Consider the following 57,671-nt stretch of genomic DNA (forward strand, 5'->3'; position numbering starts at 1 on the left):
GCGGTCCCGGGCCCAGTGCAGCGCTTCGTCCTCGGCGACATAGGCGTCGGCGAACGCCCAGCTCGTCTGCCGGTTGCCGGTAATGACCCTCTCCTGTCCCCGTCGGTCCTCGGCGTGACTGTATCCGTTGGTGCCGGGAACCCGCAGATGGGACCGGGCGTTTAGCAGGGTGAGCACGGACACGGGGGGACACGGTTGGATCACGACGACAAGCGGTGCCGAGTCCAAGTACTGACGCAGCCGTATGAGCCGTATCAGCACAGATCAAACTCTTGTAAAACCGCTTATGAGGAGCTAACGGGCGAGGTGGTTATGGTAGGGGCTCCACTGGACACCACCAGAGCCGACAGGGGAGGTGCGGCCGGACCTGTGGATCGGGGAGGAGTGCTCCGGCGCTTTCTCGGGTCGGCGGGCAGGCCGAAATCCGTGAACAACACCGCTGCTGACCACCGTCACGCCGCTGACCGGACCACGACCGCGACCTTTTCCACCGACGCGGACGGGCAGGCGTGGACTCCGCCCACCTGGGAGGAGATCGTCAGCACGCACAGCGGTCGCGTCTACCGCCTCGCCTACCGTCTCACCGGCAACCAGCACGACGCCGAGGACCTCACCCAGGAGGTCTTCGTCCGCGTCTTCCGCTCCCTGTCGACCTATACGCCGGGCACCTTCGAGGGCTGGCTCCACCGCATCACCACCAACCTCTTCCTCGACATGGTCCGCCGCAAGCAGCGCATCCGCTTCGACGCCCTCGGCGAGGACGCGGCGGAGCGGCTGCCCAGCCGCGAGCCCAACCCGCAGCAGGTCTTCAACGACGCCCACTTCGACGCGGACGTCCAGCAGGCCCTGGACACCCTCGCCCCCGAGTTCCGCGCCGCGGTCGTCCTGTGCGACATCGAAGGACTGTCGTACGAGGAGATCGCCGCGACCCTCGGGGTCAAGCTGGGCACGGTCCGCTCGCGGATCCACCGTGGCCGCTCGCAACTGCGCAAGGCCCTCGCGCACCGTTCGCCCGAGGCGCGCGCCGAGCGCCGCGCGTTCGTGCCCCGAGTTCCCGCACTGGGAGGAGGGGGCGCGCCCGCGTGAGTGGTTCACGGCCGAAGTCTGCCGAGGAGCGCCTGGCAGAACAGCATCTGGGAGACCGACTCGCCGCCCTGGTGGACGGCGAGCTGAGTCATGACACGCGTGAGCGGGTCCTGGCGCATGTGGCGACCTGCGTCCGCTGCAAGGCGGAGGTCGACGCCCAGCGCCGATTGAAGAATGTCTTCGCCGAGGCCGCCCCGCCCCCGCCCTCCGCCAGCTTCCTGGCCCGCCTCCAGGGGCTGCCGGGCGGCGGTGACGACGGCGGCGACGGCCCGCTCGACGACAGAGGGTTCCTCGACGGCCTCGCGGACCGCCCGCCGACGGGGACGTTCGGCGCCGAGCGCGGTGAGCGTTTCGAGTTCGCCCAGGTGGCCGCCCGCCGGTCCGCCTCCCTGCTGCCCGCCGTCGCGGGCCCCGGGCAGCGCGGCTTCCGTATCCATGAGGTGCGGCGGCCCGACACCGACCGCGGTGCCGCCTCCCGCAGCCGGCGGTTCGCCTTCGCTGCCGCCGGAGCGGTGTCGCTGGCCGCCATCGCGCTGGGCGGGGTCACCACCGGTATGCCGGGCGACACCACCAGCAACGACGCCCGGGGCGGCAACGGCAGCAACGCGACGCCGATGCGCTCCCCGGGCACCGGTGCCACCACCACGCCCGACAGCCAGCGCCGTCGGGGTGCCGGGCCGCTGCTCGCCCAGGGACAGCAGTCGCTCGACACCTCCGTGGCCGCCAGCGAGGCGTCCGCCCCGCTGCTGCCCGGTCTGCCGCCCGGCCGCCCGGCCCCGGCCCACCCGCTGACCACGGCCGTGGAGGCCGGTGCCGCCGCCATGTCCCCGCTGATACGTCCCTTCGCCGCGACCCCGCCGCTCACGCTCACCGCGTGGTCGGAGGTGCCCGAGATCACCGCTCCAGGGCTGCTCGCCGGTTCGGTTCCCGGCGCCTCGGCCCCACCGTCGGCGGGTCCCACCACCCCGGCCCGCTGACCGGGAGCGGGGCTCGCCCCGCGGGCGAACCTGGTTGAATCCGGGGTGGACCGTGCCTCCGGCGGGCTGCCGGGCGCGGAGTCGACGTACCGCGGTCACCGCCTGCGCGGTCGGCCGCGGCCAGCCGTGGGGAGAGCATGGACGAGGGGAAGTCCGCACAGGGTGCCGCGGGGCACGGGGAGCCGGCTGAGCCGATGGGCGGCGTTGAGGGGGCTCCCGGGGTCGGTGCCCCTTTTGATGCGGGTGCGGGTGCGGGTGCCGGTGCCGGTGCCGCTTCTGACGCCGATGCCGGTGCCGGTGCCGGTGTTGCCGAGGGTGCCGCCGGCCGGGCCGACTTCGAGTTGAGGCATCCCGGGGCGAGCGAAGGGGACTTCGTGCTGGAGCGTCCGGCGGGGGAGGCGGCGGCTGGGGAGCCTTGGGGGGCTGCGGGGGGTGGCGCCGGGGGCGGTGCGGGGGGTTCGGAGGGCTGGTCTGTGTCGGGTGCTCCCGCCGAGATCTTCGATGCCGGGGTTTCGGGCGGCTCGCCTGGGTCCGGTGCCTCCGGGGAGGTCTCCGATGGGGTTTCCGATGCCGGGGGTCCGGGAGGCTCGCTTGTGCCGGGTGCTCCCGTCGAGGTTTTCGACGCCGGGATTCCGGGCGGCTCGCCTGTGTCCGGTGCCGCTCGCGCCGGGATTCAGGGCAGCTCGCCTGCGTCGGGCGCTCCCGCCGGGGTCCCCGATGTCGGGATTCCGGACAGCTCGCCCGGGTCCGGTGCCTCCGCGAGGGTCTCCGGCGCCGGGCTTCCCGAGGGCTCGCCCGGGTTCAGTGCCGCTCACCCCGATGTCCCCGACGCGGCGCCCCCTCGTGCCGGTGAGGCGGGTGAGGCGGGTGGGCCGTTGCACGCGCCCGATCGGTACAGCACCCCGCCCTACGGGGAGCCCGGTCCCTGGGCGCTCGCGCCGCCCGTGCAGCATCCGACGCCCACCCCGGCGCAGGGCACGGCGGTTGTGCCGACCCTGCCGCAGCAGCAGACGGGGAGCGCCGGTGTGCCCGGCCCGCCCGCCCCCGGCGTCGCCCACGGCGCACCGCCGCTCGCGGAACACCCCGGCCCCCGCTTCGCGCCCCCCGGCAACCCCGCCGACCCCTGGGGCCGCTACGACCCCTGGGCGGCGCCCCGGCCCTCGGGTCCCTTGCAGCAGACCGGCGCCGCGGTGCCCGGCGAGGGACAGCGGCGCCGACGGGCGCGCGGGACGCTGATCGGCGGGGCGCTGGCGCTGGCGCTGGTCTCCGGCGGTATCGGCGGGGCCGTGGGGACGTATCTGGAGCGCGACGGCGGAGTCGGCCAGGTGGTGCTGCCGCAGGCCGGGAAGGAGTCGGCCGAGCGGGCGCCGGACACGGTGGCCGGGATCGCGGCCCGCGCGCTGCCCAGCGTGGTGACCCTGCATGTGTCCGGCGGCGAGGAGGCCGGGACCGGCACGGGCTTCGTGCTGGACGGCACCGGTCACATCCTCACCAACAACCATGTCGTCGACCCCGCCGGGGACGACGGCGAGATCACCGTCACCTTCCACAGCGGGGACACCGCCAAGGCCGAGGTGATCGGCAGCGACGGCGGCTACGACCTTGCGGTGGTGAAGGTGACCGGCGTCAAGGGACTCCAGCCCGCGCCGCTCGGGAACTCGGACAATGTGCAGGTCGGCGACCCGGTGGTGGCCATCGGCGCCCCCTTCGACCTGTCCGGCACGGTCACCTCCGGAATCATCAGCGCCACCGAGCGCCCCATCACGGCCGGCGGCGAGGCCGACGGCACGGACGTCTCCTATGTCGACGCCCTCCAGACGGACGCCCCGATCAACCCCGGGAACTCCGGCGGGCCGCTGCTGGACTCCCGGGGCCGGGTGATCGGCATCAACTCCGCGATCCGCTCGGCGGGCAGCGGCACCGAACTGGACGGCGGCCAGGCCGGCTCGATAGGGCTCGGTTTCGCCATACCGATCAACCAGGGCAAACGCGTCGCCGAGGAACTGATCAACACCGGCCGGGCGACCCATCCCGTGATCGGTGTGACCCTCGACATGAGCTACTCCGGCGACGGCGCCCGGGTCGGCACCGAGACCAGCGACGGCGGTTCCCCGGTCACCGAGGGCGGCCCCGGGGACCTGGCCGGTATCGAGCCCGGCGATGTGATCACCGAGATCGACGGCCAGCGCGTCCACTCCGGCGAGGAGCTGATCGTCAAGACCCGCTCGCACCGCCCCGGCGACAAGCTGGAGCTGAAGCTGCTGCGGGACGGCGAGGAGCGGACGATCTCGCTGGTCCTCGGCTCCTCCGACGGGAGCTGACAGGGCGTCCCCATGGTGAATTCCGGACGAATGTCCCCTGGGCCCCGGGCGGCCCGTCGGGCGAACATCGGGAAAAAGCGGTCGCCTACACGGATGCGGTGGCCACAGGACAGTACCGGTCGGACAGCATCGGCGGGTACCGTGGATCCGGCCCGGACATGGCAAGGAGCTTCAGGTGTTCAATGACATAGGACCGCTTGAGCTGGTCACGCTCATCGTCCTCGCCGTGCTCGTCTTCGGTCCGGACAAGCTCCCCAAGCTGATCCAGGATGTGACCCGAACGATCCGGAAGATCCGGGACTTCTCGGAGAGCGCCAAGGACGACATCCGGCAGGAACTCGGACCGGATTTCAAGGACTTCGAATTCGAGGATCTCAACCCCAAGACGTTCATCCGCAAGCACATGGAGAACGATGAACTGGGGCTGAAGGAGATCCGCAACGGCTTCGACCTGAAGAAGGAGATGGCCGAGGTCACGGACGCGGTGCACGGCCGCGAGTCGGAGTCGTCGACGTCGTCCTCGTCCTCGTCATCCTCGGCTTCCCCGTCCGGTTCCTCCGCCTCGTCCGACTCCGGCGGCCGGGTCGACATGGCCAAGAAGCCCGAGGCCCCGCGCGACGACCGCCCGCCGTTCGACGCCGACGCCACCTGACCGTCCGGCCACGTCGGCCGGGTGTGACGCTTGTCATAGCCGCACCTCTCGCCGTACGCCCGTCTGCGCGGTCGGATCGCGCCGTCCGGGCGACCTGTGCGCCCGGCGCTTTCCCTGCTGCCCGCAGAGGTGTGGATATGCTGCCGAGTTGTTGTGCGGACCGGACGAGTACGCCCGAAGGGGGGCGGGCCGCGTCGGTCCGACGAGAGCGAGGAGGCGTCCGGGCACATGGAGACGACGAGTCAAGCCGTCGCGCAGGCGCCGGCCGCGGAGGACGGCACACCGCTTCCCTCCGCGCGCCGCACGATCGACGGATATCTGCGGGCACCCTTCCCCTGGTACGGCCTGGACGAGGCGTTCACCGGGCCCCGCTGGCTGACGCAGGTGGGGACGGCCGCCGACGGGGCCGTGGAGCACGGTTCCATCGGGCACGGTGACGAGCCCTCGGTGCGGGGCGGTGAGACGGCGGCGGAGGAGCGGGACCGGTTCGCGGTGGTCGTGACCGTCGCCGCGAACCCGTCACGGCGCAGCGCGGACGGTACGGGGCTGCTGGAGGCCACGTCCGTGTCCTCGGCGGCCTGGCTGGCCGGGGTGGGGCTGCTGACATGCACCTGGCCGGGGCAGATGGACCACACCCTGCGGGACGACTGGCTGGAGCAGCAGACCGATACGGCGTGGGTGCTCGCGGACGATCTGGAGGGGGCGGAGTGGTCGACGCTGTCCCTGCCGGTGGATGGGGTGCCGCGGGCGTTTCACTACCGGGAGTCCGAGTTCGGGTGGGTGTTGGCCGGGTCCACGGGGGAGGGGGTTCATCTGGGGGCGTATGGGCGCGGGATGAGTGCGTATGGGCTGGGGTTCGCGGTGATCAAGGACATTGCCGAGTACGGGTGAGTGTTTGAAGGTGGGGGGGAGGGGTGTGGGGGCGGGTGCGGGTTGTGGTCGCTTCTCGCGCAGTTCCTCGCGCCCCTTAAAGACCCTCCCCGCGGCCCGGGATGACCCTCCCGCGCCGCCGGGACGGCCCCGGTTCAGAACTTGTTCCTCGGGGTGATTCCCAAGGACAGGCCCGACAGGCCCCGTTGGCGGCCACCCAGTTTGCCGGCGATGGCGCGCAGGGAGGCGCCCGCGGGGGAGTCGGGGTCGGAGAGGACGACCGGCTTGCCCTCGTCGCCGCCCTCGCGCAGGCGGACGTCGATGGGGATGGCGCCCAGGACCGGGACCGTGGTGCCGGTGGTGCGGGTGAGGCCCTCGGCGACCGCCTGGCCGCCGCCCGTGCCGAAGACGTCGACCATCTCGCCGCAGTGCGGACACGGCAGACCCGACATGTTCTCGACCACGCCGACGATCTTCTGATGGGTCTGCACGGCGATGGAGCCCGCGCGCTCGGCGACCTCCGCCGCCGCCTGCTGCGGGGTCGTCACGACCAGGATCTCGGCGTTCGGGACGAGCTGCGCGACCGAGATGGCGATGTCCCCGGTGCCGGGCGGCAGGTCCAGCAGCAGGACGTCCAGGTCGCCCCAGTAGACATCCGCGAGGAACTGCTGAAGGGCCCGGTGCAGCATCGGGCCGCGCCAGACGACCGGTGCGTTGCCCGGGGTGAACATGCCGATGGAGATCACCTTCACGCCGTGCGCCGACGGCGGCATGATCATGTTCTCGACCTGGGTGGGACGGCCGTCCGCGCCCAGCATGCGCGGCACACTGTGACCGTAGATGTCGGCGTCCACGACCCCGACCTTCAGGCCGTCGGCGGCCATCGCCGCCGCCAGGTTCACGGTGACCGAGGACTTGCCCACGCCGCCCTTGCCGGAGGCGACCGCGTAGACCCGGGTCAGGGAGCCGGGCTTGGCGAACGGGACCTCGCGCTCGGTCTGGCCGCCGCGCAGGGCGGTCGCCAGCTCCTTGCGCTGCTCGTCGCTCATCACGTCGAGGGTGACATCGACCCGGGTGACGCCCGCCACCGCCGCGACCGCGTCCGTCACGCGCTGCGTGATGGTGTCCCGCATGGGGCAGCCGGAGACCGTCAGGTACACGGCGACCGCGACCGCTCCGTCCGCACCGATCTCCACCGATTTGACCATCCCGAGTTCGGTGATGGGACGGTTGATCTCGGGGTCGTTCACCGTCGCCAGTGCCTCGCGCACCGCGTCTTCCGTAACCATAGGGACGATGGTACGGCGCAGTGGCGGGCCGCCGGGATGGCCGTCACCGGTCGTCTGCGTCACGTGCCCCGGTCCGGTCCGCCGGGACGGCACGGTCGCCGTTGCCCTCCAGCTCCCGCACCATGTCCTGCAACTCGGAGCGGATCCAGTCCCGGGTGGCGACCTCGCCCAGGCCGATCCGCAGGGCGGCGATCTCCCGGGTCAGATACTCGGTGTCGGCGATCGAACGCTCGTTCTGCTTGCGGTCCTGTTCGAGGTTGACCCGGTCGCGGTCGGCCTGCCGGTTCTGCGCGAGCAGGATCAGGGGGGCCGCGTAGGACGCCTGGAGGGAGAGCATCAGGGTCAGGAAGATGAACGGGTACTCGTCGAAGCGCAGCTCCTTCGGCGCCGCGATGTTCCACAGCACCCAGACGATGATGACGAACGTCATCCAGACGATGAACCGCCCGGTGCCCAGGAACCGCGCGATCCGCTCCGAGAGCCGCCCGAACGCCTCCGGGTCCCACTCCGGCAGCAGCCGGCGCCGCCGCGCCAGCGGCAGGTCCAGCCGGGCGCGTGGCCGGGTGGTGGCGGTCGCCCCGGCGGGCCCGCCGCGCTCCCGGCCGCCGTCCCGCTCAGGAGCCATCGCCCACCGCCCCCTCCCCGAGATGGAACTCCGTCTCCCGCCAGTCGTCCGGCAGCATGTGGTCCAGGACGTCGTCCACCGTGACCGCCCCCAGCAGCGACCCCGCCTCGTCCACCACCGGCGCCGCGACCATGTCGTACGTGGCGAAGAACCCGGCGACGACCGGCAGGGCCGCGTCCGGGTCCAGGGTCTGGAGATCGTCGTCCAGGATCGAGCTGACCAGGGTGTACGGCGGGTCGCGCAGCAGGCGCTGGAAGTGGACCGTGCCGAGGTACTTGCCGGTGGGGGTCTCGTCGGGCGCCCGGCAGACATAGATCTGGGCGGCGAGGGCCGGGGAGAGGTCGGGGTTGCGGATCCGGGCGAGGGCGTCGGCGACGGTGGCGTCGGGGCGCAGCACGATCGGCTCGGTGGTCATCAGCCCGCCCGCGGTGCGCTCCTCGTACGCCATCAGCCGCCGGACGTCGGCCGCGTCGGAGGGCTGCATCAGGCTCAGCAGGCGTTCCTTCTCCTCCTCGGGCAGCTCCGAGAGCAGGTCGGCGGCGTCGTCGGGGTCCATGGCCTCCAGGACGTCCGCGGCGCGCTCCTTCTTCAGCTTGCCGAGGATCTCGATCTGGTCGTCCTCCGGCAGTTCCTCCAGGACATCGGCGAGCCGGTCGTCGTCCAGGGCGGCGGCGACCTCCGCGCGGCGCTTGGGGGAGAGGTGGTGCAGCACATTGGCGAGGTCGGCGGGGCGCAACTGCTCGAAGGTGGCGAGCAGGGTCTCGGCGCCCTGCTCCTGCTCCTCCAGGGTGAACCCGGTGACGGCGGACCACTCGACGGTCAGTGTCTCGCCCCGGGCCCGGCGGAAGCCGCCCGCGCGGCTCGTACGGCCCTTGCGGACGAAGACCCGCTCCACCTCCCAGTCCCGGCGCGCCGGGAGCTGCCGCACCGACAGATCCAGGACGGTGACCTCCTCGCCGGTCTCGGTGAGGGTGACGCGCCGGTCCAGCAGCTCGCCGAAGACCAGCCGCTCGGTGGGCCGCTGCTCGAAGCGCCGGACGTTGAGCACCCCGGTGGTGATGACCTGGCCGGAGTCGATGCCGGTGACCCGGGTCATGGGCAGGAAGATGAGGCGGCGGGTGGAGAGTTCGACGACCAGCCCGAGCACCCGCGGCGGCCGGTGCCCGACGCGCAGCATCACCACCACGTCCCGCACCCGGCCCACCTGGTCGCCATTGGGGTCGAAGCAGGCGATGCCGGAGAGGTGCGAGACAAAGATCCGGGGAGCGCCGGCGGCCATGGCCGCGCCTCCTTCCCGGGGGCGGGTACGGTCTCCAGGGCCGTTCCGGGGCGCTGTGCCGCACTCACGTCGAAGATGCCGAGTGTGCTGAGTATGCCGAATATGTCGAGTGTTCCGAATGTATCCAATGCGGCGAACCTGTGCGGATCCCTACCGATTCGCGGGGATCGATCGGGCTTCAGGCTAGCCCGTACTCCTCGGATCCGCGCAGGTGGGGGGTCCGGACGGACTGGCTCCGAGCGGTGTCCGGGGCACCGGTACGCTGCCGTACGCCGCTGAGGACACCCGCCAGAAAGGCAGCGTCACCTGTGATCGTTATGCGCCGGGGCCGTTTCCGCCGGAAGGCTCTCGTGGGTGCGGTCTGCGCCCTGGTCATGACCGGGACGACCGCGCTGACCGGGTGCGGCGGCGAGGACCCGGACGCCGGGACGAACGGCGTCGGCAAGCTGCCCCCGGACCGGATCCAGGCCAGGACCCGCGCGGCGGCCGACGGGGCGGCGGCGGTACGGCTGGCCGGGAGCGTGACCGCGGGCGGCAGGACATACAAGCTGGACATGCGGCTGAAGAAGGACGGCGGGACCGGGTCGGTCACCGCCGAGGGGGCCACCTTCCAGCTTCTGCGGATCGGCGAGGAGCTGTATCTGATGGCCGACGCCGGTTTCTGGACCGGCGGCGCGGAGGGCGAGGAGTCCGACACCGCGGCGGCCGAGAAGCTCAACGGCAAGTATGTGAAGGTGCCCGAGGGCGACCCCTCCTACGAGAAGTTCACCGGCTTCACCGACAAGGCCGTACTGCTGGACGGGCTGCTGACCCTGCACGGCACCCTGTCCACCGACGGCCGCCACGAGCAGGCCGGTCTGCGCACCATCCGCATCACCGGCGACAAGGGCGCCGGCGGCACCCTGGACGTCTCCCTGGAGGGCACCGCCTACCCCATGCTCCTCTCCCGCGCGGGCGGCGCGGGCACCCTGATCTTCTCCGACTGGGGCAAGGACTTCCCCCTGGAGGAACCGGCGGAGGACGAGACGGTGGACTACGGGAAGCAGCTCCCGGCGTCCTGAAACCTGCGGGGCTCCCGGCGTCCTAGGACTTGCGGGGCTTGTTGCGTCTGCGGAACAGCAGCCTGGGCAGGCCCGCCGGGACCGGCTCGCGGGTCGTCGCCGGGGACGGCAGCGGGGGCTCGGCCAGCGGGCCGTCCGGCAGCGGGGCCGTCGCCCCCGTCGGGGCCAGCCGCAGCACCCGGCACTCCCGTTCCCAGCGGGCCGGCATCGCCTCGCCGTCGGGCGCGTTCAGCCGCTTGCCCTTCAGCTCCGCCACCGCCGCCCGCCATGCCTCCGAGCCCAGCGCCGGTTCGCTGACCGCCGCCGTCCAGACGACCAGCCGCCCGCCCTTGTCCTTGCTGCGGACCGTCACCTCGGCCGTCCCCCCGTCCGACAGCCCCGGCAGCGGCTGCTCACCGGGCCCGTCGCCGACGACGTACACCGCGCCCTCGTGCCACACATGCCACAGCGGGCGGGCCGCCGCTCCCGGGCCCCGGACCCAGACCAGGCCCGACTTCTTGGTGGCCTCCTCGATCAGGGCCCGGTCGAGCAGCTCGCCCTCGGACGGCCCGCGCTCAGCAGTCATGCGCGCAGCCTATCCAGACGGCGTCTACAGCCAGCCGTTGCGCTTGAGGGTGCGGTGGATGCCGAAGCAGATCAGCGCGGTCACGCCGAGCACCATCGGATACCCGTACTGCCAGCGCAGCTCCGGCATGTGATCGAAGTTCATCCCGTACACCCCGCACACCATGGTCGGTACGGCGATGATGGCCGCCCAGGAGGTGATCTTGCGCATGTCCTCGTTCTGTGCCACCGACGCCTGCGCGAGATTGGCCTGAAGGATCGAGTTGAGCAGCTCGTCGAAGCCCATGACCTGCTCCTGGACGCGTGCCAGATGGTCCGCGACATCCCGGAAGTACTTCTGGATGTCCGGGTCGATCAGCCGCATCGGCCGCTCGCTGAGCAGTTGCATCGGCCGCAGCAGCGGCGACACCGCCCGCTTGAACTGGAGCACCTCGCGCTTGAGCTGGTAGATCCGCCCCGCGTCCGTACCGCGCGGCGCGCCCTTGCGGCCCGGTGAGAAGACCTCGGTCTCCACCTCGTCGATGTCGTCCTGCACCGCGTCCGCGACCGCGATATAGCCGTCCACCACATGGTCGGCGATGGCGTGCAGCACCGCCGAGGGACCCTTCATCAGCAGCTCGGGGTCGTCCTGGAGCCGGTGGCGCAGGCCCCGCAGCGAGCCCTGGCCGCCGTGCCGGACGGTGATGAAGAAGTCCCGGCCGGTGAAGCACATCACCTCGCCGGTCTCCACGATCTCGCTGTTGGCGGTCAGCTCGTCGTGCTCCACGTAGTGGATGGTCTTGAAGACCGTGAACAGGGAGTCGTCGTAGCGCTCCAGCTTGGGCCGCTGGTGCGCCTGCACCGCGTCCTCCACGGCCAGCGGGTGCAGCCCGAACTCGTCGGCGATCCCGGCGAATTCGGCCTCGGTGGGCTCGTGCAGCCCGATCCAGACGAAGCCGCCCGAGCGCCGCACCTGGCGCATGGCCTCCTGCGGGGTGGGCGACCTCGGGGTCTCGACGCGGGCGCCGTCGCGGTAGACGGCGCAGTCCACGACCGCCGAGGGCGTCGAGGGGTCGCGGGTGGTGTCGTAACCGCCCGCGTCCTTGCGCAGGGCGGTGGCGGGGCGGCCGGGCCGGACGGCGGCACGCAGATCACGGATCATCGACATGGCAGGCTCCTTCGCGACGGAGCAGCCGCTCACGCGGGACTGCGACGGGTGGAACTGCCCGGAATGGGGACGTCCGTGCTACGGGATGTTTGGCACGTCCACAAAGCGGGGAGCACCGCACCGTTGCGGTGGTGAGCTTCGCTGCTGAGTCAGTACGTACGGAAGTGCGGAAGTACAGACGGATCACGCAGAACGAAACGGGTGCTTCCTGCTCTTCCGAGATGAGGAGAACGCGAGAGGCGGCAGCCGGCGAGAGCTTGAGGGCTCCAGAGCGAGAAGCCCTGTGCGAAGGCGGCTACTTCAGCGGCCGGAAGAGCGGGTGGTACTGCACGATCGACTTCGGTCCATTGCAGCCCCACCTCCTCCGGCCGGTCCCTGGTGAGGGACGATCCATTCCCCGCCGGGAGTCGAATCCCGCGGGGAGAGCCCCCGAGGGGAGTCCCGGGGCGCGCTCGGTGTCCGCCGGGCGGTGGGTCGGCGCTTGCCGCGCGCTGCCCGACGACCGGGCAAGAGTATCAGCCGACAGAAGTGTCAAGGGGCCGCTTCGCCCGGTACTGACGAGTTCTATGCTCCCGGCATGGCTGATGTTCTTCCTCTGGTCGAGGCCCGGTTGTGCTCCGCGCTGGGTGCGCCGGACGCCCGCGCGGCCATCACCTTCCTGGGCACCGACCGCGTCGAGGTGCTCCGCTTCCGGGGCGCCGGACCCGACCCGGATCTCGTCCGCTACGCCACCCTGGGGATGTCCGCCCAGCCCATGGCGGACCCCACCGCGACCCTCGCCGACCCCGTCAAGGGCCCCCGCGCCGAGCTGATCATCTCCGTACGGGCCGGACTCGCCGACACCGACAAGGTGCTCCGCCCGCTCGCTGTCCTGGCCGCGTCCCCGCAGGTCGAGGGCGTGATCGTGGCCCCCGGCGCGTCCCTGGACGTCGGTGACCCGCTGTGGCCCGGCGCCCCCTTCACCTCCGTCCTGGTCGCCGAGCCGGGCGGTCTGGTCGAGGACCTGGAACTGGACGAGCCCCTCGACCCCGTACGGTTCCTGCCGCTGCTGCCGATGACGCCGAACGAGGCCGCGTGGAAGCGGGTGCACGGGGCGGGGGCGCTCCAGGAGCGCTGGCTGACCCACGGCACGGATCTGCGCGACCCGCTGCGCGGCGCGGTCCCGCTGGACTGAGGCCCGGCCCGCTGCGCGTGCCGTGACGGAACTCACCTGTCCGGCCGTTCAGTTGGTGCCTTCGGGGCGCCGGTGGTGCGGGTGGCGGCGGACCGGTCGGGTGATCGTCCTTGACGGGACGGTGCCCGGGTAGGACCGTGGGGCTCTATGAGGGGCGAACCCAGTTGCCCGAAGTGCGGTGGCCGGGTCAGGGCTCCCGGCCTCTTCGCCGACTCCTGGCAGTGCGCTGTCCATGGGGCGGTGCATCCCGTGCAGCCCGTGCTGCCGCCCAGCGTGGACGCGCTCGGGGCCGTGGTGCGGCAGACGCAGGTGCCGGTCTGGATGCCGTGGCCGCTGCCCGTGGGCTGGCTGTTCACCGGTGTCGCCCTCGCGGGCGACGAGCGCAGCGGCGGGCGCGCCACGGCCGTGGCCTGCTCGGGGCCGGGGCCGCTCGGCGGGACGAGTGAGCTGATCCTCGTCGCCGAGGAGATCGGCGTCGGGCTCGGCGCGCGGTACGCGGGGATCGACGGTCCCGATCCGGGGCCGTACCTCAGCGTGGAGAAGCCGCCGGAGACGAAGGTGCTGGCGGCCGGGCGGCCGACGCCGCTGTGGCATGTCTCGGGACCGCCGGCCGACCGGGCGGTGTTCGCCGGGGAGGCGCGGGGACTGTGGCTGTGGGCGGTGGTGTGGCCGGAGCAGGCGGGGCTGCTGATGTACGACGAGCTGGTGCTGACGGATCTGCGGGACGCGGGGGCGGAGATAGAGCTGGTGCCCTGCGGGGCGCTGGCGCGGCGGTTGCTTGAGCCGTAGGGGTGGGAGTGGGGTGGGGTGCGGGGGTGGGGTGTGCGGGGCTGGGGTGCGGTGGTCGGGTGCGGGTTCGGTGGGGGCTGGTCGCGCGGTTCCTCCCCCTCTGGGGGACCTGACGGCTCACCCCCCGGCCCCGGTTACGCTAGGGGCGTCGTCTTTGGTCCGGTGTGCTGGGAGTCCGTGTTCGTGCGTATCGATCTGCACACCCACTCCACCGCGTCCGACGGGACGGACACCCCCTCCGACCTGGTGCGCAAGGCGGCAGCCGCCGCGCTGGACGTCGTCGCGCTGACCGATCACGACACCACCCGGGGGCATGCCGAGGCGATCGCCGCGCTGCCCGAGGGGCTCACGCTGATCACCGGGGCCGAGCTGTCCTGCCGTATCGACGGGATCAGCATGCACATGCTGGCCTATCTCTTCGACGCCGAGGAGCCCGCGCTGCTCGCCGAGCGGGAGCTGGTGCGGGACGACCGGGTGCCCCGGGCCCAGGGGATGATCGCCAAGCTGAACGCGCTCGGCGTGCCGGTCACCTGGGAGCAGGTCGCCCGGATCGCCGGGGACGGCTCGGTCGGACGGCCGCACCTCGCGACCGCGCTGGTCGAACTGGGGGTCGTACCGACCGTGGACGACGCCTTCACCCCGGACTGGCTGGCCGATGGCGGCCGGGCCCACATGGGCAAGCACGAGACCGACCCCTTCGAGGCGATCCGCCTGGTCAAGGCGGCCGGTGGGGTCACCGTCTTCGCGCACCCGGGCGCCAGCAAGCGCGGCCGTACGGTGCCGGAGTCGGCCATCGCCGGGATGGCCGCCGCCGGGCTGGACGGCATCGAGGTCGATCACATGGACCACGACCCCGACACCCGGGCCCGGCTGCGCGGGCTCGCCGGGGAGCTGGGCCTGCTGGTCACCGGGTCCAGCGACTACCACGGCAGCCGCAAGACCTGCGCGCTCGGCGAGAACACCACCGACCCCGAGGTGTACGGGGAGATCGTCCGGCGGGCGACCGGGGCGTTCCCCGTGCCCGGCACCGGCGGGCGCTGAACCCCGGCCGCCCTCTCCCGTACGTCCGTCCTCTCTGGTTCCAAGGCTTCACCGTGTTCGATCTCGCCGTGTTCGGCTCCCTCTTCCTCACGCTCTTCGTCATCATGGATCCCCCCGGGATCACCCCGATCTTCCTCGGGCTTACCTCCGGGCGGCAGGCCGCGGCCCAGCGGCGGATGGCCCTTCAGGCGGTCTGTGTCGCCGGTGGGGTGATCACCGTCTTCGGGGTGCTCGGGCATCAGATCCTGAACTATCTGCATGTCTCCGTACCGGCCCTGATGATCGCCGGTGGGCTGCTGCTCCTGCTGATCGCGCTCGATCTGCTCACCGGCAAGACCGATGAGCCGAGGCAGACCAAGGACGTCAATGTCGCCCTGGTGCCGCTGGGGATGCCGCTGCTGGCCGGGCCCGGCGCGATCGTGGCGGTGATCCTGGCCGTGCAGCGCGCCGACGAGCCCGGTGCCCGGCTCGCGGTGTGGACGGCGATCCTCGCCATCCATGTGGTGCTGTGGCTGGTGATGCGGTACTCGGTGCTGATCATCCGGGTCATCAAGGACGGCGGGGTGGTGCTGGTGACCCGGCTCGCCGGGATGATGCTGTCCGCGATCGCCGTGCAGCAGATCATCAACGGGGTCACCCAGGTGATCGAGGCGGGCTAGCCCTCCTCATGGAGGCCAGTAGGGGATGGAGGACGACAGAAACAGGGCCCCGTACGGGGGTGCCGTGCGGGGCCCTGAAGCCTGTCGGAGGTGATCCGTGTTACGAGGCCGAGGTGTCGGCGGGACGGATCCACAATCGCTGTCCGATGGCAGCGGCCTGCTGAACGATCCGGTTGACGGAGGCGGCGTCCACGACGGTGGTGTCCACGGGCGTACCGTCGATGTCGTCGAGGCGCATGATCTCGAAGCGCATGGGCTTCTCCCTTCGTGTTCCATTCGTGGACAACAGCCGGGCCCATGCAAACATTCCCTACGCTAAAGAAAATTTTCGAACGCCTAATGACCCTGGTGGCGGGGGTGAGGGTAAGAGTGTGGATGGAGACTGATCGGGACCGGTTGTGTTCGTAGCGTGACCGCCGGGACAATGGAATGGATGAACGAGGACCTGGCGGCCCTGTCCGCCCGCATCGACCGTACGAACGAGCTGTTGCAGCGCATGCTCGCCGAGGTGGCCAAGACGCCCTCGACCCATGCGATCTTCGTCGACGCGGGCTATCTCTACGCCGCCGCCGGACGCCTGATCGCCGGGACGGAGGACCGCCGCGCCTTCGATGTCGACGCCGAGGGACTGATCGAGGCCCTCATCGACAAGGCCCGGCAGGTCTTCGCCGACAGCAGACTGCTCCGCGTCTACTGGTACGACGGCGCCCGGCGCCGCATCCACACCGCCGAGCAGCAGTCCATCGCCGAACTCCCCGACGTCAAGGTCCGCCTCGGCAACCTCAACGCCAACAACCAGCAGAAGGGCGTCGACTCCCTCATCCGCAGCGATCTGGAGTCCCTCGCCCGGCACCGCGCGGTCAGCGACGCGGCCCTGCTCGGCGGTGACGAGGACCTGGTCTCGGCGGTGGAGGCCGCCCAGGGCTACGGCGCCCGGGTCCACCTCTGGGGCATCGAGGCCCCCGACGGCCGCAACCAGGCCGAGCCCCTGCTCTGGGAGGTCGACAGCCAGCGCACCCTCGACCTCGACTTCTTCAAGCCCTACGTCAGCCGCCGCACCGCCGCCGCCTACGAGAACGCCGGGGCGACCCGGCCCGGCCGGGAGGACGTCCGGTTCGTCGGCGCCCAGATCGCGGCGAAGTGGCTGGCCTCACGCGGGCGCGAGGCGCTGGTCGAGCTGCTGCCGGGCCACCCCTATCTGCCCGGCTCGGTCGATCAGGATCTGCTGGTGGAGGCGGAGGGCATGCTCCAGTACTCGCTGCGCGGCCAGGCCGATCTGCGCCGGGCCCTGCGCGACGGGTTCTGGGAGCATCTGCGGACGCTGTACTGAGCGGCCCCCCATGAGTCACCCCGGCAGGGTGTCCCGTCACTCCGGCAGGGTGTCCCAGAAGTCGGCCATCGCGGTGGCCGTGGGGAGGGGCCGGTCGATGTTCGGCGAGTGGTCCGCGTCCGCGACGACCGTACGGCGGGCCCGCAGCCGTTCGGCCATCGCGTCCAGGAGCGGTACCGGCCAGGTGCCGTCGGTGGCACCGGACAGCACGTGGTACGGGAGCGCGAGGGCGGCCAGCTCCGCGACCCGGTCCGGCTCGACGCACAACTGACGGCCGGTGGCGATCAACTGGGCCGGTTTGTTGCCCAGCCAGCGCACCCGCAGATGGTCCTGGCCGCCGTCCGTGTCGACCGCCCCGCCCCCCACGTCCTCGGGCGCGCCCATCGACTCCATCGCCTCCCACACCTCGGCCATCGACATCACCGCGAGCGCGTCCCGCAGCAGCTTGACCCGCTCCTGCTGGGGCGGTGAGATCTGCGCCGGGCCTGAGGACATCAGGGTGAGGGAGCGGAAGGGGGCCGGATCCAGCAGCACGGCCGCGCGGGCGATCTGACCGCCGAGGGAGTGGCCGAGGAGATGCAGGGGGGTGGTGGCGAGCGCCGCCGCCTGGGCGAGGACGTCCCCCGCCAACTCCGGTTGCGCGTACGCCGATTCGTCGTGCTCCGGGCCGTCCGACTCGTACTGTCCGCGGCCGTCCACCGCGATCGTGCGGTAGCCGCGGGCCGCGAGCGGCTCGTGCAGCAGCCGGAAGTCCTCCTTGCTGCCGGTGAACCCGGGCAGCAGCAGCGCGGTCCCCCTGGGCTCGACACCGGGGGCGACCGGATGGTCCACCACGGCGAAGTCACCGCGAGCGGTGCGCAGGGGGTGGGCGCGGGCGGCGGGTGGCGGGGTCAGGGAGGGCGGTCGGCTCACGTGGTGAGGGTAACGGGGGGTGGGTGGGGCGGCGAGGGGGAGGGTGTTTGCCGGGGTACGGCGGCGGCCCGGCTCCTCGGGGGAGGAACCGGGCCGCCGTGGTCGCGCGGGTCGGTCAGCCGTCGGTGGGCTCGGCCGCGACCGTCGCCTTGCGGGTCCGGCGGACCCTGGGCTTCGGCTCGGCACCGGCCTCCGCCTCACCGGCGGTGGCCTGGGCCGGGATCGCCGCGGCGGCCTTCTTGCGGGGGGCCCGCTTGGGCTTGGCGGCTTCCGTGCCTTCGGTTGTGCCTTCGGCGGTGTCGAGTGCCGTGTCGGCTGCGGGTGCGGTGGTGGTGGCCTTTTTGCGGGTGGTCCGCTTGGGCTTGGCCTCGGTGGTGGCCTCCGGCTCGGTGCTGGTGGCCTTCTTGGCGGTGGTCTTGCGAGGGGCCCGCTTGGGCTTGGTGGCCTCCGCGCCTTCCGCCGTGTCGACGGCCACCTCGGCGGCGGTCTCGGTGGTGGTCGTGGCGGCGGTGGCCTTCTTCCGCGTCCGCTTGGGCTTGGCTTCGGGGGCCTCGGGGGCCTCGGGGGCCTCGGGGGTCACCGGGGTCGCCTCGGCCACGGGTGCGGCGGCGGCCTTCTTGCGGGGGGCCCGCTTGGGCTTGGCGGCTTCCGTGCCTTCGGTTGTGCCTTCGGCGGTGTCGAGTGCCGTGTCGGCTGCGGGTGCGGTGGTGGTGGCCTTTTTGCGGGTGGTCCGCTTGGGCTTGGCCTCGGTGGTGGCCTCCGGCTCGGTGCTGGTGGCCTTCTTGGTGGCGGTCTTGCGAGGGGCCCGCTTGGGCTTGGTGGCCTCCGCGCCTTCCGCCGTGTCGACGGCCACCTCGGCGGCGGTCGCGGCGGCGGGCTCGACCGCCTCGGCGGTCTTACGGGTGCGGCGGCGCGGCTTCGGCTCGACGGCGTCCAGGGTGATGGCGTCCGGGGCGATGGCCTCCGGCGTGGTGGCCGGTGCCGTCGTCACCGTCTCGGTCACGGTCACCGCGGGGGCCTCGATCGGCTCCGCCGGCTCCGCCACCTTGCGGGTGCGGGTGCGGCGGCGGGGCTTCGCCGGGGCGGGCTCCAGGTCGGCCCGGGACTGCTCCGGCTCGGCGACGGGCGTCACCGGCTGCTCGGCCTCGACGACCGGGGCCGGGCTGTCGGTGGGCGTCACCGACACCGGCTCGCTCACCGCGGTGGCCTGGGCGGCGCCCCGGGTACGGCGACGGCGGCGCGGGGTGCGCGCGGCGGACTCCTCCTCGGCGACCGGCGTCACGGCCGGGTCGGCCGGGGTCACCGGCGTACCGGCCGCCTCCTGCGCGGGGCCGGACTCCAGCGCCGTACCGCCACGGGTGCGGCGGCGACGGCGGGGGGTGCGGGCCGGGCGCTCGCGGTCGGAGTGCTCCGAGCGATCCGAGCGATCCGAACGGTCGGAGCGGTCGGGGCGTCCCGGGCGGTCGGAGCGGGACGAGCGGTCGTTGCGGGAGTCCCCGCGACCGCCGCGACCGCGCTGGCCGCGGCCACCCGGCTCGCCCAGGTCCTCCAGCTCCTCCGCCGCGAGACCGGCGCGGGTGCGCTCCGAACGCGGCAGGACACCCTTGGTGCCCGCGGGGATGTGCAGCTCGGCGAAGAGGTGCGGGGAGGTGGAGTACGTCTCCGGCGGGTCGCTGAAGTTCAGCTCCAGCGCCTTGTTGATGAGCTGCCAGCGCGGGATGTCGTCCCAGTCGACCAGCGTGATCGCCGTACCCGAGGCGCCCGCGCGGCCGGTGCGGCCGATGCGGTGGAGGTAGGTCTTCTCGTCCTCCGGCGACTGGTAGTTGATGACGTGCGTCACACCTTCGACGTCGATACCGCGGGCGGCGACATCGGTGCAGACCAGGACATCGACCTTGCCGTTGCGGAAGGCGCGCAGCGCCTGCTCGCGGGCGCCCTGGCCGAGGTCGCCGTGGACCGCGCCGGAGGCGAAACCGCGCTGTCCGAGCTGGTCGGCGAGATCGGCCGCGGTGCGCTTGGTGCGGCAGAAGACCATGGCCAGGCCCCGGCCCTCGGCCTGGAGTATCCGCGCGACCATCTCGGGCTTGTCCATGTTGTGCGCGCGGTAGACGTGCTGCGAGATGTTCGCGACCGTCGCGCCCTGGTCGTCCGGCGCGGTGGCGCGGATGTGCGTGGGCTGGGACATGTAGCGGCGGGCCAGGCCGATGACCGCGCCCGGCATGGTGGCCGAGAACAGCATGGTCTGGCGCTTGGCCGGAAGCATGTTGATGATCTTCTCGACATCGGGCAGGAAGCCCAGGTCGAGCATCTCGTCGGCCTCGTCCAGGACCAGGCAGCGGACGTGCTTGAGGTTGAGCTTCTTCTGGCCCGCGAGGTCGAGCAGCCGGCCGGGCGTGCCGACGACGACGTCGACGCCCTTGCGCAGGGCCTCGACCTGGGGCTCGTAGGCCCGGCCGCCGTAGATCGCGGTGACGCGCACATTGCGCACCTTGCCCGCGGTCAGCAGATCATTGGTGACCTGCTGGCACAGCTCGCGCGTCGGGACGACGATCAGCGCCTGCGGGGCGTCGGTGACGGAGTCGGGGGCGGCGCGTCCGGCCTCCACATCGGCGGGGACGGTGACGCGCTCCAGGAGCGGCAGCCCGAAGCCCAGCGTCTTGCCGGTGCCGGTCTTGGCCTGTCCGATGACATCCGTGCCGGTGAGGGCGACGGGGAGGGTCATCTCCTGGATGGGGAACGGGGTGACGATGCCGACGGCCTCCAGGGCCTCGGCGGTCTCGGGCAGGATCCCGAGCTCTCGGAACGACGTAGTCAGGGTTTTGCCTCTTCTGTGTGCGCGGTGCGAGGCGAGCGCGGGGGTCGTGCTGACCGTGCCGGGGGGACGTCGGCCGCCGTACAGCGAGCCGGATGGCGAGCCGGTTGGCACGGGACCTCTGCCGACGCTCTAGCGCTCGTACCGCTGAGGGGTCCCTCCGATCGTCGTACGTTCTCGGCGAATGCCGGGCCGTACGGTCAGGGAGGGCTGTCGGGTCGGAGCCGATCGGGCCACCGACCGGGCATCCTCATACGTGCGGCCTGTCGAGCGCGGTCGTCATATGGCGAATGACGGGCGACATGACGACTGGGTACTCAGCAGGCGCATTACCACCATACCCCGGAATGGCGCACAGATGATGGCCGATTCGGTCACGTTGCCGTCGTCACATTCACGGGAGCGTTCACAGGGGCGTTCACAGCGGTGCTCACGGGGTGATCGCAGGCGGAACGGAGGCGGAATGCAGGAGGACGGCAAGAGGGGACGGCAAGAGGGGGCGGCAGGCGGATCGCAAGGTTCTCGCCACGGTGTCGGCCGGGCGCCCGGACGGCTGTTCCCGGGGCGTGTGGCCAGGGGGTTCCGCCGGGCGGCGAGCGGGCTATTGTGCGCTGCATGACCTCCGCTGACACGCCTGAATCCTCGTCCGGCACCTCGTCCGACACGCCTGAAGGCGCCGCCTCCGACACCCCCGGGCACACCGGGGTCGCCGCCCAGGACTGGGCGCGGGCCGCCGTCGATCCGCAGTACCGGGCCGCCGTCGTGGATCTGCTGGGCGCCCTCGCGTACGGGGAGCTGGCGGCGTTCGAGCGGCTCGCCGAGGACGCCAAGCTGGCGCCGACCCTGGCGGACAAGGCGGAGCTGGCGAAGATGGCGTCGGCCGAGTTCCACCACTTCGAGCGGCTGCGGGACCGGCTGACCGAGATCGGCCAGGAGCCCACGGCGGCCATGCAGCCCTTCGTCGCCGCCCTCGACGGCTTCCACCGTCAGACCGCCCCCTCGGACTGGCTGGAGGGCCTGGTCAAGGCGTACGTCGGTGACTCGATCGCCAGCGACTTCTACCGCGAGGTCGCCGTACGGCTGGACTCCGACACCCGGCAGCTCGTGCTGGTCGTGCTGGACGACACCGGGCACGGCGGCTTCGCGGTGGAGAAGGTGCGGGCCGCGATCGACGCGGACCCGCGGGTCGGCGGGCGGCTGGCGCTGTGGGCGCGGCGGCTGATGGGGGAGGCGCTGTCGCAGTCCCAGCGGGTGGTGGCCGAGCGGGACGCCCTGTCGACGATGCTGGTGGGCGGGGTCGCCGACGGGTTCGACCTGGCCGAGGTGGGGCGGATGTTCTCGCGGATCACCGAGGCGCACACCAAGCGGATGGCGGCGCTGGGGCTTGCCGCGTAGACCTGCGGTCGGCTTGGGGGTGGGCGTGGTGTGCGGCTCGGGGGCTCGGGGGTGGGCGTGCGGCCCCCCCCGGGGCTCGGCGGTGGGCTTGCGGGCTCGGCTACGCCGTCGCCGAGTGGCGGCGGAGTCTGCCCGTGGGGCGGACCAGCAGGGAGACGGAGGCCGTCGCGACGATCGCCGAGCCGGTCAGGAGCACCACCAGATGGGTCGTCTCCAGCGCGCTGTGCGTGACGAAGGCGCCGAACAGGGAGCCTGCCACGCCGGTTGACAGAACCAGGGGGCGGGCGGGGAGCCGGTGCGGGAGTCGGCTGGCCGCCGCCCAGGCGAGGGCCAGACCGAGCACCGCGGAGCTGATCGCTTCCAAGACCATGTCGGGGTTCCTCCCACCCGGCCGTCCTGCCCTAAACGGTCGTAGCCGGTCTTACCCCTGACCTGCGGAATGCAATCCCCCTCTGTGTATGAACCGTGGTGGAGCCGTGGAGGCGGAGGGTGGTGCCGGTGGATGGGTGGATGGGTGGACGGGTTGACGAGGTGTCAGGCGGGAGCGGGAGCGGGGTCGGGGCTCGGGGGACGGCGAAGGCCGGTGGGTCGGGCGGCATTCGGCCGCGGGCCCACCGGCCCTCGATTCGACGTGATCCGGCTTGATTCAGCTTGATCCGGCTTGATTCGACTACAGCGCGCCGAAGCCCACCTTGCGCGGGGCCGCCTCGCCGATCTCGACGTACGAGAGGCGGTCGGCCGGGATGAGGAGCTTGCGGCCGTGCTCGTCCACCAGGCTCAGCAGGCGAGACTTGCCCTCCAGCGCCTCGGCGACCACCCGCTCGACCTCCTCGGCGGTCTGACCGCTCTCCAGAACGATCTCGCGGGGCGAGTGCTGCACGCCGATCTTGACCTCCACGGCTATGTCCCTCCGACGGTCAGTGAAGTGCGCGGCCTTCCGCGCCGTACCCAGCACACATTAGCCCGGTGAGGGGATCGCCATGGTCCGCCCTGCCACGCCAGGAGCGAACAGGGGGCGGGAACAAAAGCGGGGGTGCCGCCTCGGTCGGGCTGCCTCGGCCGTGCCGCCTCAGTGGTGGTTCTGCTCGATGCCGTGCAGAGGGAAGCCGGCGATGCCCCGCCAGGCCAGCGAGGTGAGGAGCTGGACCGCCTGGTCGCGCGGGACGCTGCGGTCGCTGTGCAGCCAGGACCGGGCCACCACCTGGGCGAGCCCGCCGAGCCCCGAGGCCAGCAGCATCGATTCGGCCCGGGACAGCCCGGTGTCCTCGGCGATGACCTCGCAGATGGCCTCGGCGCAGTCGTTGGTGACCTTGTCGACGCGCTCGCGCACGGCCGGTTCATTGGTCAGGTCCGACTCGAAGACCAGACGGAAGGCACCGCCGTCGTCCTCGACGTACGCGAAGTAGGCGTCCATGGTCGCCCGGACCCGCTGCTTGTTGTCGCTGGTCGACGCCAGCGCGTTGCGGACGGCCTGGATGAGGGATTCGCAGTGCTGGTCCAGCAGGGCGAGATAGAGGTCGAGCTTGCCGGGGAAGTGCTGGTAGAGCACCGGCTTGCTGACCCCGGCCCGCTCGGCGATGTCATCCATCGCGGCCGAGTGGTAACCCTGGGCCACGAAGACTTCCTGTGCGGCGCCCAGGAGCTGGTTCCGTCGTGCGCGGCGGGGCAGGCGGGTGCCTCGCGGGCGCGCCGCTTCTGTCTGCTCGATGGCTGTCACGCCGCCTCCCGAAATCGTCCCTATGCGGTGTGCCGCCGCGCGGCCATCGTACTTTTCGGTAACCGTGGTGTGCGCGGTGCCAGCGCAGAATTTCACGGACCGGGCGGTCGGGAAAGCCGTGCGTATGGCCGCGAACACGCTCCGGCCGGGGTAAACCGGGCGCCTGGGAGCCGGGTCGACAGGGGGTCGACAGGTTCTGTGGGGGCCTGGCTCGGTGCTCGCGTTGCCGCCAGGGTCTGCGTCTGCGTCTGTGGTCAGTGGCCGGTGCTTAGCGGCCAGTGGTCAGCGGTCAGTGGTCATCGGTAGTCGTCCTCGTCCAGGGAGACGACCCGGGCCTGCTCGGCGAGGTCTGCCTCGTCGGCCTCCTCGGTGGTGTCCCTGGTCAGTGGGTCGTCGTGGCGCGGGGCGAGATCGGCGTGCTGCTCGGCGGTGTCGTCGGCCGGGGCCTCGACGTCGTACGCCTCGCCGCTGCGGGGCTCCTCGTCCGTGAAGGTGTCGGGGTCGGTGGGGTCGATGGGGTCGACGGCCATGGCGGGCTCCCTTCCTACGAGCGCCCGTCCCCTGAGGCACGCAGGGGCCACACGCGGGTGCCCTCTCTTCGAGCGTAGGAGACACGGGGGGCGATGGCGATCCATGCGGGGCACGGAGTGGAGCGCACCGGACCGGAGCGGACCGGACCGGAGTGGAGTGGAGCGGACCGGACCGGAGCGGACCGGAGTGGAGTGGAGTGGAGCGGAGTGTGCCCGAACGGACGTGTGAGGGCGAACACAGGAGAACGCACCTGTCGGTACGTGATCGTCTCGTAACATTGCCGCATGTCTTCGACCGAGTTGCCGTCCGTGGCGGCCGATGTGCTTCCGAAGGCGGCTCCCGTCAGGGTCGCGGACGGCGAGCGGCTCCGGTCGGTGCGGCTGCCCGGGATCTCGCTGACGGTCCGCTCCCGGCCGGGACGCGTCGAGGGGCTCGCGCCCGCGCTCTACGTCCATGGACTCGGCGGTTCCTCGCAGAACTGGTCGGCGCTGATGGAACTGCTCGACGACACGGTCGACGGCGAGGCGCTGGATCTGCCGGGCTTCGGCGACTCCCCGCCCCCGGACGACGGCGACTACTCGGTCACCGGGCATGCCCGCGCGGTCATCCGCCATCTCGACGCCGCCGGGCGCGGCCCCGTCCATCTCTTCGGCAACTCGCTCGGCGGAGCGGTCACCACCCGGGTGGCCGCCGTACGGCCGGACCTCATCCGGACGCTGACACTGGTCTCGCCCGCGCTGCCGGAGCTGCGTGTCCAGCGCAGTGCCGTGCCCACCGCGCTGTTCGCCCTGCCTGGCGCGGCCCGGCTGTTCACCCGTCTCACCACCAACTGGTCCGCCGAACAGCGGGTCCGCGGGGTGATGTCGCTGTGCTACGGCGACCCCGGACGGGTGAGCCCGGAGGGGTTCGGCAACGCCGTGGAGGAGATGGAGCGACGGCTGCAACTGCCGTACTTCTGGGACGCGATGGCCCGCTCCGCGCGGGGTATCGTCGACGCGTACACGCTCGGTGGCCAGCATGGGCTGTGGCGCCAGGCCGAACGGGTCCTCGCGCCGACCCTGCTCATCTACGGCGGCCGGGACCGGCTCGTCGGTTTCCGGATGGCTCAGAAGGCGGCCCGCAGTTTCCGCGACTCCCGGCTGTTGTCGCTGCCGGACGCCGGGCATGTGGCGATGATGGAGTACCCGTCGGCGGTGGCCACGGCGTTCCGCGAACTGCTCCGGGATGCCGCGGCCGAATCGGGTACGGATGCGACGACCGGCCCGACGGCGGGTGGAGCGGCGCAGAGGCAGAGGTAGGACGCCGGATCATGCAGACGAACACAGGGAGCTGAGGCGGGACGTGGGACGCCACAGTCGTCGTGGACCCGCCCCCAAGGGGGATGCCGCGCAGACCGCGGGCCGTCGCCGGGGGGCGGGGGCCGATTCGGCGCGCGGGTCGGACGGTGAGGCGAGCGCGGAGGGGGCGCCGGGGGCCGGTTCCGGGCCCGGGACCGGTTCCGGGGCCGATGGTCGGAGACTTGCCGACGGTACTCCGGCGCACGGGTTTCCGCGGTTGGCCGACGGTACTCCGGCGCACGGGTTTCCGCGGTTGGCCGACGGTGCTCCGGCGCACGGCTATCCCCGGTTGCCGGACGGTACTCCGGCGCACGGATTTCCTCGGATGCCGGACGGCACGCGGGGCGGGCATCCCGAGCAGCATGAGACCGGTGGCGGCTGGGGCGAGTTCCGGGGGCGGGGGGCGGCTGGTGCCGGTCCTGGTGGTGGGCTTGCCGGGGCTCCCGGTGGTGGTGCGGGTAGCGGTTCCGGTGGTGGTCCGGGTGGTGGTTCCGGTGGCGGTGGGATACCGCGACAGCGGCCGACGCCTCCCGGCGGACCCCGCCAGGAGTACGTCGACGCCTTCGACGCGGCGGCCGGCGACGACAGCGCCTTCGGCTCCCGGCAGCAGGGGCGCCCCGACGACCCGTACGGCTCCGTCACCCGCTGGGAGCGGGGGCCGGAGCGGGACCAGGACCGGGACCGGGATCGACAGCGGGACCGGGGACAGGAGCGGGAGCGGGAGCGTGCGGGGCGGGTCGGGGTGCTCACCGAGCCCCGGGAACCGGACGAGGACCTGGTGCCGTCCGTCGCGCCCGAGCGGGGCAAGGGCGGCAAGGGGCGTACCTTCACCGGGATCGCGGCCCTCGCGGTGACGACCGTGCTGGCCGTGGTGGTCGCCGGGCAGGTGCGCGACGGTGGCGAGGACGACTCCGTCCAGTCGCGGGCCGCTGCCGAGCAGGCGCGGGACGCCCGGGATCCGGCCTCGCGCGGGGACGGGCGGCCGACGGCGTCCGAGTCGCCGAGCGCTCCGCCGCCGCTGACGTACGACCAGAAGATGTCGCAGCTCTATCCGCTCGGTGAGTCGTTGGCCGGGCCGGGGACCTTCGAGGCGATCGAGGGGGTCGACAAGGCGCCGGGTTCGGGGGAGGTGTACACCTACCGGGTCGATGTCGAGGAGGGGCTCGGGCTCGACGGGGCGCTGTTCGCCGAGGCCGTGCACACCACGCTGAACGACGAACGGAGCTGGGGGCACGACGGCGGTCGTACGTTCGAGCGGATCCACAGCGGCTCGCCGGACTTCGTGATCACGCTCGCCAGTCCCGGCACCACGGCCGAATGGTGTGCCATGTCCGGGCTGGACACGACGATCGACAACGTGTCCTGCGACTCCGCCTCCACCGAGCGCGTGATGATCAACGCGTACCGCTGGGCGCAGGGGTCGGAGACCTACGGCGACGACGAGATCTTCTCCTACCGGCAGATGCTGATCAATCACGAGGTCGGCCACCGGCTCGGCTACACCCATGTGACCTGCGACAAGGACGGCGATCTCGCGCCGGTGATGCAGCAGCAGACCAAGTTCCTGGAGTTCGACGGGGTGCGCTGCCTGCCCAATCCCTGGCCCTATCCGGGCGATGCCGGTCGGTGAGACGGGCCGGATGTCGGTCGGTCAGTCGAATGCCGGTCGGTCGGGTGGCGGTGGGCGGGGTGTTGGCGGGCGGGGCGGTGGTGGCCCGGATGGGGGTCGGTCGGTTGGCGGTCGGTCGGGTGCAGGTCGGTCGGGTGGCGGTTGAGGAGACCCGGTTCGATGAGGTGACGCCTGCGCGGGCGCGGTCCGCGTGTGGTGGTGCGGATGTGTGTGCGGTGTGCGGTACGTAGTCGGGTGATCGCCTAGCGCGATCGAACGCGTCTCGCACGGGAAAGTTACGACCGTTCACCCCTTTTGGTGGCGCGATGGACAACCGTCCGTCGCGCCACCGCCTTGTCCGCGTACGTTCGTCCCGCTGCGAGCCGCCGGGCCAACGGTGGCTCCCCATGCGGGAGATCGGGGGTGCACTCGTGCGCATCGGAATGCTTACGGAGGGTGGCTATCCGTATGTGGGCGGTGACGCCGGGCTGTGGTGCGATCGGCTCGTGCGCGGGCTCGGGCAGCACGAGTTCCATGTCTACGCGCTCAGCCGCACCGAGGTCCAGGAGGCCGGCGGTTGGGTGCCGCTGCCGCCGCAGGTCGTTCGGGTGCGGACCGCTTCGCTGTGGGGTGCCGGGAGCGTCGGGGGTGCTGGGGGTGCTGGGGGTTCCGGGGGTTCCGGGGGTTCCGGGGGCGATGGTGCGGGGCGGCGGGGGGAGCGGTTCGGGCGGGGGTTCGGGAGGCGTGCGCGCCGGCGCTTTGCGGAGGTGTACGGGGAGTTGGCGGGGGTGGTGTGCGCCGGGGGCGTGGAGGGGGGTTCTGGTTCTGGGGGGCGTGCGGGGGGTGGTGTGCGTGGTGGGGGCGGTGTGAGTGGTGTGAGTGGTGGGGCTGGCGTGGATGGTGGGGGTGCTGCGCTTGGTGCGGGGGTGGAAGGGGCGGAGTCTGTGGTGTCCGCGCTTTTGGCGGACCGTTTCGCCTACGCCCTGTACGGGCTCGCGGACCTTGCCCGGGACGAAGGCGGCGGGCTGGTGGGCGCGCTGCGCTCGGAGACCGCGGTACGCGCCCTGGAGCGCGCCTGTCGTGCGCCCGGCGCCCAGGGCCCGGCGCGCGAGGCGCGCGTACCGGATCTGCTGACCGTCGCCGCACACCTCGAACGCGCTCTGCGCCCCCTTTCCCTCGACTGGTACGGGGACGACTCGCTCGGCGCCGTCGACCTGTGCCATGCCGCCTCCGGCGGAATCGGCGCCCTCCCTGGCCTGCTCGCCGGCCACTTCACCGGCGTACCGCTGGTGGTGACGGAGTACGGGGTGCAGTTGCGCACCCACTATCTGGCGTCCGGCGCCGACGCGGCGGCCCCCGCGGTTCGGGCGCTGCTGGCCGGTTTCCACGGACGGCTCGCGGCGGAGGTGTACCGCCGGGCCGCCGTCGTCACCCATGGCAACGCGCATGCGCGGCGCTGGCAGGAGCGGTGCGGGGCGGAGCGGGGGAAGGTGCGGACGGTGTATCCCGGGATGGATGTGGCGGGGTTCGGTGGGGATGGGCAACCGGGTGCGGGTGCGGGTGCGGATGGGGGTGGGGCCGGGGCCGGGGCCGGGGTGGGGGATCCGGGTGCGCTGGTGTGGGTCGGGCGGATCGAACCGGCCAAGGATCTGGTGTCGTTGCTGCACGCGTTCGCCGAGGTCCGCCGGGTGGAGCCGGGGGCGCGGCTGCGGGTGGTGAGCACCGGGGGCGGGGCGGGCGCCGAACCGGAGAGCGGTGCCGGTGCCTATGCGGCGCACTGCCGGGCGTTGGCCGCGCAGTTGTTCCCCGACGAGGCGACCGGACCGCACGCCGTGGGGGAGAATCCGGTGTCCTTCGAGGAGATCGGCGGCCCGGAGCTTCCGACGCCCGCCGCGGCCTACGCCTCCGGCGCGGTCGTCGTGCTGTCCAGCGTTGTCGAGGGCTTTCCGGTCGGTCTGGTCGAGGCGATGCTCGGCGGCCGGGCCACCGTGTCGACGGACGTCGGGGCGGTGGTGGAGGTCATCGGCGGTACGGGGCTGGTGGTGCCGCCCCGCAATCCGCGGGCGCTCGCGGAGGCGTGCGTGGCGCTGCTGCGCGACCCCGCGCGCCGTACGCGCCTCGGGGAGGCGGCGCGCGCTCGGGCGCTCGAACTCTTCAGCGTTGAGCAGAACATCGCGGCATTTCACGGCATTTACCTGGAGGTCGTCTCCCGGTGCCCGGTCCGTCGCGTCCTCCTCGACGCGGCGGGTGAGCCCCTGCCGTTCGCCTACCCGGCCGAGGCGCATGTCCCCGGCCACTGGACCGACTCGTCCCGCCGCCCCGCGCCCCGCCCCGTCCCGGCCTGGGCGGCGGGACCACCGGTCCGGGGGTCGGCGATGACGGCACTGGGGGAGGGGGCGTGATGAGTGAGCTTGGTGAGGCGGAAGGGGTGGGTGCCCTGAGTCGGGCGAGTGCCTTGAACAGGGCGGATGCGCTGAATGGGGCGGATGCCTTGAGCCGGGCGGGTGCCCTGAATGGGGTGGATGTTCCGAGCTGGGCGGGCGCCCTGAATGGGGCGGATGACTTGGACAGGGCGGATGCCCTGAGCGGGGTGGATGACATGGGTGGGCCGGACCGGCCGGGGACGCCGGGCAGCCCAGGTGCCTGGGACGCGCGGTCCGAGCAGTGGGTGAGGGGCTTCGCCGGGTCCGCGCGGGCGTGGGCGGCGGTGGATGTGGGGGATGGGACGCGGGGCGGTCGGAGCGGTTCTGAGGGTGAGGCCGGTGAGGTTGCGGCGGGTGCCCTTGGCGTTGAGCTGCCCGCCGGTAGGCCGGATCCGGCCGTTGGGGCGCCGCCCCCTTCGCCGTCCCCCGCGCCGCGCGGCCCACAGCCCGCACAGCCGACCGCCGCCCCATCCCCACCCCTACCCTCATCCCCACCCCCGACCCCGACCCCACGCCCCGCCCCCTCCGTACCCCGCCGGGGCGCGGCCGATCCCGTCAAGGCGCTGATGCACCGGCACCGCGCCCTGTGTGAGCAGGCCGTCGACCCGTTGGAGATCGCCGCCGGGCTGGAGGCGCACGGCGTCACCGACCGGACCGCCGCCCGGTTCCTGCACAGGGACGTCTTCTCGCTCGCCGAGGAGATGTACGCACGGGTCCCGCGCGACGGAGAGGCCCGGCCGCCCGTGGAGGCGCTGGACGTGCCCAGGGTGCGGGCCGGTTGGGTGCTCCGCACGCTGCTGCCGGGCGCGCTGTGCGTCGCGACCCTCGCCGGACTGCGGTTCACCGGTGGCCGGACCCGGCTGCTGGTGGCCGCGGCCGGGGTCGTCGCCGTCGGCATCGGTCTGCGCGCGGCCCTCACCCGGGGCCCGCTCGCAGGCCGGCGCCCGGCGACGGGTCCGACCCGGTCCACCGCCACCTGGACCCTCTGGCTCCTGGCCTACGCCGTCCTCGGCGACGGACTGCTCCAGGCCGCCGTCACCGGAGGCCCCGACGCCCTGCCCGGCGGTGCCGTCGCCGACCCCTGGCCCCTGGCCCTCGCGCCCCTGACCGCGCTCGCCCTCGCCTGCGCCCCGGCCGCCTGGGCGACCCACCTCTTCACGGCCGCCGCCCATCGCCGCCTCACCACCAGCCGCGGACTGGAGGAGTTCGCCGGCACCGTACGGCCGCTGCTGCTCGGTACGTTCGCCCTCGCCCTCGGTGCCCTCGCGGCGCTGGCCGCCGGCAGTGCCGCGGCGCTGGGCGAACCCGCCGCCCTCCACCAGACCCTCGGCCTGGGCGCCCTGCTGCTGCTCGCCCGGCTCCTCCACATCCACGGCTTCACCCAGGCCCCGCCGCTCGTCCTCACGGTCGCCGCGAGCGCGGAGGCGCTGGCACTGACCTCGGTGTTCGCCGCCCGCCTGCCCGGTTGCGACCTCCTCGCCCTCCCGGTCGAGACCCTGGTCGCCCGCTGGGGACCGGGCAGCGTCCCGGCCCTGATCTGCACGGCGGCGGCCCTGACCCTGCTCGTCCACGCGGCCCGCACCCTCACCCGGGCCTCGGCCCACGCGAGAACGGGGTCGACGTGGTGAGCGCGGGGCTGGGACGGCGCCCGGTCGCCGAGGAGCGAGCACGGCGCCCGGTCGCACCCGCATCCACACCCGCACCCTCACCTCCGGCGCATACCCGTACCCGTACCTGTGCCCATGGCCGGTCTCCCGGCCCGGGTGGCCGCGAGAGCGCCGACGCCACAGGACGCCCGGCCGACGAGCCACCGCACCCCCCTCCGCCCAGCGCACCCCTTCCCTCACCCCCCTCCCCATCCCGACCGGAGGCACCCCCACCCCCATCCACCCCACCCCCACCCCCCTCCCGCACCACCCCTTCGAAGGAGAACACCTGATGACCACCTCCCGACCCGGCGCGACCGCAGCCCCGGGAGCGACCGGCGCCACCGGTGCCTCCGGCAGCGCCGGACGCCACACCCCGGGAGCCGCCCGATGAGGGTCCTGCTGATCGGAGCCAACGGATACATCGGCCGCTTCGTCGCCGACCGGCTGCTCGCCGACCCGGCCGTCCAGCTCACCGCGCTCGGCCGCGGCGACGACGCCGACGTACGGTTCGACCTCGCGTCCGGCAGCCCCGGCGCGCTCACCCGGTTCCTCGACGCGGTCCACCCGGGCGTCGTCATCAACTGCGCCGGCACCACCCGCGGCGGCGCCCGCGACCTCACCCGGCACAACACCGTCGCCGTCGCCACCGTCTGCGAGGCCCTGCGCCGCAGCGGCTGCGGCGCCCGGCTGGTGCAGATCGGCTGCGCGGCCGAGTACGGGCCGAGCCAGCCCGGCTCCTCCACCGCGGAGGACGCCGTCCCCCGCCCCGGCGGCCCCTACGGGGTCAGCAAGCTCGCCGCGACCGAACTCGTCCTCGGCTCCGGTCTGGACGCCGTGGTGCTCCGGGTCTTCTCCCCGGCCGGGCCCGGCACCCCGGCGGGCTCCCCGCTCGGGCGGCTCGCCGAGGCCATGCGCCGGGCGATGCAGTCCGGCGACGGCGAACTCAAGCTCGGCGGTCTCGGCGCCCAGCGCGACTTCATCGACGTCCGGGACGTGGCCCGCGCGGTGCACGCCGCCTCCCTGTCCGCCGCCCAGGGCGTGATCAACATCGGTTCCGGCCGTGCCGTGCGGCTGCGCGACGCCGCCGCCACCCTCGCCCGGGTCGCCGGCTACGGCGGCGCCCTGCACGAACTCGACGGCCCACCCGGCCCGCTCCGCGCCGCCATCGGGCACCCGCGCGGCGACTCCGACCATGTGGCGCCCGTCGCGTACCCGTACCCGGACGGCTGCGGAAGCTGGCAGCAGGCCGATGTGCGCACCGCCCGCGACCGGCTCGGCTGGCGGCCCCGGATCAATCTGGAGGAGTCCCTCGCCGACATCTGGATGGAGGCCGCGTGCCGTATCTGAACCCGGTCGATCCGGCTGTCGAGAGCCCCTGGGGCACCACCACCCGGCTCGCCCCCGCCACCACCCCGGCACCCCTGTCCACCAGCACCGGCCTCGGTGTCCCCGGCTACGCCCACCCCCTCGTCGCCCGCGCCGAATGGGCCGCGCTCACCGACCCCGGCACCCCGCTGCACTGGGTCGTCCTCGATGTCGCCGACGGCCCCGGCGACCGCCCCGACCCGCACTGTCTGGAGGCCGCGGGCCGCCTCCGCAACGCCGGAGTGCGGGTCCTCGGCCGGATCGACACCGCCTACGGTGCCCGCGGCCTCGGCGAGGTGATCTCCGCCGCCCACCGCTACCTCGACTGGTACCTCGCCGACGGCTTCCTCCTCGACCGCTGCCCGGCCGGCCGCGAGGAACTGCCCGAGATCCGCCGCACGGTCACCACCCTCCGCATGATCGGCCACAGCGAACCCCATGTCGTCCTCGGCCACGGCACCCACCCGCACCCCGGCTACGCCGAGTACGCCGACCAGCTCGTCACCTTCTCCGGCCCCTGGAGCGACTACCGCTGGTCGCAGGTGGCCGAGTGGACCGCGGGCCACCCGCCGGAGAAGTTCTGCCACCTCGTGCACGGGGTGCCGCGCGGGCATCTGGACGAGGCGCTGCGGATCGCCCGCTGGCAGGGCGCCGCCACGATCTGGTTCACCGACCGCACGGTCCGCGGTGACGGCGGTGACGGCGGTGACGGGGGCGACCTGCGTGACCCCTGGGCGGCCATGCCCGGCTACTGGGACGAGATCGTCTCGCGCCTTGGACCAGGTGTCTCGGAATGAAAATCGCCATGGCACTGTTACGGGGAGAACAACCGTAGTGACAGACCGACCAACGGAGTCCCCGTGTCGTTGCCACCCCTGGTCGAGCCAGCCGGCGAGCTCACCGTAGACGAGGTCCGCAGGTACTCTCGCCACCTGATCATCCCCGACGTCGGGATGGACGGGCAGAAGCGGCTGAAGAACGCCAAGGTGCTCTGTGTGGGCGCCGGCGGCCTCGGTTCGCCGGCGCTGATGTACCTGGCCGCGGCGGGCGTCGGCACGCTCGGCATCGTGGAGTTCGACGAGGTCGACGAGTCGAACCTCCAGCGTCAGATCATCCACAGCCAGGCCGACATCGGCCGCTCCAAGGCCGAGTCCGCCCGCGACACCGTCAAGGGCATCAACCCGTACGTGGACGTGATCCTTCACGAGGAGCGGCTCGAAGCCGACAACGTGATGGACATCTTCAGCCAGTACGACCTGATCGTCGACGGCACCGACAACTTCGCCACCCGCTACCTGGTCAACGACGCGTGCGTGCTGCTCAACAAGCCGTACGTATGGGGTTCGATCTACCGCTTCGACGGCCAGGCCAGCGTCTTCTGGTCCGAGCACGGCCCCTGCTACCGCTGCCTGTACCCGGAGCCCCCGCCCCCCGGCATGGTCCCCTCCTGCGCCGAGGGCGGTGTGCTCGGTGTGCTGTGCGCGTCCATCGGCTCCATCCAGGTCACCGAGGCCATCAAGGTCCTCACCGGCACCGGCGAGCCGCTGGTCGGCCGGCTGATGATCTACGACGCCCTGGAGATGCAGTACCGCCAGGTCAAGGTCCGCAAGGACCCGAACTGCGCGGTCTGCGGTGAGAACCCGACCGTCACCGAACTCATCGACTACGAGGCGTTCTGCGGGGTCGTCTCCGAGGAGGCGCAGGCCGCCGCCGCGGACTCCACGATCACTCCCAAGCAGCTCAAGGAGTGGATCGACGACGGCGAGAACATCGAGATCATCGACGTCCGCGAGATCAACGAGTACGAGATCGTCTCCATCCCGGGCGCCAAGCTGATCCCGAAGAACGAGTTCCTGCTCGGCACCGCCCTGGAGACCCTTCCGCAGGACAAGAAGATCGTCCTGCACTGCAAGACGGGTGTCCGCAGTGCGGAAGTCCTCGCGGTTCTGAAGTCGGCGGGCTTCTCCGACGCCGTCCATGTGGGCGGCGGGGTCATCGGCTGGGTCCACCAGATCGAGCCCGACAAGCCGGTCTACTAGCACGCGCTTCCCGCAGCGGGGGCCGTCGGTACCACGGGTACGGACGGCCCCCGCTGGCGTCAGCGGCAGACCGTGCCGTCCTTGGGCACCTCGCCCTCCAGCAGATAGCCGTTCACCGCGGAGTCCACGCAGTCGCTGCCATTGCCGTAGGCGCCATGGCCCTCGCCCTCCCAGGTGAGGACCACACCCACGCCCTCGCCCAGTTCGTCGGCCATCCGCTGGGCGCCCTCCACCGGGGTGGCCGGGTCGCCCGTGTTCCCCACCACCAGGATCGGGGCCGCGCCCGGCGCGCTCACCTCCGGGGTGTCGACCTCGCCCGGCACCGGCCAGTCGTGGCACCAGCCGGCCGTGTCCCAGCCCAGGAACGGGCCGAAGACGGGGGAGATCTCCTCGAACTCCGGCAGCAGCCGCTTCGTCTCCGCCAGGGTGGGCCGCTGCTTGTCGTCCAGGCACGATATGACGCGCTGGGAGTGGGTCGTCGTGCCGTAACCGCCCGCCGGGTCCCGCTCGTTGTAGCCGTCCGCCAGGGCCAGCAGCTCCGAGCCGTCACCCTCCTCGGCGGCGGCCAGCGCGCTGGTCAGACTCGGCCAGCCGGACTCGCTGTAGAGCGGCAGCACGATACCGATCACCGCGAGCGTCTGGGTCAGCTCCCGGTCGCCGGAGGTGGGCAGCGGCCGGGTGTCCAGCCCGGCCAGCAGGTCCGTGATCCGCCGGGTGCCCTCGGCCGGGTCCTCGCCGGTGGACTCCAGATAGTTCTCCAGGGCGCGCTGGAAGCCCCGGGCCTGGTTCTTGGCGTGCTCGACGGTGTCCGCCGCCGGGTCGACCACCGCGTCCAGGATCAGCCGGCCCACGTTCTCCGGGAACAGATGGGCGTACACCCCGCCGAGTTCGGTGCCGTAGGAGATGCCGAAGTAGTGCGTCTTGGTGTCGCCGAGGACCTGGCGCATCAGGTCCATGTCCCGGGCCGTGTCCGTCGTGGAGACATGCGCCAGCAGCGGGCCCGCCGACTCCTCGCAGCCGGCGCCGAAATCGGCGGCGTCCTTGAGGAACGCCTGCTCCTCGGCCGTCGTGTCCGGCGTGGCGTCCACCTGCTCCGCCGCCTCGATCTCCGCGTCGTCCCGGCAGCGCACGCCCTCGCTCCGGCCGACCCCGCGCGGATCCCAGCTCACCAGGTCGTACCGCTCGTGCAGCGCGGAGACCACCGAACCGTACGACGGCATCGTGGACACCCCCGAGCCGCCCGGTCCGCCGAAGTTGAAGAGCAGGGAGCCGATCCGGTCGCCGCCGGTGGACTCGGAGCGGATCAGGGCCAGCCCGATGGTCTCGCCCTCCGGCTCGGACCAGTCCAGCGGCACCTTCAGGGTGGCGCACCGCCAGTTGTCACCCGGGGCGGGGGAGTCCGTCGTGCCCCTGCACTCCGCCCAGTCCAGTCGCTGCGAGGTCAGCGAGGCGGGCAGGTCCGACCCGGACGGTGCCGCGCTCGACGGACTCCCGCTCTCCCCGCTCTCTGCGCTCTTCCCGTCCGACGAACCCGACGTGCACCCCGCCACCAGCAGTGCGGCAGCCGCGCCGAGCGCGGACCACCGTACGAAACGCGTCATCGTGCCTTGCCCCCTCGCAGTCCGTCCGCGCTTGTTCGGCGAACGGTTGTCAGGCCATCGTAGGCGGCGGCGGAGAAATCCGTCGGAGCCTGTGGATAACCTTCTGACCTGCGATTTCTCCGGCTTCCTTGGCTTCTCCGGCTGCTTCGGCTTCTCCCGCTGCCTCGGCTTCTCCGGCTGCTCCGGCCGGGAAAGTGGCGGGGGCGGGTCAGCCGCAGACCGTGCCGGCCGCCGGGACCCGGCCGTTCAGCAGATAGCCGTCGACCGCGGTGCGCACACACGGGTTGCCGCTGTCGTAGGCCCCGTGGCCCTGGCCCTTGTACGTCACTTCCACGCCGACGCCGTCGCCGAGCGCGGTGACCATCTTGCGGGCGCCCTCGTACGGGGTCGCGGGGTCACCGGTGTTGCCCACGACCACGATCGGGGCCGATCCCGGCGCGCTGACGTCGGGGTGGTCGGCGGCGCCCGGCACCGCCCAGTCGGTGCAACTGATCATGCCCCAGGCCAGATAGTCCCCGAACACCGGCGAGGCGGCCCGGAACTCCGGCAGCTTCCGCTGGACGTACGCCGTGTCGTAGCGGGGTTTGTCGTCGGCGCAGTTGATGGACACATTGGCCGCGGTGAGATTGCTGTACTCGCCGTTCGGGCTGCGTCCGTTCATCGAGTCCGACAGCACCATCAGGATCTGCCCGTCCCCGTCATATGCCTGTTCGAGACCTTCGGTGAGGTACGGCCAGAAATCCTGCGAGTACAGCGACTGGGCGATGCCGCTGGTGGCCGCGGTCTGGGTCAGCTCGCGCGGGAAGATGCCGGGGATCGGCTTGCGGTCGAGGTCGTTCAGGAGCTTGGTGATCCGGTTCTTGACGTCCTGGGCGCTGTCGCCGATCGGGCAGTCCTCGGTCTGCGAGACGCAGTTCGCGGCGAAGTTGTCCAGTGCGAGCTGGAAGCCCTTCGCCTGGCCCAGTGAGCCCTGCTCCGCGTTCTGGGTGGGGTCGACGACCGCGTCGAACACCGCCCGGCCCACGTTCTTCGGGAACAGATGGGCGTAGACCCCGCCGAGTTCGGTGCCGTAGGAGATGCCGAAGTAGGACAGCTTGGCGTCGCCGAGGACCTGGCGCATCAGATCCATGTCCCGGGCCGCGTCCGTGGTGCGCACATGGGGCAGGACGCGCCCGGAGTTCCGCTCGCAGGCCGCGTTGAAGTTCTTGACGTTGCCCGCGTACGCGGCGCGCTCGGCGGCGTCGTCAGGGGTCGCGTCCTGCTGGAAGTAGGCGTCCAGTTGCTGGTCGTTCTCGCAGCGCACCCCGGCGCTGCGGCCCACCCCGCGCGGGTCGAAGCTCACCAGGTCGTAGCGGGTGCGCAGAGTGTCGTAGTCGGTGCCGAAGGCGGGCAGGGTGGTGACGCCGGAACCGCCCGGTCCGCCGAAGTTGAAGATCAGCGAACCGATCCGCCGGTCCGCCGGTCCGCTGGTCTTCGCCCGGATCAGCGCGATCCCGATGGTGTCGCCCCGGGGGGTGTCCCAGTCGAGCGGCGCCTTCAGGGTGGCGCACTGCCACTTGGTGCCGTCCGGCAGGGGCGACGGCGCCTCCCCGCCGCCCTCCGCCGGGGACGGCGCCGGGCAGTCCTGCCAGTCGAGCTTCTGCGCCGTCGGATCCTCGCCCTGCGCGGCGTCGTCCCCGCACGCACCGGTCAGGGCGGCGAGCAGGACGGCGGTGGCGGTGAGAGCGGCGGCACGCGCGCGGGGTCGGTTCGGCATGACCCCATCCTGCGGTCGCTCCGGGCACCCCGCGCGGGGCGCGAGCCGTACGAGGTACGGGCCCGGACGCCGTACGGTGACCGGTCCCTGTGACGGGTGTCCGGGGACGGGCCTCCAGAGGGCGCCCTTGCGGGACAGGTGGTGGAAACGGACCTCTAGAGGGCGCCCTTGCGGGACAGGTGGTTGAAGGCGAGCCAGCCCGGCAGGACCGGCAGCCACAGGGTCAGCAGCCGGAACATCAGGACCGCCGGGGCGGCCACCTCGCTCGGCAGGCCGACGGCGATCAGGCCGACCGTCAGGGTGGCCTCCACGGCGCCGACACCGCCCGGGGTGGGCGCCGCCGAGCCCAGCGCGTTGCCCGCCAGGAAGACGACGGCGACACTGGCGAGGCTGATCGAGGTGGACTCGTCGCCGAACGCGCGGATCGAGGCGTCCAGGCACATCACGAAGCAGGCCGTCAGCAGCAGCATCCCGCCGATGCCGGTGACCAGCTTCTGGGGCCGCTGGAGCACGTCCAGCATGCGCGGGACGACCCCGGCGAAGAGCGACCGCACGCGGGTGACGACGAACTTCCGCAGGAACGGCACCGATGTCACGACCAGCACCAGGACCGCCACCGTCAGCAGCCCCGCGATGACCGTCCTGGACGGCGACAGCGACGGCGTCTTCTCGATGCCGGTGAGGTAGCCGAACGCCAGCAGCATCAGGATGTGGCAGCCCAGGCCGAACAACTGCGACGCGCCGACGCTCGCCACCGCGAGGCCCGGCCGCACCCCCTGGCGCTGGAGGAACCGGGTGTTCAGCGCGACCCCGCCCACCGCGGCGGGCGCCACGATCTTCACGAACGACCCGGCGACCTGCGCCGCCACCGTCCGCACGAAGGGCACCCGCTCCGGCACGAACCCCAGCAGGCTCATGGCCGCCGCCACATAGCTCAGCGCCGAGAACAGCACCGCCGCGGCGACCCAGCCCCACTCGGCGGTCGCGAACAGCGTCCCGAACTCGATGTGGGTGAGCTGCGACAGCAGGAAGTACGCGCCGATGGCACCCGCGATGATGCTGATCAGGGTGCGCGGCCGGACCCGTTCCAGGCGGGCCGGTTCGACCGGGGCCTGGGGGCGGATCTTCAGCACCTCGTGCCGGATCTGGGTGAGCGGATCCTCCTCGCGGGCCTCGTCCATCGCCTCGTCCATGGCCCGTTTCTCGGCCCGGGACTGCGCGCGGGCGGCCTTCTTGTCGGCCTTCTCCAGGGCCTGCTCGGAGTCCACCCCGGCGGCCTCCGCGCGGGCCAGCTTCGCCTGCCGGGACGACTCCAGGACCGCCTCGCGCTCCCGCTCGGCCCGCTCCCGGGCCAGCCGGCGCAGGGTCGCGCGCGTGGAGCGGCTCAGGCCGATCGGCTGGAGCATGGGCAGACAGTCGGCCACCGCGTCCGGACCGAGCACACTGAGCGCCGAGGCCACGGCCCGCCCGGCACCCACCCGCAGCGCGAGCGTGGTCACCAACTGCGCGATGTCCATCCGCAGCAGCAGATCCCCGGCCGCGATCTCCCCGCCGCGCAGATCGGTCAGGATCACCTTGCCGGAACGATCCACCAGAATCGCGTCACCGGCCAGCCTGCGGTGCGCGATCCGCCGCGACTGGAGGGCCCGCACCTGGTGCCAGGCGTTGCGCAGCAGCTCGTCGGTGATCTCGTCGTCGGCCAGCGAGTCGAAGGAACGGCCCCCCGTGTGCTCGTAGACCAGCATCACCGCGTCCGGGCCCAGCTCGGAGGTCGCGATCAGCTTCGGGGCGTTGGCCCCGGCGGCGATGGCGGCGTACGCGAGCAGCGCCTCCTGCTCCAGGGCCTGGCGCAGCGACTGGAGGCTGCGGCGGGTGGCGAAGCCGCGCAGGGTGAGATTGCGCCACACCCGGTAGAAGAAGCCCTGTGCCTGCTGTTCGCGGTCCACCACGGTGACGTCCAGGGGCGGGCCGTCCTCCAGGGTGACGAAGTAGCGCCGGCCGCGGTCGCCGTTGTCGGTGTTCTCCGGGGGCTCCTCGCGCGCGGCGCTCACAGGCCGGAAACCGACCGTCCTGAGGCCCGCCATGAGCGTGCGCCCGGTGGGCCGCACATTGGGCGAGCCGACCGCGTACAGCGTCCCGTAGGCCACGCTCCAGCCGATCAGCACGGTCAGGATGATCGAGAACGGGGTCGTGTAGCCGGTGACCAGCATGGAGAACGCATCGAGCATCAGGACGATCCACAGCACCGCCCGCCAGCGCGGTCTGCGGGACATGCCGACGGCGGTCATGTACGCGATCACGGGGGCGAGATAGCCGTGCACCGGGTCGGTGAGCGCGGTGCCATTGCCGGGGGAGGGCTGGGTGAGCGCCTCCTGGATGGAGCCGGGGGCGGCCTGCGCGACCCAGAGGTCGGTGGCCAGGGTCACCCCGTGGGCCAGGACGGCGGCCAGGACGCCGTCGGCGATGCGCAGGCCGTCGCGCTTGATCAGCCGCTCGATCGCGAAGGCGACCGGGACCAGCAGGATCGCGATGCTGGACGCCAGCCCCCCGATCTTGATCAGCAGGTCGGGCGCCTGTCCGGTGCCTTTGTTGATGTCCTGTTCGAGACCCGAGGTGGTGCCGTGCGCGAACGCGGCGATGGCCAGCAGGACGACGATGCCGAGCACGCCCACCAGCAGGCGCATGAGGTCGGAGGGGCGGTGCACGCGCGCGGGGAGCAGTGGTTCGTCGCCCTCGACCTCACCGGTGTGCGGGTCGCCGGGGCCGTGTCCGTCGGATGCGCCGGGACCGCCCGCCGCCGCGTGGCGGTCGTCACCCTCCTCGGGCGGGCCGTCGGTCTTCGCGTCCGCACCGGCGGTGTCCGGGCGGGCCTCCGCGCCCGAGGAGCCCTCCGGGCCCTCGGGGTCCTCGGGGTGCGCACCCTGCTGCCTCATCGCCTCTTCTTGGTCTCGTATCACCGGTCACCGCCCGCACGATGGTGGCATGCCGCACCGACACACGGGGGCATCAGGGTGCAAATGCGGGGCCGCGCGGTCTGCCGGGTGCCCCGCGCGCGGGTGGGGGCCACGCACCGTCGCGGGCCCGTCACATTGTCGGTGGGGTGGGGCAGGATGGGACGAATGAGCGAGGAGAGCCTGCCGCCGGACGCCCGCGCGGAGTACGCGGACGCGCTGCCGGAATACGCCGAGCGGGTCCTTGAGGTCACCGAACTGATCCCGCCGGGCCGGGTCATGACGTACGGCGATGTCGCGGAGTGGCTCCAGGAGGGCGGGCCGCGTCAGGTCGGCCGGGTGATGGCCCTCTACGGCGGCGCGGTGCCGTGGTGGCGGGTCGTCCGCTCGGACGGCGTGCTGCTGCCCGGACACGAGCTGCGCGCCCTCGACCGGTACCGGTCCGAGGGCACCCCGCTGAGGGGCGCGAGCCTGGCCGCGGAAGGGCATCTGCCCCGGATCGACATGAGACGGGCGCGCTGGGACGGCGGCGAACACACGGAGGCTCACACCTGACAGCTTCCGCCATCGGAAGCGGCTGTGGGGGGCGCATGATCCGTACGAGCGAAATTGGGCACTTGCGTGGCATGGCGTACGTTCATGGGCCGAGGGGCGCGGGTCCCGCGCGGGGCGCATGGTGCGTGCGGGGTGCATGGTGCGTGCGGGGTGCATGGTGTGCGCGTTGTGCGCGGGGCGCAGGCGGTGTGTGGGGCGCAGGCGGTGTGTGGGGCCCTCGGGTCGCACAGGGCCTCGGGGTCGCACAGGGCCTCCGGGGCGCACAGGGCCCCTGGGGCGCCCGGGAAGAAGCGGAAGTCCGGCTTCCGTGCCCGGGGTCGGCGTAGCGTCGGCGGCGTGTGCCCCGTTCATCCGGCGGCCACCGCCCACCGCACCCGGCGGCGGACGCCCCACGAGACCCCCTTCGCGGCGGCGCGCACCGCCGCGCCGAACAGACCCGAGCACGACCACCAGGACCGGCGAACCACGTGAGCTCCTCTTCCTCCACCAGGCGCCTGCCGCAGCTCAAGGTGCGGCAGGGGAACCGTGGCGCCTACCGGCTGGTCCGTACTCCTCCGGACCGGCCGGATCCCCCTCGTCTGGACGCCGAACAGCGCGCGGTGGTTGACCACGCCCACGGTCCGCTGCTCGTTCTCGCAGGTCCGGGCACCGGAAAGACCACCACACTGGTCGAGTCCGTGGCCGCCCGGATCGCCCGGGGCGGCGACCCCGAGCGGATCCTGGTCCTCACCTTCAGCCGCAAGGCCGCCGTCGAGCTGCGCGACCGCATGGCCCTGCGCATCGGAGCCGCCCGCGCGCCCCGCGCGACCACCTTCCACTCCTTCTGCTACGCCCTGGTCCGCGCCCACCAGGACAACGACCTGTTCGTCGAGCCCCTGCGGCTGCTGTCCGGCCCCGAGCAGGACGTGGCCGTGCGGGAGCTGCTCGCGGGCCAGGGGGATCTGGCGCAGGCCGGTCTCGCCTCGGTGCGCTGGCCCGACGAGCTGCGCGCCTGTCTCACCACCCGGGGCTTCGCCGACGAGGTCCGCGCGGTGCTCGCCCGCACCCGCGAGCTGGGCCTCGGCCCGGACGCCCTGGACGCCTTCGCCCGCCGGATCGGACGCCCCGACTGGCGGGCCGGGGCCGCCTTCCTCGCCGAGTACCTCGACGTGCTCGACCTCCAGGGCGTCATCGACTACGCCGAACTCGTCCACCGCGCGGTGCTCCTCGCCCACCGCCCGGAGACCGCCGCCCTGCTCGCCGCCCGGTACGACGCCGTCTACGTCGACGAGTACCAGGACACCGACGCCGCCCAGGTACGGCTGCTGCGCGCGCTGGCCGGCGGCGGACGCACCCTGGTCGCCTTCGGCGACCCCGACCAGTCGATCTACACCTTCCGGGGCGCCGATGTGAACGGCATCCTGGACTTCCCGGGCGCCTTCCCCCGCCTCGACGGCCGCCCGGCACCCGTCGAGGTGCTGCGCACCTCCCGCCGCTCCGCCGCCGCCCTGCTGGACGCCACCCGGCTCCTCACCCGGCGCATGCCGCTCACCCGGCTCCCCGCCGACAAGGTCCGCGCCCACCGCGACCTCGCCCCCGCGCGCGAGGGCGGCCGTATCGACGTCTTCACCTACCCGACGGCGGGCACGGAGCTGGACAACATCGCCGACATCCTGCGCCGGGCCCATCTGGAGGACGGCGTTCCGTGGCGCGAGATGGCCGTCCTGGTCCGGGCCGGCTCCCGCACCCTCCCGGTCCTGCGCCGCGCCCTCACCTCCGCCGGGGTCCCGCTCGACATCGACGGCGACGAGGTGCCGCTGCGCCACGAACCGGCGGTGGCCCCGCTGCTGACGGCCCTGCGGGCGGTGGCGGAGGCGGCGGGTGATCTGACGGGTGGGGTGGCGGACGGCCCGTCCGGTGCGGCGGTGGACGGCCCCGCCAGTGCGGCGGCGGAGGTGGCGGGCGGCCTGTCCGGCGGGGAGGCGGAGGCGGCGGGTGGTCTGTCGGGTGGGGCGGTGGACGGCCCGTCTGGTGGGGCGGAGGACGGTCGGGCTAGTGCGGTGGCGGAGGTGGCGGACGGCCTGTCCGGCGCGGTGGCGACGGCGGCAGCGGATGCCTCGCCTGCGGATGGCCCGTCTGTGGATGAGTCGCCTGCGGATGCCCCTCCCGCGGAGGCCGATCCCCCCACCCCCTGCTGGCTCGCCACCGAGACCGCTCTCACCCTGCTCACCTCCCCGCTCGCCGGGATGGACGCCGCGGATCTGCGGCGCCTGGGGCGGGCCCTGCGGGACGAGGAGCGGGCCGGGGGCAACGCGCTGCCGCCGCCCTCGGACGAACTGCTCGCACGGGCGCTCGCCGAGCCCGAACGGCTGGCCGTGCACGACCCCGCGTACGCGCGGGGGGCCCAGCGCCTCGGCAGGCTGCTGCGCACCGCCCGGGAGACCCTCGCCGGGGGCGGCACTGCCGAGGAGGCGCTGTGGGCGCTGTGGGACGGCACCCCGTGGCCGGCGCGGCTGGAGCGGGCCGCCCGGCGCGGCGGCGCGGCCGGGCGGACCGCGGACCGCGACCTGGACGCCGTGTGCGCGCTGTTCGCCACCGCCGCCCGCGCGGAGGAACGCACCGGGGGGCGCGGCGCGCTGAACTTCCTGGCGGAGATCGACGCCGAGGACATCGCCGCCGACACGCTCACCCGGCGGGCCGTGCGCCCCGAAGCGGTCCGCCTGATGACCGCGCACCGCGCCAAGGGCCTGGAATGGCGGCTGGTGGTCGTCGCGGGTGTGCAGGAGGGGCTGTGGCCGGACCTGCGCCGCCGGGGCTCCCTCCTGGAGGCGGACCGGATCGGCCGCGACGGACTCGCCGAGCCCCTCACCCCGGGCGCGCTGCTCGCCGAGGAGCGCCGGCTGTTCTACGTCGCCGCCACGCGCGCGAAGGAACGGCTCGTCGTCACCGCCGTGAAGGCCCCCGCCGACGACGGTGACCAGCCGTCCCGCTTCCTGACCGAACTCGGCGTCGAACCCCGGGACGTCACCGGCCGCCCGCGCCGCCCGCTGGCCGTGGCGGCGCTGGTCGCCGAGTTGCGCGCCACCACCGTCGACCCGCGCGCGTCCGGGGCGCTGCGCGAGGCCGCCGCCCGGCGGCTGGCCCGGCTCGCCGCGCTCGCCGACGACGACGGCCGCCCCCTGGTGCCGTCCGCGCACCCCGATCGCTGGTGGGGCATGCACGAGCCGACCGCGGCCAAGGTGCCGCTGCGCGACCGCGACCAGCCCGTCGTGCTGTCCGGCAGCGCCCTCGACCAGCTCGCCAACACCTGCGCGCTGCAATGGTTCCTGGGCCGCGAGGTCAAGGCCGACGCGCTCGCCTCGGCCGCCCAGGGCTTCGGCAACGTCGTCCATGTCCTGGCCGACGAGGTCGCCTCCGGGCACTCTCCGGCCGACCTGTCCGCCCTCATGGAACGCCTCGACTCGGTGTGGAACGCGCTCGCCTTCGACGCGCCGTGGAAGTCCGCCCAGGAGAAGGACAACGCGCGCGTGGCGCTCGAACGGTTCCTGAAGTGGCATGTCATGGACCGCGCGGGCCGCACCCCGGTGGCCAGTGAGCACGACTTCGACATCACCCTCGAAGCGGGCGCCTACGAGGTCCGGATCCGGGGGCAGATGGACCGGGTGGAGACCGACGGCGACGGCCGCGCCTATGTCGTGGACTTCAAGACCGGCAAACAGACGCCCAGCGCGGCGGAGGTGGCCCAGCACCCGCAGCTCGCCGTCTACCAGCTCGCCGTCCGCGAGGGCGCCGTCGACGAAATGTTCGACGGCGTCCGTCCCGCTCCCGGCGGCGCCGAACTCGTCCAGCTCCGCCAGGGCGCCCCGCGCCGCGACGGCGGCGAGACCCTGCCCAAGGTGCAGGCGCAGGAGCCCCTGGAGGGCGAGTGGATCGGCGAACTGCTCGCCACCGCCGCCGGGAAGGTCCTGGACGAACGGTTCACCCCGACCGCCGGACAGCAGTGCGCCCACTGCGCCTTCCGGGCGTCGTGCAGCGCCCGCCCGGAAGGACGCCACGTGGTGGACTGACGCCACGTGATGGACGTGACGCCACGTGATGGAGTGACCTGCGGCACGACCCGGGCCCGTCCCCACGGCTCCCCCGGCCCCCGCCGTCCCGCCCGCCACCCCCGTTGTCAGTGCCCGCCGCTAGCCTCTGGGACATGCCCGCACCTCTCACCGATCCCGAGCAGCTCAAGGAACTGCTCGGGATTCCGTTCACCCCGGAGCAGACGGAGTGCATCGTCGCGCCGCCCGCCCCGCAGGTGATCGTGGCCGGGGCGGGCTCCGGCAAGACGACGGTGATGGCGGCCCGCGTGGTGTGGCTGGTCGGCACCGGCCGGGTCGCCCCCGAACAGGTGCTCGGGCTCACCTTCACCAACAAGGCGGCCGGAGAACTCGCCGAGCGCGTCCGCAAGGCCCTGGTCAAGGCGGGTGTCACCGATCCCGATGCCATCGACCCGGACAACCCGCCCGGCGAGCCGGTGATCTCCACCTACCACGCCTTCGCGGGACGGCTGCTGACCGACCACGGGCTGCGCATCGGCCTGGAGCCCTCCGCCCGGCTCCTCGCCGACGCCACCCGCTTCCAGCTCGCCGCGCGGGTCCTGCGCGAGGCCCCCGGCCCGTACCCGGCGCTCACCCGGTCCTTCCCCGACCTGGTCAGCGATCTCCTCGCGCTGGACGCCGAGCTGTCCGAGCACCTCGTCCGGCCGGAGAGCCTGCGCGCCTGGGACGCCGAGCTGCTGCTCGCCGTGCAGGGCGCCAAGCTCAGCAACGCCGAACTGCGCAAGGTCCCCGACACGGCCGCCGCCCGCCGGGAACTCGCCGAGCTGGTACTGCGCTACCGCGCCGCCAAACGCGAGCGCGACCTGCTCGACTTCGGCGACCAGATCGCCCTGGCCGCCCGCCTCGCCCGGCTCCCCGAGGTGGGACGGCTGCTGCGCGAGGAGTTCCGCGTGGTGCTCCTGGACGAGTACCAGGACACCTCGGTCGCCCAGCGCGTCCTGCTGGCCGGACTGTTCGGCCAGGGCACCGGCCACCCGGTCACCGCCGTGGGCGACCCCTGTCAGGCCATCTACGGCTGGCGCGGCGCCTCCGTCGCCAACCTGGACGACTTCCCCGAGCACTTCGCCCGCGCCGACGGCCGCCCCGCGACCCGCCAGGCGCTCAGTGAGAACCGCCGCAGCGGCGGCCGGCTCCTGGACCTCGCCAACGGCCTCGCCGAGCCCTTGCGCGCCCTGCACGCGGGCGTGGAGGCCCTGCGCCCGGCCCCCGGCGCCGAGCGCGACGGCCGGGTGCGCTGCGCCCTGCTGCCCACCCACGCCGAGGAGCTGGACTGGCTCGCCGACTCGATCGCCCATCTCGTCCGCACCGGCACGGCGCCGGGCGAGATCGCCGTGCTGTGCCGCACGGCCGGCGACTTCGCCGAGATCCAGGGCGCGCTGGTCGCCCGGGACGTGCCGGTCGAGGTGGTCGGCCTGTCCGGGCTGCTGCACCTGCCCGAGGTCGCCGACCTGGTCGCCGTCTGCGAGGTGCTCCAGGACCCCGGTGCCAACGCCTCCCTGGTCCGGCTGCTGACCGGCCCCCGCTGGCGCATCGGCGCCCGCGACCTCGCCCTCCTCGGCCGCCGCGCCCGGCTGCTGGTGGCCCACGCGCGCGTGGGCGGCGACGGCGACCCCGACCGCAGGCTCGCCGAGGCCGTCGAAGGCGTCGACCCCGCCGAGGTGATCTCCCTCGCCGACGCCCTGGACACCTTCCTGGAGCACACCGGGGACGCCGACGCCTTGCCGTTCTCGGCCGAGGCGCGCGTCCGCTTCGCCCACCTCGCCACCGAGCTGCGCGATCTGCGCCGCTCGCTGGCCGACCCGCTCATGGACGTGCTGCACCGGGTCCTCGCGGTCACCGGTCTGGAGGTCGAGCTGTCGGCGTCCCCGCACGCGCTGGCCGCCCGCCGCCGCGAGACCCTCTCCAACTTCCTGGACGTCGCCGCCTCCTTCGCCGCCGGGGACGGCGAGGCCACCCTCCTCGCCTTCCTGGGCTTCCTGCGCACCGCCGCCCAGTACGAGAAGGGCCTCGACAACGCCCTCCCGGGCGGCGAGAACACGGTCAAGGTGCTCACCGCGCACAAGTCCAAGGGCCTGGAGTGGGACGTGGTCGCCGTCCCCGGTCTGGTCACCGGCACCTTTCCCAGCGCCCAGGGCCGCGAGAAGTGGACCGCCCAGGCCAAGGTGCTGCCGCACGCCCTGCGCGGCGACGCCGAGACCCTCCCCGACATCGGCGCCTGGGACGCGCGCGGGATGAAGGCGTTCCACGAGGCGATGAAGGACCACCAGCACACCGAGGAACTCCGCCTCGGCTATGTCACCTTCACCCGCCCCCGCTCCCTCCTGCTCGGCTCCGGCCACTGGTGGGGCCCCACCCAGAAGCGCCGCCGGGGCCCCTCCGACTTCCTCACGGCCCTCTACGAGCACTGCGCCGCCGGGTACGGCGAGATCGAGGTCTGGGCCGACGAACCGGAGGACGACGCCGAGAACCCGGCACTGCACCGCCGCACCGCCGACCAGGCATGGCCCCTGCCCCTGGACGACACCGCCCTGACCCGCCGCCGTGCCGCCGCCCGCACCGTCCTCGCCCACCTGGACACCCTCGCGGCCCACGACCTCACCCGCGCGACCGCCCCCGCCCCCTACGACGACCCGGACTGGCCGACGGAACCCCCGGCGGAGGATCCGTACGAGGAGCCATACGAGGATCCGTACGAGGACGAGCGCGACGGGCTCGACGACGACCCGTACGGAGAGCAGCCGCACGAGTCACACGACCCGTACGAGCCGTACGAGCGGGACGAGTCGTATGAGCCCTACGAAGAAGAGCTGCACGGAGAGGATCCGGATCCGGCTCACGGAGAACCCGGCCATGAGGGGCCCCCCGAGCAGGGGCCCGCCCGCGGGAGGCACTCCGGGCCGAGGCCCGCCCAGGGGAGCCCCCCCGCCGTACCGCACCAGGCGTCCGCCCCGCGGGCCACCGCACCCCGCGACGACGAGAGCGCCGATCCCCTGACCCCCGAAGAGGCCCGTGCCGTCGCCTCCTGGGACCGTGACCTCGACGCGCTCACCGGGGAACTGCTCCGCGCGCGGGAGGCCGTCACGGAGGTGCGTCTGCCCGCCACGCTCACCACCACGCAGGTGATGCGGATGGCCGCCGACCCGGACGGCTTCGCGCGGGAGCTGGCCCGCCCCATGCCGCGCCCACCGCAGCCCGCCGCCCGCCGGGGCACCCGCTTCCACGCCTGGGTCGAGGCCCGCTTCGAGGAACTGACCCTGCCCCTGCTGGGCCCCGACGAGCTGCCCGGCGACGACGCCGAGATCGCGGACGAACGGGACCTGGAGGCCCTGAAGGAGGCGTTCGAGCGGACCGAGTACGCCCGGCGCACGCCCTACCGGGTGGAGGCACCCTTCCAGCTCGGCATCGCGGGCCGGGTGATCCGGGGCCGTATCGACGCCGTGTACCGCACCGGCGGGGGCGCCACCGGCGGCCGTACCGAGCAGGTGACAGCCCCGGACACAGATGCGGCGGAGACGTACGAGATCGTGGACTGGAAGACCGGGCGGAGCCAGGACGCCGATCCGCTCCAGCTCGCCGTCTACCGGCTGGCGTGGGCCGAGCAGCGGGGAGTGCCGCCGGAGGCGGTGACGGCGGCCTTCGTGCACATCCGCACCGGCGAGGTGGTGCGCCCCGAGGGACTGCCGGACCGGGCCGCGCTGGAACGGCTGCTGCTGGCGGACCCCGGCGACGAGCCGCCCGGTGACGAACAGCACGAACGGGTTGTCACTGTGGGCCGATAGGCTCGTGACCATGAGCCACACCCCGGACAGCGCCGTCCGTACGTACATCGCCGACCACCGCGAGCCCTTTCTCGACGGTCTGCGGGAGTGGCTGCGCATCCCGTCCGTGTCGGCCCAGCCCGAGCACGCGGCGGATGTCCGGCGCAGTGCGGACTGGCTCGCCGCCAAGCTGACCGAGACCGGTTTCCCGGTCGTCGAGGTGTGGCCCACGCCCGGCGCCCCCGCCGTCTACGCGGAGTGGCCCGGCGACGACCCGGCGGCCCCCACGGTCCTCGTCTACGGCCATCACGACGTGCAGCCCGCCGCGCCCGAGGACGGCTGGGACAGCGACCCCTTCGAGCCGGTCGTCCGGGACAACCGGCTCTACGCGCGCGGGGCGGCCGACGACAAGGGTCAGGTGCTGTTCCACACACTCGGCGTCCGCGCCCATCTCGCGGCGACCGGGCGCACCGCCCCGGCGGTCGGCCTGAAGCTGCTGATCGAGGGCGAGGAGGAGTCCGGTTCGCCGCACTTCCGGGCACTGGTCGAGGAGCGGGCGGACCGTCTCGCGGCGGACGCGGTGATCGTCTCGGACACGGGCATGTGGGCGGCCGACACCCCGACCGTGTGCACCGGGATGCGGGGCCTGGCCGAGTGCGAGATCCGGTTCCACGGCCCGGACCAGGACATCCACTCCGGTTCGTTCGGCGGCGCGGTGCCCAATCCGGCGACCGCCGCCGCCCGCCTCGTCGCCGCCCTGCACGACGAGCACGCGCGCGTGGCGGTCCCCGGCTTCTACGACGGTGTGGTGGAGCTGACCGACCGCGAGCGCGACCTGTTCGCCGAACTGCCCTTCGACGAGGAGAGCTGGCTGCACACGGCCAGGTCGTACGCGGCCGTCGGCGAGGCCGGGCACACCACCCTGGAGCGGGTCTGGGCCCGCCCGACCGCCGAGGTCAACGGCATCGGCGGTGGCTATCAGGGCCCCGGCACCAAGACGATCATCCCGTCCGAGGCCATGGTGAAGCTGTCGTTCCGCCTGGTCGCCGGACAGGACCCCGACCACATCGAGAAGGCGGTCCGCGCCTGGGCGGCCGAGCAGGTCCCGCCCGGCATCCGGCACGCCATCGAGTTCAGCGGCGCCACCCGCCCCTGTCTGACCCCGCTGGACCACCCCGCGCTCCAGTCCGTCGTACGGGCCATGAGCCGCGCCTTCGAGCAGCCGGTGCGCTACACGCGCGAGGGCGGCTCCGGGCCGGCCGCCGACCTCCAGGAGGTGCTGGGCGCCCCGGTGCTCTTCCTCGGCATCTCCGTCCCGTCCGACGGCTGGCACGCGCCGAACGAGAAGGTGGAGCTGGACCTGCTGTTCAAGGGCGTCGAGACCGCGGCCTACCTGTGGGGCGACCTCGCGGAGCACTGGGGCGGCGGGCAACGGGCCGCCGAGACCGACCAGCGCGGTGCGCGTGCCGCCGAGACGGACCAGCGAGGGGCGCTCGCCGCCGAGACGGACCGGCAGGGGCGGCTCCGCGGCACGGGGGAGCCGCACGGACCCCTCGGCGTCGCGCGGGACCAGCATGGGGCGCCCGGCGGCCAGGGAGACCACCACGGGGGACCTGGCGGCGAAGGAGACCAGCACGGACCCCCCGGCGTCGCGCAGGACCACCACGGGGCACCTGGCGGCGGGAGCGATCGGCACGGACCCCTCGATGGCGAGGGAAATCATGCGGCGCCCTGACCACCGTCCCGCGCCGTCCGGCAGGACCTCCCGCGCGGGGCACACTGGAAGGACCGCCCCGCCCGGCCGGGCCCGGCCGGACCAGGTCACCGCCTGCCGCACGTCCCGCCGAACCGCCCGCCGAAACGAACCGTTGCCCTGGGGGAGTTGGAAGCACCCGTGACCACCTGGACCGACCACACCGCCGACCGACCCGTCTCGCTCACCGCCCCCAGCGGCATCGACCGCGCCGCGCACCACCGGCTCGACGAGGCATGGCTCGCGGCGGCGTGGAGCCACCCCACGACCCGCTGCTTCGTGGTGTCCGGCGGCCAGGTCCTGATCGACGAGACGCCCGAGGGCCGCACCGAACTCGTCATGACCCCGTCCTTCGAGGCCCCCCTCACCGAGGCGCACCGCTACTTCCTGGGCATCGACGGGGACGGCGTGAGCTACTTCGCCCTCCAGAAGGACGCCCTGCCCGGCCGGATCGACCAGTCCGCCCGCCCGGCCGGCCTGCGCGAGGCCGGGCTGCTGCTCTCCCCGCGCGACGCCGGTCTCATGGTGCACGCGGTCGGCCTGGAGAACTGGCAGCGCACCCATCGCTTCTGCTCCCGCTGCGGGGAGCGCACGGTGATCGCCGCCGCCGGTCACATCCGCCGCTGCCCGGCCTGCGGCGCCGAGCACTACCCGCGCACCGACCCGGCCGTGATCATGGCGGTCACCGACGAGGACGACCGCATCCTGCTCGGCCGCCAGGTCCACTGGCCCGAGGGCCGCTTCTCCACGCTGGCCGGTTTCGTCGAGCCGGGCGAGTCGGTGGAGCAGTCGGTGCGCCGCGAGGTGTTCGAGGAGGCCGGGATCACGATCGGCCAGGTCGACTACGTCGCCAGCCAGCCGTGGCCGTTCCCGTCCAGCCTGATGCTGGGCTTCATGGCCCGCGCCACCACCACCGGGATCACCGTCGACGGCGACGAGATCGGCGAGGCCCGCTGGTTCTCCCGCGACGAACTGCGCGCCGCGTTCGACTCCGGCGAGGTCCTGCCGCCCTACGGCATCTCCATCGCGGCCCGGCTGATCGAACTCTGGTACGGCAAGCCCATGCCGACCCGCCACATGGCCTGACGCCCCCCACGCTCACCGTACGAAGGCCGACGGCCCCCTCCGACACATCCGGAAGGGGCCGTCCCTCTGACGGGCAACCGAACCCGGGCAACCGGGACCCGGCAGGCAGAACCCGGCGTCAGGCCGTGAGAGCCTGCTTGACCTGGGCCAGGCTCGGGTTGGTCATGACCACCTCGGCACCGCCGGAGGCCGGGACGACGCGCAGGGTCGGTACGGTCTGGTTCCCGTTGTTCGCCTTCTCCACGAAGGCCGCCGACTCCGGGTCCTGCTCGATGTTGATCTCGTTGTACGCGATGCCCTCGCGGTCAAGCTGGCTCTTCAGCCGGCGGCAGTAGCCGCACCACGTGGTGCTGTACATCGTCACAGTGCCCGACATGTCTCTCGTGCTCCTTATGCGGTTCCGGGGACGGGTGCTCGCGCTGATGGAACGTATCGGACCTGGCGACCATTCCCGCCCGGGGTATCGGGGCCGCTGTCCGGGCCGTCATCCGTCAGGTCGGCGGCAGCGCGCGGGGGCGAGCGGCGTCGACCGGCGTCGACCGGCATGGACCGGCATTGAGTCGAGCGGCATTAATACGACCGCGAGGGTGCCCCTGTGGACAACCGGCTCACCCGTCTCCGGCGACCTGGCAGCATGGCGGTGTGACAGCAGCAACGCACTCCCCTCTCTTCCCGCGGGTCCCGGACACGGCCGACGCGGTGCTCGAAGGGCTCGACCCCGAGCAGCGCGAGGTGGCCACCACCCTGCGCGGCCCGGTGTGCGTCCTGGCCGGTGCCGGTACGGGCAAGACGCGGGCGATCACCCACCGCATCGCCTACGGGGTCCGCGCAGGCATCCTCCAGCCCTCCCACGTGCTCGCCGTCACCTTCACCAACCGCGCGGCCGGGGAGATGCGCGGCCGGCTGCGCCAGCTCGGTGCCCAGGGCGTCCAGGCCCGTACGTTCCACTCGGCCGCGCTGCGGCAGCTCCAGTACTTCTGGCCGAAAGCGGTCGGCGGGGCCATGCCCCGGCTCGTGGACCGCAAGAGCCAGTTGGTCGCGGACGCCGCCGCGGCCTGCCGGCTCCGGCTGGACCGGGGGGAGCTGCGCGATGCCATGGCCGAGATCGAATGGGCCAAGGTCACCCAGACCGTACCCGCGGACTACGCGCTCGCAGCCGCGAAGGCGGGCCGTGACCTCCCTCGCGACCCGGCGGAGATCGCCCAGTTGTACGCGGCCTTCGAGGACCTCAAGCGGGCCCGCGGGGTCATCGACTTCGAGGACGTGCTGCTGCTGACCGTCGGCGTCCTCCAGGACCGCCACGACATCGCCGACCAGGTACGGGCCCAGTACCAGCACTTCGTGGTCGACGAGTACCAGGACGTCAGCCCGCTCCAGCAGCGGCTGCTGGAACTGTGGCTGGGGCCCCGGGACGACCTGTGCGTGGTCGGCGACGCCAGCCAGACCATCTACTCATTCACGGGAGCAACGCCGGACCATCTGCTCGACTTCCGCGCCCGCCACCCCGCTGCCACCGTCGTCAAGCTGGTCCGCGACTACCGCTCCACCCCCCAGGTCGTCCATCTCGCCAACGGACTGCTCGCCCAGGCCCGTGGCCGCGCCGCCGACCACCGGCTGGAACTGATCTCCCAGCGCCCCGCCGGCCCCGAGCCGGTGCACACCGAGTACGGGGACGAGCCCGCCGAGGCCGAGGGCGCCGCCCGGCGCATCCGCGCCCTGCTGGACACCGGGGTCCCGGCGGGCGAGATCGCCATCCTGTTCCGCGCCAACGCCCAGTCCGAGACCTATGAGCAGGCCCTCGCCGACGTCGGTGTCCCCTATCAGCTACGCGGTGCCGAGCGGTTCTTCGACCGGCCCGAGGTGCGCAGGGCCGGAGCCGCCCTGCGCGCCGCCGCCCGCTTCGGCGGCAACGACGCCGCCCTGGACGAGGCTGTCGACCTGCCCTCCCAGGTCCGTGCCGTGCTCTCCGGCGAGGGCTGGACCTCCCAGCCCCCGGCCGGGTCCGGAGCGGTGCGCGAGCGCTGGGAGTCGCTGGCCGCGCTGGTGCATCTCGCGCAGGACTTCGCCGCCGCCAGACCCGGCGCCACGCTCGGCGATCTGGTGGCCGAGCTGGACGAGCGGGTGAGCGCCCAGCACGCCCCGACCGTGCAGGGCGTCACCCTGGCCTCCCTGCACTCGGCCAAGGGCCTGGAGTGGGACGTCGTGTTCCTGGTCGGCGTCGCCGAGGGCATGATGCCGATCACCTACGCGAGAACGGACGAACAGATCGAGGAGGAGCGCCGTCTCCTCTATGTGGGGGTCACCCGCGCCCGGGAGCGGCTCCATGTCTCCTGGGCCCTCGCCCGCTCACCGGGCCACCGGCCCAACCGCCGGGCCAGCCGCTTCCTGGACGGACTGCGCCCCGGCTCCGCGGCGGGCGCGGCCCGTGCCGGGACGGGTGGCGGCGCGGGCGGGGTCGAGCGGGGGGTGCCCGGCGCGACCGGTGGCGAGCGGCGGCCCACCCGGCGCACCCCGGCCCGCTGCCGGGTCTGCGGGCGCACTCTCACCGACGCCGGTGAGATGAAACTGATGCGCTGTGAGGACTGCCCCTCCGACATGGACGAGGGGCTCTACGAGAGGCTGCGGGCCTGGCGGGAGGACATGGCCGGGCGCAGCGGGCAGCCCGCGTTCTGCATCCTCACGGACAAGACGATGATCGCGATCGCCGAGGCGGGACCGCAGGACGAGGGGGAGCTGGCCCGCATCCCGGGCGTCGGCGCCCGCAAGTTCCGCCGCTACGGGGCCGATGTGCTGGCCATCTGCGCAGGCCGGGACCTCGCCGAGCCCGACGACGAAACCTTTCCGAACTCATCGAAAAAATAGTTTGCGAAAGCCCCGTCAATCCCCATAGGTTCTTACACACGAGAGCAGCGGCCTTCTCGGAGGCCCTGATTCCGTGTTCTACTTACATATCCGACGGGTTGGTTCACCCCAGCCCCCCGATACGCCGAGAGGAGGCGAGTCCAGTGATCAGCATCAACACCAGCTTCAGCAGCACGGTCAAAATGACCGATCGCTCGACCGTCTCCCTGTGCATGCTCGGCTTGTCGATCCCGGGCACCGGTCTGTCCGGCATCACTGCCGTGCGCCCGGCTGCCCCCGTGTCTCCGGTCGGTCTCCCCGTCCGTGAGCGCAATGAGCGACCGACCGAGGCACTGGAAGCGGCAGTACTGGCTCAGGCAGACGCCTATGCCTTTACGGCGACCGGTGCCGGATTCCGGAAGCAGACGACGCAGCACCACCAGATGTGGGCCTTCCGTGGGCCAGAACCCTGGAGCGATCCAGCCTGATCGGCGATCAGGCCGGCACCCTTCCAGGGCCGCGGAACCCCATCCGGGATCCGCGGCCCTTCTGTTTTCCCCGAACGGGGAGGGCAGGACGAAGGGCCTCGGGACAAGAGAGAACCCGGTACCACAGCCGACCACCGGCCCCACAGGGCCGGACCGACCAGACGAGGAAGACGAACCGTGCAACTCGAAGCGCACGCCACGTCCGTACCGCCTTCCGGAACGATCCCGCCGCCCGGCCTCACGGAGGACTCCACCTTGACCCCGCTCACCGCGCTCACCTCGCTCGACGACGCCATCGAGAACCTCGGCGTACCCGTCCCCTGCCGTTCCTACGACCCGGAGGTCTTCTTCGCGGAGTCCCCGGCGGACGTCGAGTACGCCAAGTCCCTCTGCCGTACCTGCCCGCTGATGGAGGCCTGCCTCGCCGGCGCCAAGGAGCGGCGTGAGCCGTGGGGCGTCTGGGGCGGAGAGCTGTTCGTCCAGGGTGTCGTCGTCGCCCGGAAGCGTCCGCGTGGACGCCCGCGCAAGAACCCGGTCACGGCATGAACGCCGCAGGAACGATCGATCGCCCCCTCACGCTCGACCCCCAGAAGCAGGCCCCGATGAAGCCGTCCGCACACGAGCCCACCGGCTCGGCGACCGAAGACGTCAGCACCACCGGCGCGCACGACTCGCGCCAGAACAGGACCCGAGAGATGCAACTCATCCCAGAAGCACTGGCCCGTGCGCATATGCACGACCGGCTGCGTGAGGCGGAGCAGGAGCGTCGGGCGATCCGCCTGGCGGCGGCCCGCCGGATGCAGCGGCGGGCCGAGCGCGCCTCGATGCGCGCCCGCCGTGCGCTGGCCATGGCCGTCATGCAGTAATCCGCCCACACCTGAAGCGGTGGCCTCCCGGACCGACCGGGAGGCGAAGCCTTCACGCGGGGGCCGGTCCGTCCGAACGGACCGGCCCCCGCGGTGCGTTGTGTCCGTAATTGTCCAGGTGTGGAGTTATCGTCACCGGATGACGAGTGATGCCGGAGGCAGTGACGAGGACGGCCCGGCGAAGGCGGCCCGGACCCTGGCGTGCGCCCGCTGCGGAACGCCCGCCGAGGGACTGCGGCTCACCTGGACCTGCTCCGTGGAGAACGGTGTCCGCCGGTACTTCTGCGACACCTGCTCCCGCGAGAACCTCCGGGCGATCGAGGGGCGGCTCGACTCCTCCTGGTGGTAGCGGCGACCGCCGGGGGAACGGGGTGCGGCGGGGTGGGGCGGGGTCATGCCTCTGCGGCTGCTGTTCGGGGTCCGGTCGGAGGCTCGGCTTGGGGCCCGGTCGAGGGCTGGGGCCACGGTTTGGTCCGGGGCTTGGCTTGGGGCTGGGCTCGGGGCTTTGTCCGGGGCTCTTCCGCGATGCCGTCCGGATCACCGGCGGGCGGCTCCCCGGTCTCGGGGCCGGTGTCCTCTGGCTCGCTGCTCAGCGTCCGTGTGGTCCCGGCGTCCCCGGCCGTCGTTCAGTGTCCCCGTGGTTCCAGCGTCCCCGGCCTCGCCGTTCAGCGTTCCCGTGGTTTCAGCCTCCCCGGCCTCATCGTTCGGTGTCCCCGTGGTCCTGGCGTCCCCGACCTCGTCGTTCAGCTTCCCCGTGGGCCCAGCGTCCCCCGCATCGTCGTTCAGCGTTCCCGTCGGCCCGGGGCTCCCGGCCTCGTCGCTCAGTCTCGGCCCGACGCCCCCCGGGGCCTTTGCTCAGCGTCCCGGCGAGCCGGTGTCCTCGGGCTCGTCGGCGCCCTTCTTCTCAACTCCTCCCTCATCCCCGTCATCCTCCTCGACCCCGTCAACGCCCCCGCCCCACTCCTCCGCCTCGTCCCCCTCATCCTCCAAGTACTCCTCCGCCACGAACCCGGGCAGCCACTCATCCAGTTCGCCGCGCAGGCGGACCGTCGCGCCGAGCTGGCACAGGACGCCGATGGTGCTGAGCGTCACACGGTGTATCAGGAGATAGGCCGGGGGCAGATTGAGCTGCTTGCCGAGCTGGTAGGCGGGGGAGCGGACATCGGCGATCCGGGCGGCCTGGCTCCGCATCCAGGCGCGGGTGAAGGTGAACGCCTCGACCCGGGCCGGCTCGATGATCGGCAGCAGGTAGTCCATGACGGCTTCCGGGTCCAGCTC

The 57,671-nt window shown here is 72.9% G+C and carries 48 protein-coding genes and 1 pseudogene (2 of these 49 cut by a window edge); 30 read left to right on the forward strand and 19 right to left on the reverse strand.

All coding sequences use genetic code 11. From position 1 onward, the window contains the following. Positions 1-147: the beginning of an O-methyltransferase gene (locus tag AB0O01_RS22430; RefSeq protein ID WP_365315970.1), read on the reverse strand. Its footprint begins 549 nt before the window's first position; only the first 147 of its 696 coding nucleotides appear in the window; it begins with the start codon at positions 145-147; the stop codon falls past the left edge of the window. 237 nt (positions 148-384) lie between these two features. Here AB0O01_RS22430 and sigE point away from each other — a divergent pair, with 237 nt between their 5' ends. Continuing rightward, complete coding sequence (sigE, locus tag AB0O01_RS22435; protein WP_355748255.1) at positions 385-1,086, forward strand: RNA polymerase sigma factor SigE; 702 nt, start codon at positions 385-387, stop codon at positions 1,084-1,086. Then, positions 1,083-2,063: a zf-HC2 domain-containing protein gene (locus AB0O01_RS22440; RefSeq protein ID WP_365315809.1), complete on the forward strand. Its 981-nt coding sequence runs from the start codon at positions 1,083-1,085 to the stop codon at positions 2,061-2,063. Before sigE ends, AB0O01_RS22440 begins: the two co-directional genes overlap by 4 nt. A 95-nt stretch (positions 2,064-2,158) precedes the next feature. Here AB0O01_RS22440 and AB0O01_RS22445 read toward each other — a convergent pair whose 3' ends face one another. Then, positions 2,159-2,413 (reverse strand): hypothetical protein, encoded by a 255-nt coding sequence (locus AB0O01_RS22445; RefSeq protein WP_365315810.1) that lies wholly within the window; start codon positions 2,411-2,413, stop codon positions 2,159-2,161. Here AB0O01_RS22445 and AB0O01_RS22450 point away from each other — a divergent pair. The 3 genes from AB0O01_RS22450 to AB0O01_RS22460 all read left to right on the forward strand — a co-directional run bounded on the left by AB0O01_RS22450 (position 2,405) and on the right by AB0O01_RS22460 (position 5,927). After that, a complete protein-coding gene (locus AB0O01_RS22450) occupies positions 2,405-4,384 on the forward strand; it encodes a trypsin-like peptidase domain-containing protein (protein ID WP_365315812.1) in 1,980 nt (659 codons plus the stop codon). The two genes, AB0O01_RS22445 and AB0O01_RS22450, sit on opposite strands and share 9 nt — an antisense overlap. 175 nt (positions 4,385-4,559) lie before the next feature. Next, positions 4,560-5,036, forward strand: a complete 477-nt coding sequence (locus AB0O01_RS22455; RefSeq protein WP_365315813.1) for a sec-independent translocase — start codon at positions 4,560-4,562, stop codon at positions 5,034-5,036. A 153-nt stretch (positions 5,037-5,189) separates the two neighbouring features. Further along, the gene (locus AB0O01_RS22460; protein ID WP_365315814.1) at positions 5,190-5,927 is read left to right on the forward strand and encodes a hypothetical protein; all 738 of its coding nucleotides are present in this window, start codon (positions 5,190-5,192) and stop codon (positions 5,925-5,927) included. 134 nt (positions 5,928-6,061) lie between these two features. Here AB0O01_RS22460 and AB0O01_RS22465 read toward each other — a convergent pair whose 3' ends face one another. From AB0O01_RS22465 to AB0O01_RS22475, 3 genes are read right to left on the reverse strand one after another with little or no spacing between them, the layout of a single operon-like run. Beyond that, a complete protein-coding gene (locus AB0O01_RS22465; protein ID WP_365315815.1) occupies positions 6,062-7,195 on the reverse strand; it encodes an Mrp/NBP35 family ATP-binding protein in 1,134 nt (377 codons plus the stop codon). A gap of 43 nt (positions 7,196-7,238) precedes the next feature. Beyond that, entirely contained in the window at positions 7,239-7,820 is a 582-nt protein-coding gene (locus AB0O01_RS22470; RefSeq protein WP_365315817.1) for a DUF1003 domain-containing protein, read from the reverse strand. Further along, positions 7,810-9,099, reverse strand: coding sequence for a CBS domain-containing protein (locus AB0O01_RS22475; RefSeq protein WP_365315818.1), 1,290 nt, complete (start codon positions 9,097-9,099; stop codon positions 7,810-7,812). Before AB0O01_RS22475 ends, AB0O01_RS22470 begins: the two co-directional genes overlap by 11 nt. Before the next feature lie 317 nt (positions 9,100-9,416). Between AB0O01_RS22475 and AB0O01_RS22480 the strand changes: the two genes are divergently transcribed. After that, complete coding sequence (locus AB0O01_RS22480) at positions 9,417-10,160, forward strand: hypothetical protein (protein ID WP_365315972.1); 744 nt, start codon at positions 9,417-9,419, stop codon at positions 10,158-10,160. A gap of 22 nt (positions 10,161-10,182) precedes the next feature. Here the strand turns inward: AB0O01_RS22480 and AB0O01_RS22485 are convergent, their stop codons facing one another. Next, the gene (locus AB0O01_RS22485) at positions 10,183-10,725 is read right to left on the reverse strand and encodes a hypothetical protein (RefSeq protein ID WP_365315819.1); all 543 of its coding nucleotides are present in this window, start codon (positions 10,723-10,725) and stop codon (positions 10,183-10,185) included. Between the two features lie 24 nt (positions 10,726-10,749). Then, on the reverse strand, positions 10,750-11,871 hold the full coding sequence (locus AB0O01_RS22490) for a magnesium and cobalt transport protein CorA (protein WP_365315821.1): 1,122 nt from the start codon (positions 11,869-11,871) through the stop codon (positions 10,750-10,752). Positions 11,872-12,448: 577 nt separating this feature from the next. On the opposite strand from AB0O01_RS22490, the gene AB0O01_RS22495 reads away from it, so the two are divergent. From AB0O01_RS22495 to AB0O01_RS22510, 4 genes are all read left to right on the forward strand, one after another. Next, positions 12,449-13,045, forward strand: a complete 597-nt coding sequence (locus AB0O01_RS22495; RefSeq protein WP_365315822.1) for a suppressor of fused domain protein — start codon at positions 12,449-12,451, stop codon at positions 13,043-13,045. Between the two features lie 147 nt (positions 13,046-13,192). Continuing rightward, positions 13,193-13,834: a DUF6758 family protein gene (locus AB0O01_RS22500; protein WP_365315824.1), complete on the forward strand. Its 642-nt coding sequence runs from the start codon at positions 13,193-13,195 to the stop codon at positions 13,832-13,834. A gap of 183 nt (positions 13,835-14,017) precedes the next feature. Next, positions 14,018-14,875 (forward strand): PHP domain-containing protein, encoded by an 858-nt coding sequence (locus tag AB0O01_RS22505; RefSeq protein WP_365315974.1) that lies wholly within the window; start codon positions 14,018-14,020, stop codon positions 14,873-14,875. Positions 14,876-14,928: 53 nt separating this feature from the next. Continuing rightward, the gene (locus AB0O01_RS22510; RefSeq protein ID WP_365315825.1) at positions 14,929-15,534 is read left to right on the forward strand and encodes a MarC family protein; all 606 of its coding nucleotides are present in this window, start codon (positions 14,929-14,931) and stop codon (positions 15,532-15,534) included. A 100-nt stretch (positions 15,535-15,634) separates the two neighbouring features. Here the strand turns inward: AB0O01_RS22510 and AB0O01_RS22515 are convergent, their stop codons facing one another. Then, positions 15,635-15,787, reverse strand: coding sequence for a hypothetical protein (locus AB0O01_RS22515; protein WP_365315826.1), 153 nt, complete (start codon positions 15,785-15,787; stop codon positions 15,635-15,637). Positions 15,788-15,958: 171 nt separating this feature from the next. On the opposite strand from AB0O01_RS22515, the gene AB0O01_RS22520 reads away from it, so the two are divergent. After that, on the forward strand, positions 15,959-16,864 hold the full coding sequence (locus AB0O01_RS22520) for an NYN domain-containing protein (RefSeq protein WP_365315976.1): 906 nt from the start codon (positions 15,959-15,961) through the stop codon (positions 16,862-16,864). Positions 16,865-16,900: 36 nt separating this feature from the next. Here AB0O01_RS22520 and AB0O01_RS22525 read toward each other — a convergent pair whose 3' ends face one another. Then, on the reverse strand, positions 16,901-17,776 hold the full coding sequence (locus AB0O01_RS22525) for an alpha/beta hydrolase (RefSeq protein ID WP_365315828.1): 876 nt from the start codon (positions 17,774-17,776) through the stop codon (positions 16,901-16,903). A gap of 115 nt (positions 17,777-17,891) precedes the next feature. Continuing rightward, entirely contained in the window at positions 17,892-20,498 is a 2,607-nt protein-coding gene (locus AB0O01_RS22530; protein WP_365315978.1) for a DEAD/DEAH box helicase, read from the reverse strand. Between the two features lie 705 nt (positions 20,499-21,203). On the opposite strand from AB0O01_RS22530, the gene AB0O01_RS22535 reads away from it, so the two are divergent. Next, a complete protein-coding gene (locus AB0O01_RS22535) occupies positions 21,204-21,983 on the forward strand; it encodes a ferritin-like fold-containing protein (protein WP_365315829.1) in 780 nt (259 codons plus the stop codon). 100 nt (positions 21,984-22,083) lie between these two features. Here AB0O01_RS22535 and AB0O01_RS22540 read toward each other — a convergent pair whose 3' ends face one another. The 4 genes from AB0O01_RS22540 to AB0O01_RS22555 form a co-directional block, all read right to left on the reverse strand. Beyond that, a complete protein-coding gene (locus AB0O01_RS22540; RefSeq protein ID WP_365315831.1) occupies positions 22,084-22,353 on the reverse strand; it encodes a hypothetical protein in 270 nt (89 codons plus the stop codon). A 300-nt stretch (positions 22,354-22,653) separates the two neighbouring features. Continuing rightward, on the reverse strand, positions 22,654-22,881 hold the full coding sequence (locus AB0O01_RS22545; protein ID WP_362755961.1) for a DUF3107 domain-containing protein: 228 nt from the start codon (positions 22,879-22,881) through the stop codon (positions 22,654-22,656). Between the two features lie 171 nt (positions 22,882-23,052). Next, a complete protein-coding gene (locus AB0O01_RS22550; protein ID WP_365315833.1) occupies positions 23,053-23,700 on the reverse strand; it encodes a TetR/AcrR family transcriptional regulator in 648 nt (215 codons plus the stop codon). A 296-nt stretch (positions 23,701-23,996) separates the two neighbouring features. Further along, positions 23,997-24,230, reverse strand: coding sequence for a hypothetical protein (locus AB0O01_RS22555; protein ID WP_365315835.1), 234 nt, complete (start codon positions 24,228-24,230; stop codon positions 23,997-23,999). A 285-nt stretch (positions 24,231-24,515) separates the two neighbouring features. Here AB0O01_RS22555 and AB0O01_RS22560 point away from each other — a divergent pair, with 285 nt between their 5' ends. The 7 genes from AB0O01_RS22560 to moeZ all read left to right on the forward strand — a co-directional run bounded on the left by AB0O01_RS22560 (position 24,516) and on the right by moeZ (position 34,653). Beyond that, positions 24,516-25,529 (forward strand): alpha/beta hydrolase, encoded by a 1,014-nt coding sequence (locus AB0O01_RS22560; RefSeq protein ID WP_365315836.1) that lies wholly within the window; start codon positions 24,516-24,518, stop codon positions 25,527-25,529. A gap of 43 nt (positions 25,530-25,572) precedes the next feature. Next, positions 25,573-27,198 carry a DUF3152 domain-containing protein gene (locus AB0O01_RS22565; RefSeq protein WP_365315838.1) on the forward strand — a complete coding sequence of 542 codons (1,626 nt, stop codon included), beginning with the start codon at positions 25,573-25,575 and terminating at the stop codon, positions 27,196-27,198. A gap of 410 nt (positions 27,199-27,608) precedes the next feature. After that, positions 27,609-29,579 carry a DUF3492 domain-containing protein gene (locus AB0O01_RS22570; RefSeq protein WP_365315839.1) on the forward strand — a complete coding sequence of 657 codons (1,971 nt, stop codon included), beginning with the start codon at positions 27,609-27,611 and terminating at the stop codon, positions 29,577-29,579. A gap of 188 nt (positions 29,580-29,767) precedes the next feature. After that, the gene (locus AB0O01_RS22575; RefSeq protein ID WP_365315841.1) at positions 29,768-31,228 is read left to right on the forward strand and encodes a hypothetical protein; all 1,461 of its coding nucleotides are present in this window, start codon (positions 29,768-29,770) and stop codon (positions 31,226-31,228) included. Between the two features lie 408 nt (positions 31,229-31,636). Next, positions 31,637-32,596 (forward strand): NAD-dependent epimerase/dehydratase family protein, encoded by a 960-nt coding sequence (locus AB0O01_RS22580; protein ID WP_365315842.1) that lies wholly within the window; start codon positions 31,637-31,639, stop codon positions 32,594-32,596. Positions 32,597-32,670: 74 nt separating this feature from the next. After that, positions 32,671-33,411, forward strand: coding sequence for a spherulation-specific family 4 protein (locus AB0O01_RS22585; protein WP_365315980.1), 741 nt, complete (start codon positions 32,671-32,673; stop codon positions 33,409-33,411). Between the two features lie 63 nt (positions 33,412-33,474). Continuing rightward, the gene (moeZ, locus tag AB0O01_RS22590) at positions 33,475-34,653 is read left to right on the forward strand and encodes an adenylyltransferase/sulfurtransferase MoeZ (RefSeq protein WP_365315844.1); all 1,179 of its coding nucleotides are present in this window, start codon (positions 33,475-33,477) and stop codon (positions 34,651-34,653) included. Positions 34,654-34,712: 59 nt separating this feature from the next. On the opposite strand, the gene AB0O01_RS22595 is transcribed toward moeZ, so the two are convergent. The 3 genes from AB0O01_RS22595 to AB0O01_RS22605 all read right to left on the reverse strand — a co-directional run bounded on the left by AB0O01_RS22595 (position 34,713) and on the right by AB0O01_RS22605 (position 40,943). Then, positions 34,713-36,254 carry an alpha/beta hydrolase gene (locus AB0O01_RS22595; protein ID WP_365315845.1) on the reverse strand — a complete coding sequence of 514 codons (1,542 nt, stop codon included), beginning with the start codon at positions 36,252-36,254 and terminating at the stop codon, positions 34,713-34,715. Positions 36,255-36,462: 208 nt separating this feature from the next. Then, on the reverse strand, positions 36,463-38,010 hold the full coding sequence (locus AB0O01_RS22600) for an alpha/beta hydrolase (RefSeq protein ID WP_365315846.1): 1,548 nt from the start codon (positions 38,008-38,010) through the stop codon (positions 36,463-36,465). A 155-nt stretch (positions 38,011-38,165) separates the two neighbouring features. Then, positions 38,166-40,943, reverse strand: a complete 2,778-nt coding sequence (locus AB0O01_RS22605) for a lysylphosphatidylglycerol synthase domain-containing protein (RefSeq protein ID WP_365315848.1) — start codon at positions 40,941-40,943, stop codon at positions 38,166-38,168. Between the two features lie 186 nt (positions 40,944-41,129). Between AB0O01_RS22605 and AB0O01_RS22610 the strand changes: the two genes are divergently transcribed. The 6 genes and pseudogenes from AB0O01_RS22610 (at position 41,130) to nudC (ending at position 52,198) form a co-directional block, all read left to right on the forward strand. Continuing rightward, a complete protein-coding gene (locus AB0O01_RS22610) occupies positions 41,130-41,516 on the forward strand; it encodes an MGMT family protein (RefSeq protein ID WP_365315850.1) in 387 nt (128 codons plus the stop codon). A 336-nt stretch (positions 41,517-41,852) separates the two neighbouring features. Next, positions 41,853-41,987, forward strand: a complete 135-nt coding sequence (locus tag AB0O01_RS22615) for a hypothetical protein (protein ID WP_365315852.1) — start codon at positions 41,853-41,855, stop codon at positions 41,985-41,987. Further along, the gene (locus AB0O01_RS22620; RefSeq protein ID WP_365315853.1) at positions 41,984-45,562 is read left to right on the forward strand and encodes a UvrD-helicase domain-containing protein; all 3,579 of its coding nucleotides are present in this window, start codon (positions 41,984-41,986) and stop codon (positions 45,560-45,562) included. The genes AB0O01_RS22615 and AB0O01_RS22620 overlap by 4 nt, the downstream gene beginning before the upstream one ends. A gap of 134 nt (positions 45,563-45,696) precedes the next feature. Then, the gene (locus AB0O01_RS22625; RefSeq protein ID WP_365315855.1) at positions 45,697-49,380 is read left to right on the forward strand and encodes a UvrD-helicase domain-containing protein; all 3,684 of its coding nucleotides are present in this window, start codon (positions 45,697-45,699) and stop codon (positions 49,378-49,380) included. Between the two features lie 10 nt (positions 49,381-49,390). Further along, positions 49,391-50,779 (forward strand): annotated as a pseudogene (locus tag AB0O01_RS22630) (dipeptidase); the annotation flags it as partial. A gap of 474 nt (positions 50,780-51,253) precedes the next feature. After that, a complete protein-coding gene (nudC, locus tag AB0O01_RS22635) occupies positions 51,254-52,198 on the forward strand; it encodes an NAD(+) diphosphatase (protein WP_365315857.1) in 945 nt (314 codons plus the stop codon). A gap of 118 nt (positions 52,199-52,316) precedes the next feature. Here the strand turns inward: nudC and AB0O01_RS22640 are convergent, their stop codons facing one another. Further along, complete coding sequence (locus tag AB0O01_RS22640; RefSeq protein WP_365315858.1) at positions 52,317-52,574, reverse strand: mycoredoxin; 258 nt, start codon at positions 52,572-52,574, stop codon at positions 52,317-52,319. A 266-nt stretch (positions 52,575-52,840) separates the two neighbouring features. On the opposite strand from AB0O01_RS22640, the gene AB0O01_RS22645 reads away from it, so the two are divergent. From AB0O01_RS22645 to AB0O01_RS22665, 5 genes are all read left to right on the forward strand, one after another. Then, a complete protein-coding gene (locus tag AB0O01_RS22645) occupies positions 52,841-55,060 on the forward strand; it encodes an ATP-dependent DNA helicase UvrD2 (RefSeq protein ID WP_365315860.1) in 2,220 nt (739 codons plus the stop codon). Positions 55,061-55,203: 143 nt separating this feature from the next. Next, positions 55,204-55,527 carry a hypothetical protein gene (locus tag AB0O01_RS22650; RefSeq protein ID WP_365315861.1) on the forward strand — a complete coding sequence of 108 codons (324 nt, stop codon included), beginning with the start codon at positions 55,204-55,206 and terminating at the stop codon, positions 55,525-55,527. Positions 55,528-55,704: 177 nt separating this feature from the next. After that, the gene (locus AB0O01_RS22655; RefSeq protein ID WP_365315863.1) at positions 55,705-56,073 is read left to right on the forward strand and encodes a WhiB family transcriptional regulator; all 369 of its coding nucleotides are present in this window, start codon (positions 55,705-55,707) and stop codon (positions 56,071-56,073) included. Then, entirely contained in the window at positions 56,070-56,393 is a 324-nt protein-coding gene (locus AB0O01_RS22660; RefSeq protein ID WP_365315864.1) for a hypothetical protein, read from the forward strand. Before AB0O01_RS22655 ends, AB0O01_RS22660 begins: the two co-directional genes overlap by 4 nt. A gap of 139 nt (positions 56,394-56,532) precedes the next feature. Beyond that, entirely contained in the window at positions 56,533-56,742 is a 210-nt protein-coding gene (locus AB0O01_RS22665) for a hypothetical protein (protein WP_365315865.1), read from the forward strand. Between the two features lie 506 nt (positions 56,743-57,248). On the opposite strand, the gene AB0O01_RS22670 is transcribed toward AB0O01_RS22665, so the two are convergent. Beyond that, positions 57,249-57,671: the 3' end of an AarF/ABC1/UbiB kinase family protein gene (locus AB0O01_RS22670; RefSeq protein WP_365315866.1), read on the reverse strand. Its footprint extends 1,050 nt past the window's final position; 423 of the gene's 1,473 nt are visible here — the last part of the coding sequence; its start codon lies beyond the right edge, outside the window — the gene reads right to left on this strand; its stop codon occupies positions 57,249-57,251.

Origin of the sequence: Streptomyces sp. NPDC093252 (genome assembly GCF_040683675.1) — a bacterium.
Taxonomy (GTDB): Bacteria; Actinomycetota; Actinomycetes; order Streptomycetales; family Streptomycetaceae; genus Streptomyces.

Coding starts and splice junctions, on each gene's coding strand:
- AB0O01_RS22445 (WP_365315810.1), bottom strand. CDS start 2,413: ATGCCTCAACTCGAAGTCGGCCCGGCCGGCGGCACCCTCGGCAACACC.
- AB0O01_RS22465 (WP_365315815.1), bottom strand. CDS start 7,195: ATGGTTACGGAAGACGCGGTGCGCGAGGCACTGGCGACGGTGAACGAC.
- AB0O01_RS22470 (WP_365315817.1), bottom strand. CDS start 7,820: ATGGCTCCTGAGCGGGACGGCGGCCGGGAGCGCGGCGGGCCCGCCGGG.
- AB0O01_RS22475 (WP_365315818.1), bottom strand. CDS start 9,099: ATGGCCGCCGGCGCTCCCCGGATCTTTGTCTCGCACCTCTCCGGCATC.
- AB0O01_RS22480 (WP_365315972.1), top strand. CDS start 9,417: ATGCGCCGGGGCCGTTTCCGCCGGAAGGCTCTCGTGGGTGCGGTCTGC.
- AB0O01_RS22485 (WP_365315819.1), bottom strand. CDS start 10,725: ATGACTGCTGAGCGCGGGCCGTCCGAGGGCGAGCTGCTCGACCGGGCC.
- AB0O01_RS22490 (WP_365315821.1), bottom strand. CDS start 11,871: ATGTCGATGATCCGTGATCTGCGTGCCGCCGTCCGGCCCGGCCGCCCC.
- AB0O01_RS22495 (WP_365315822.1), top strand. CDS start 12,449: ATGGCTGATGTTCTTCCTCTGGTCGAGGCCCGGTTGTGCTCCGCGCTG.
- AB0O01_RS22500 (WP_365315824.1), top strand. CDS start 13,193: ATGAGGGGCGAACCCAGTTGCCCGAAGTGCGGTGGCCGGGTCAGGGCT.
- AB0O01_RS22515 (WP_365315826.1), bottom strand. CDS start 15,787: ATGCGCTTCGAGATCATGCGCCTCGACGACATCGACGGTACGCCCGTG.
- AB0O01_RS22520 (WP_365315976.1), top strand. CDS start 15,959: ATGGAATGGATGAACGAGGACCTGGCGGCCCTGTCCGCCCGCATCGAC.
- AB0O01_RS22530 (WP_365315978.1), bottom strand. CDS start 20,498: ATGACCCTCCCCGTCGCCCTCACCGGCACGGATGTCATCGGACAGGCC.
- AB0O01_RS22535 (WP_365315829.1), top strand. CDS start 21,204: ATGACCTCCGCTGACACGCCTGAATCCTCGTCCGGCACCTCGTCCGAC.
- AB0O01_RS22540 (WP_365315831.1), bottom strand. CDS start 22,353: ATGGTCTTGGAAGCGATCAGCTCCGCGGTGCTCGGTCTGGCCCTCGCC.
- AB0O01_RS22555 (WP_365315835.1), bottom strand. CDS start 24,230: ATGGCCGTCGACCCCATCGACCCCACCGACCCCGACACCTTCACGGAC.
- AB0O01_RS22560 (WP_365315836.1), top strand. CDS start 24,516: ATGTCTTCGACCGAGTTGCCGTCCGTGGCGGCCGATGTGCTTCCGAAG.
- AB0O01_RS22580 (WP_365315842.1), top strand. CDS start 31,637: ATGAGGGTCCTGCTGATCGGAGCCAACGGATACATCGGCCGCTTCGTC.
- AB0O01_RS22595 (WP_365315845.1), bottom strand. CDS start 36,254: ATGACGCGTTTCGTACGGTGGTCCGCGCTCGGCGCGGCTGCCGCACTG.
- AB0O01_RS22600 (WP_365315846.1), bottom strand. CDS start 38,010: ATGCCGAACCGACCCCGCGCGCGTGCCGCCGCTCTCACCGCCACCGCC.
- AB0O01_RS22605 (WP_365315848.1), bottom strand. CDS start 40,943: ATGAGGCAGCAGGGTGCGCACCCCGAGGACCCCGAGGGCCCGGAGGGC.
- AB0O01_RS22610 (WP_365315850.1), top strand. CDS start 41,130: ATGAGCGAGGAGAGCCTGCCGCCGGACGCCCGCGCGGAGTACGCGGAC.
- AB0O01_RS22625 (WP_365315855.1), top strand. CDS start 45,697: ATGCCCGCACCTCTCACCGATCCCGAGCAGCTCAAGGAACTGCTCGGG.
- AB0O01_RS22640 (WP_365315858.1), bottom strand. CDS start 52,574: ATGTCGGGCACTGTGACGATGTACAGCACCACGTGGTGCGGCTACTGC.
- AB0O01_RS22660 (WP_365315864.1), top strand. CDS start 56,070: ATGAACGCCGCAGGAACGATCGATCGCCCCCTCACGCTCGACCCCCAG.
- AB0O01_RS22665 (WP_365315865.1), top strand. CDS start 56,533: ATGACGAGTGATGCCGGAGGCAGTGACGAGGACGGCCCGGCGAAGGCG.